Genomic DNA, 57108 nt, shown 5'->3' on the forward strand with positions numbered 1-57108 from the left:
GGCTCATCGCCACCAATCTGTCGAGCGTGTTTCACGGCTGCAAACACGCCCTGCCGCACATGATCGCCGCCAAGTCCGGCTCGATCATCAATATGGCCTCGGCGCAGGGCCATGTCGGGCTCGACGGCTGGACGGCCTATGCCGGCGCCAAGGGCGCGATCATGTCGATGACCCGGCAGATGGCGGTCGAGTTCGGCAAGCACAATGTGCGCGTCAATTCGATCTCGCCGGGCACGATCGCAACGCCGATGAACGAAAAGGTCGTCGCCGATCTGGGCGAGCATGTCGCCAAGGCGTGGGTGCTGATGCATCCCATCGGCCGTATCGGCAAGCCCGAGGAGGTGGCCGAGGCGGCCGTCTATCTCGCCTCGGACCTGGCCGGGTTCACCACGGGCATCGATCTGCGCGTCGATGGCGGTCTGACCGCCACGCCGCGCTTCCTGCCCGATCTGTTCAAGCCGGACGACGCGTAAGGCGCCCGGCGGAAAGGAAACAGCCATGCAAAAAGCACTGACCGGCGTTCGCGTCCTCGATTTCAGCCACCTGCTGCAGGGGCCGTTCGCCACCCAGCTCCTGGGCGACATGGGCGCCGACATCATCAAGATCGAGCGGGCCGGCAAGGGCGACATGTTCCGCTCGCTGACCTTCTTCAACCGCTGGGTCGGCGGTTCGGAAAGCCCCAGCTTTCTGGCCTGGAACCGCAACAAGCGCTCGATCGCGGTCAATCTGAAATCGCCGCGCATCCACCAGATCGTCATGGACATGGCGACCAGGGCCGACGTCGTCGTCCAGAACTTCCGGCCCGGGGTGCTCGAGCGGCTGGGCTATGGCTACGAGGATTTTCAAGCCGTCAACGAGCGCATCATCTATTGCTCGGGTTCGGGCTATGGCGAAAGCGGACCCTATGTCGACCGGCCCGGCCAGGACATGCTGATCCAGGGGCTTTCGGGCGTTTCGGCGGCCACCGGCCGGGCCGACCAGCCGCCGGTGCCGCTGGGCGCGGGCATCGCCGACCAGATCGGCGCGATGAACATGGTCTATGCGATCCTGTCGGCGCTTTATTATCGCGAGAAGACCGGCAAGGGCCAGAAGATCGAGGTCAATCTGCTCGCCGGCATGCTGGCGCATCTGGGGCAGGAGTTCGTGTCCGTGCTCAATCTGGGCATCGATTTCGAACGCCCCAAATCGGGCATCGGCCATCCGGGCATGGATGCGCCCTTCGGCATCTACGAAACGCGCGACGGCCGCTTCGTGTCGATCGCGATGAGCCCGTATGCGCATCTGGTCCGGACGCTCGGCGCCGAGGAGCTGCTCGCCTATGACGACCCGCAGGTGCTGTTCGACCAGCGCGACGAGGTGTGGGAGAAGATCAACGCGGTCACAAAGACGTTCGACTGCGACCCGCTGCTCGAAAAGCTGCTCGCCGCCGACATCTGGACCGCCGAGGTCAAGGACTTCCGCCGCGCCGCCGCCGACCCGCAGGTCGCGCATATGGGCATGATCCAGTCCTACGGGCATCCGCTCGCCGGCGACGTGCAAGTCGTCGGCCCGGCCGTTACGATGTCCGAGACGCCGCCGGCGATCGACCGGCCGGCTCCGATGATCGGCGAGCATGGCCGCGAGATCCTGGCCGAATTCGGCGTCGGGCGCGAGGAGATCGCCGCGCTCGAGGCGGCCGGCGACATCACGGTGCAGGAGGCGCCCAAGGACAGGGCCGTCTCGGCATGACTGCGGGCGGGCAAAGCCGGGCACTGGCCTGGCGGCACGGCGTCGTCAGCGTCGAGGCGCTCGGCGGGATGATCGGGCCGACGATGTTCCTGCTCGATGACGGACGGCCGGTCAGCCCGCTGCATGTGGCGCCGTGGTTCGACGAGCCCGATGCGCTGGCTGCGGGCGGGCTGATCGCGGGCCTGCGCGGGGAATGGCCCTGCGTGCCGTTCGGCTATCCGATGCCGTCGGCCGGTTTTCCGGCCGAATGGCAGGCGGTGATGGACGACGATGCAACGCCCGGCCCGGTGCACGGGCATTCCTCCAATGCTGACTGGACCTTCACCGACGCGCGCGCCGACGCGATCACGCTGGCCATCGACTACCCGCAGGAGGATGCGGTCAGCCGGCTCGAACGCGTGGTCCGGCCCGACCCGCAGGCGCCGGCGCTCGACATCGAGCTGACCGTGCATGCGCGGCGGCCGGTGCGCGAGCCGATCGCCCTTCACGGCTGCTTTCGCCTGCCGCTCGAGGCCGGCGCGGCGCGTCTTGCGCCCGGCCGCTTTGCGACGGGCCGCACGCATCCGGGACGGGTCGAACCCGAAGCGCCGCTGTTTGCCGCCGACAGGAGGTTTTCCTCGCTCGCCGAAGTGCCCGGCATCAACGGGCAAACGGTCGATGCCACCGCCCTGCCCTTCGACGCGGCCGTCGAGGAACTCCTGCAACTGGACGGTATCGACGGGCGCTTCGACCTGGTCAACACCGCCGAGGGCTATCGCATGCGGCTGAGCTGGGACGCCGACATCCTGCCCAGCGTGCTGCTTTGGTATTCCAATCGCGGACGCAGCGCCCCGCCCTGGTCGAGCCGGCATCTTTGCATCGGCATCGAGCCGCTGTGCTCGCCCTTCGGCCTGGCACCGGCAACGGCCCGCGCCGACAGTCCGATCGCGCGGGCGGGGACGCCCACCGCCGTGGCGCTCGATCCCGACAATCCGCTCACCATCGGTTACCGCATTGCGGTCGATGCCGCCTGACCGCGAAAGGCCCGCCATGTCGCTCGTCAAGTCCAACAGCCCGGAGTTCCTGACCGTCGCACAGATGGCCGCGCGGGTCGCCGACGGCGCGTGCATCTCGATCGGCGGGCATCATTTCGCGCGCCTGCCGATCGCGCTCGTCCGCGCCATCTGCAAGCGGCGCCCGAAAGACCTGCGCTATCTGAGCTGGGCGGGCGGGCTGCCGCTCGAGATGCTGCTGGAGGCCGAGGCGGTCGCCAGCGCCGACATCTGCTTTTCGAGCCTCGACATCTTCGGGCTGGCGCCGCGCTTTCGAAAGGCGGCGGAGACCGGGGCCATCGAGGTCAATGACTGGCCAGCGCTGGCACTGATCCAGAGTCTTCGGGCCCGCGAGCAGAACCTGCCTTTCCTCCCGATGCAGGTTCCGGCGGGCTCGTCGATGATGGAGCTGTGTCCGGCGCTGGCCGCCCACACCGATCCGCGCACCGGCCGGACGGTGGCGCTGGTCGAGGCCCGGCAGATCGACGTGTTCTGCGTGCACGCCCCGCGCGCCGACACCGCCGGCAATGTCGAGATCTATGGCGCGCAGGCGCTCGACAAGATCCAGGCCGGCGCGGCGAAACAGGTCTTCGTCACGGTCGAGGAGGTGGTGCCGGCCGGCCATCTGAACGCCGATGGCCGCAATCTGATCATTCAGCGCAACCGGGTCAGCGCCATCGCGCATGTGCCGGGCGGGGCCTATCCGTGCTCGTGTCTGCCCTACTATGCCACCGATTTTGCCCGGATCCGCGAAATCCTGGAGACCGAGGGCGTGCGCCTTGTCGACGCGCTCGCCGTGCCCGAGGACGGCGTGCCGCCCCTGATGCGCCATGCCGCCAAGGTGCCGGCCCGGGCGATCGTGCCGGCCGCGTTCCAGCCCGGCGCGGTGGCGCCCGATGCGCCGCCGACGGTCGACGAGGTGATGGCGGTGCGCATTGCGCGCTCGCTCGACAATGAAAGCCATGCCAGCGCCGGCGCGGTCTCGCCGCTCGCCAATGTCGCTTATCGGCTGGCCAAGGCGACCCATGCGCCGGGGATGATGATCACGACGCTTTCGGGCGGGCATATCGACGTGGCGGCCGGCACCATGTCGCTGTCGATGATGGAAACCATGGATGCGCAGACGGCCGTCAGCCATGTCGGCGGCGAGGACAGCTACTGGTTCGCCTATCAGGGCGGCTACATCACGCACGAGATCGTCGGCACCGCGCAGATCGATGCGCAGGGGCGGACCAACACAATCGGCCTGACCAAACCCTCGGGCGGCATGCTGCGCCTGCCCGGACAGGGCGGCATGGCCGATGTCGCCAACATGCATCAGAACTTCATCGTCTATGTGCCGCGCCACGCGCCGGCGGCGATGGTCGAGACGGTCGAGGTGGTCAGCGCCGGGCGCGGACTGATCTCGGCCGCCGAGCGCGAGGCGGCGGGTTACCGGCCGGGCGCGATCATGGTGTTCACCAATATGTGCGTGTTCCGCTATGACGAGGCGGTCGGCCAGCTCGTCGTCGCCGAACTGATGCCGGGCGCGACGCGCGAGGACGTCCAGGCCAATACCGGGTTCAAGGTGATCTTCGCCGAGGATGTGGCCGATGTCGCCCCGCCCACGGCAAAGGAGCTGTTCGCGCTGCGCCACGAGGTCGACCCGATCGGGCTGCGCCGGCTCGAATTCGTCAGCGCGCGCGAGCGTGGCGCCATCCTCGACGACATCATCGCGCGGGACCGCGCGGCCACCGAACGCATCACCGGATTGGCGCGGCCGGGCTGAGCCGTCGCGCAAGGGAGGACAGCATGGAACCGCTATTGCCGATGAGTGCCGCAAAGGTCTTCTATGACGGCATATTCGACAGCCCGCGACTGGCGCATCCGGAGGGCGTGGCCGTGCATGCGGACGGCTCGGTCTGGTGCGGCACCGAAAACGGCGATCTGGTGCGCATCAAGGCGGACGCCAGCGCGATGGCCGGCATTGCCAAAAATGACGGCTTCCTGCTCGGGCTTGCCTTCGACGCGGCCGGCAATTGCTATGCCTGCGACCTGCGGCATGCGGCGATCTTCCGATACGAGGCGGCGACGGGCGCCTTCGACCGGTTCGCCGATGGCGGGATCGCGGTGCCCAACTATCCGGTGGTCGACGACGCCAATGGCTGGCTCTACGTCTCCGATTCCCACGGCTGGGACGAGCCGGGCGGCGGCATCTACCGCTATGACCTTCGAACCGGCGAAGGCGGGCTGTGGTCGAGCACGCCGATGCATTTCGCCAACGGCATGGCCATGGCGCCGGACGGCTCGGGCCTTTACGTGGTCGAGAGCACGGCGGCGCGGCTGTCCTTCGTGCCGATCGCCGCGGACGGTTCGGCCGGCGCGCCGCGCGTCGTCACGAACGGCCTGTCGCAGGTGCCCGACGGCGTGCTGGTCATGCCCAATGGCGACCTGATGGTCTCGTGCTACGAGCCGGGCCGCATCTACCGCTACAGCGAACGCAACGGGCTCGAACTGGTGATCCACGATCCCAACGCCGTCATTCTCGCCCACCCGACCAATATCGCGCTGACGGGCGAGAGGTTGATCACGGCGAGCCTTGGCCGCTGGCATCTGGCCGAAGTCGACCTGTCCGCCCTGCCCGGCTGAACGATTTGGGGCAGCGACGAGGTCAGCCGGGCCGCTTCGGTGGGATGCGGACCGGTATCGTTGCGGCCGGATCGCCGTTTACGGCGTGGCTGTTTTGGAGCATTCACAGGGCGGCGCAGGCGGGGGTCACCGGACCTTCAAGATGCTCGGCAAAACATCCGAGTTTGCCAAAAGCCTTGCAGTTGGCAAATTCAACACAGCGTTCAATGGAATGGCCGTCCGATATGCAGGCGTCCAATGCCAGATTATAATCCACCTGACTGAAGTATTGAGTGCAGGTCGTCTGCAAAAGCAGCAAACCCAACGCGCTCCCTGACGAAAGAAGCGGCGCACCCTCGGGCGTGAACTGGAACAGGCCTTTCGCTCGCTGTCGTCCCATCGCCTTCCCCCTCAAAACCTGATTCGCCCGCGCAGGCTCACCGTCGTCTGCGCGCTTTCGTCGTTGAAGAGTGTGGTCGAGGCCGACACACCGATCGAAGAGCCGCCCTCAAATGACGCATAGACCCCGCCGGCGAGCGTCAGCGTGTCGCGCGCCGGATCGTCGACGGTCACGCCCGTGGTGAAGCCGGTGTTCTGCGCCGTCACGGTGAGGATCTCGCCATCATCGAGCAGTTCGCGCCCGTAGGTCAGGCTCAGATTGGGCACGATGATGCCCCAATCGCGCTCGACGGGACGGGCAAGGCGCCCGGTGACCGAGAGCCGCGCCGATCGCGCATGCTGTTCGGGAACGGCGAAGGCCGGTGCGCCGGCCGAGGTCTCGGTGTAGGCGTCGATCGTCGTCGACTGGTAGTCGAGACTGACCGAACCGCCGACGAGGAACGGGCTGTCGAGCAGCGGCACGTCCGCGCCGGCCCGCACGCTCGCGGCAAAGGTGCGCGAGGCCGTGGAGCCGGAGGCCGAGCCCAGCCCGTCGACATTGCGCATCCGGTCGATCTCGCCGACGCCGTAGCTGACCACGCCGTTGAGATAGGCGAACTCGTTGGGCTGCCAGCCGGCATAGGCCAGGGCCGTGACGACGCCGACATCGTTGGTGCCGCCGCCCTCGTCGAAGGTGCCGTCGACACGGCCGAAATTGAACGCCGCGCCGACCGCAAGGCGGGGCCCGAACAGCCGGTCGATGCCGATGGTCGCCCCGGCGAGATGGTAGTCCTGGCCAGCCTGGCCGGCGCTCGGCTCGGACGAGCCGGCGCCATAGACCGCCGAGCCGAACACCGTCCAGCGGTCCTGGCGCGGCGGGGGCGCGGCGGCGAAATCGGCGATGGCGAGATCGGCGGCATAGACGCCGGCCGGTGCGGCCGCCCATGGCGAATCGCCCGGCCCATAGCGCAGCGTGTCGATGGCCGGCGTCGGGCTCGGGCCGGCGACGGCGCATACCGAACAGAAGTGGCCGCCATGCATGCGTTCATGAACGCTGTCATGGGCGGCGCGCGTCGCATCGCGCACCGCGTCGCGTTCAGCCGGGATCGTCATCGGCGTCACCGCGACCGGCACGCCGCCCGTGCCCAGGACGATGACGACATTGTCGTAGCCGTAGGTTGGCACGAGCAGGGCACCAGACCCGGTTCGCGTGTTGGAATGGGCAAATCCGAACTCGATTGGCCCGCCGGTCTCCGAGAAGTCGGGGTGGTTGCCATTGACGTCGGTGAAGTCCTGTGCCGTCAGACCGTTCAGCGCCTGGCCGTCGAAGGCTCGGCTGTCGATGGAGAGAAGCTGCGCGCGCGCGAAGTACAAGACCCCGTTCTGCCGCAGGCCGAAGACCGATCCGACGACACCGCCCCCGATGTCCGTGCCGCTGTCGTCCAGGTTCTGGACGATGATGGCATCTCGCGACACCGCAAGGGAACTGATCGCACCCTGGGCCGCAGGGTGATAGGTCTTTGCGGGCGTCGTCAGCAGGTCGAGACTGCCAATTCCGGTGTCGCGGGGCAGGAAGTGGGTCAACTCCCGATATGGACCCGGGTTGCCGGTCGTGCCCTGCACGGCGGTCACGGTCGGCGTTCCGGAATTCGAATTGATTTGCCGATAGACGACATTGTCCATGTCACCGGGCGCGAACTCGGTCTCGGTGATGGTGAAGGTCTGCGCCAGTCCCGCGGCGCCTGCGCCAAGACCCAGGCACCCGGACAGGACCGTGGCAACAAGCAGCCGCCGTCGTCGATGCACATGGATCATCTCGCCCGCCCCGTCCGTGCCCGGCACCGCGCCCCGCTCTGCCGGTCTCGCCACCCTCGCCCGAAAGGCTATTTTCGGTGGCAATCGCCCGCAATGGTCTGATCAGAGGGAAAAATCGTAGCGGCCCGGGCAGGCATGGCACGCACGATGCGGCTCGGGCATAATCGGCGCGATGGCGGGGGAAGAAGACGATATCCGTGCCGTTTACGGCGCGCTCGACCGGTGCCTGCAATATGGCGTCGACCCGTTCGGCTGGCGCATGCAGTTGTGCATCGAACTGGCCGCCCTGTCCGACGCGCAAGTCACTTTGTGCGGCGAGGTCGCGGCCATCTGGGACGACGAGCGGGCAATGGTCCGTCACATGGTCGACCATGGCTGGCCGAGCCCGGAGGCGCAGTCCCATTTCGTGCGCTATCAGATCGACGGTGCGAACCGGCGCGACCCGATGCGTCGCGCGCTCGACACGCTGCGTTCGGACGTCGTGGTCGCCGCCTGCAGCCAGCTGATCGAGGTGCGCACCTATCGCCAGAGCGACATCTACCGGCAGTACATGGCGCCGGCCGGGATCGGCGACATCATGACCGCGATCACCGCGATCGGCGAGGTGGCCGAGGATCGATGGAACCTTGCGACATGCATGCGTCCGGCCGACGCGGCCCCGTTCTCGGGCCGGGATCGCCAGCGGCTTGGCCTCATCGCCGCCGAGCTGCGCGGGCTGGCGGGCAATCGGCTCGCCGACGCGACCAGCCCGGTCGCAAGCCTGACCGACAGGCACAGGCAGGCGCTGGGCGCGCTGCTGGCAGGGGCGCGCGAGGCCGACGCGGCCGCAACGATCGGCGTCAGGCCGGGTACCTTTCACGGCTATGTGCAGTCGCTCTACAGGACCTTCGGCGTTTCGAGCCGGGCCGAACTGCACAGCCGCTTCTACGGATCGGGACGCCTGTGGGACGGCGGCGCGGCGGTCAAGGATTCACGGCGCCACCGGTTGCGGCGCGCGGCCATGCCGATGACGGACACCTGGCCCGGCCGAACCACTTTTCTTTAGAGCACGGCTCCAGCAGCCGGCGGGCAGGCAAGCATCGGCCGCGTCTCACTCGCCGCTATAGGGCGTTTCAAGCAATGCCACGCCTTCGCCGTCGCCGATCTGGCGGGCGTAGTCGATGGCGCGGGCGCGCAGGCGCTCGATGATGTCGCCATAATCGCGATAGTGCTTGTAGCGCTCGAAGCCCGGGTCGGGCCGCGGCGTGCGGTAGATGTTCCACTCCTCCTCGGGGTCGGCGCCGAGGTTGTAGAGTTCATGGGCGCCGTTCGCCGAGGCAATCAGCTTCCAGCCGTCCTCGGTCCAGGCGCGCTGGGCGATGGCGCTGACATGGGTGAGGTTCTGCACATAGTAGCCGGTGCGCCAGTCGGGCTCCGGTTCGCCCAGCATCAGGCGCCACAGGCTCGCGCCATGACATGGCGACAGCGCCTTCGCGCCGGCCAGTTCGGTCATGGTCGGCGCCAGGTCCTGCAGGCCCACGGGCTTACCGCACACCGCCCCGCCGGGCACCGTGGCGGGCATGGAGGCGATCATCGGCACGCGGATCGCATCGTCGGTGCACACGAATTTGTGCTCGCCCTCGCGCCGGTACAGGAACGTCTCGCCATGGTCGGAATAGTAGACGACCAGCGTGTCGCGCCGCAGGCCCGTCTCGTCGAGCGTTGCCAGTATGCGGCCGATGTTCCAGTCGAGCGCGCCGATCGCCGCGTAATAGCCGGCAAAGGGAACGCCGCGATGGCGATAGGGGTCATAGAACCGCGCCGGCGCCATAAAGGGATCATGCGGCGGATAATAGCTCTGCACCATCACGAAGGGACGGTCGCCGGCCTCGGCCTGTTGCCTGAGAAAGGCGATGGACGCATCGGTCTGCACATCGGGCCGGTAGGTGCCGTCGATCCGGCCGTCGAGGAAGTGGCCCAGCCGCGAATTGAAGCTCTCCTCCCAGATGTCGAAGAAGGGCGGCTGCGCCTCGCCCAGATGCCATTTGCCGAAATGGGCGGTCCGATAGCCGGCATCCCTGAGCGCGTCGAACACGGTGCGTTCGATGCGGCCGCGCTCGGCGAACGCATTGTCGATGCCGTAGACATTGTCGATGATGCCGTGGGCATGCGGATAGGCGCCCGTCCACATGCTGGCGCGCGCCGGCGTGCACACCGGCCAGGGCGTATAGGCATTGGCAAAGCGCACGCCCTCGGCAGCCAGCCGGTCCAGGTGCGGCGTCTTCACGAAGGCGCTGCCCGCGCAGCCCATCGCGTCGGCGCGATGCTGATCCGACAGGATGAGCACGATGTTGGGCTGCTTGGTCATTCCGGCATCCTCTGGTCGACAACTGGCTTGTCCGCAAGCAAATGGCAGGCGGCGTAATGGCCGCCGCCCAGATCGCGGGCCGCCGGGTCCTGTTGCCGGCAGATGTCCATCACATGCGGGCAGCGCGTGTGGAACCGGCACCCGGGCGGCGGCGCAACGGGGCTGGGCACATCGCCGGCGATGGCCGCCACGGGCCGTTCGCCGGCCCTGGCGCGGGGCACCGCCTCCAGCAGCGCCTGCGTGTAGGGATGGGCGGGCGCATCGAACAGCGTCTTCTTGGGCGCGATCTCGACGATCTGGCCCAGATACATCACCGCGATCCGGTCGGAGACGTGCCGGACGATCGCCAGATCGTGGGAAATGAACAGATAGGTCAGCCGCCGCTTCTTCTTGATCGACTGCAACAGGTTGACGATCTGCGCCTGCACCGAGACGTCGAGCGCCGACACCGCCTCGTCGCAGACGAGAAAGTCGGTCTCCAGAGCCAGGGCGCGCGCGATGCCGACCCGCTGGCGCTGGCCGCCCGACAATTCGTGCGGAAAGCGGCCGGCGAAATCGCGCGGCAGGCCGACCAGATCGAGCAGTTCGGCAAGCCGCGCGCGCCGCTCGGCCGGCGTTCCGACGCCATGGACATCGAGCGGCTCGAGGATGATCGAGCCGACCACCATGCGCGGGTTGAGCGAGCCGAACGGATCCTGGATGACGATCTGGATGCGGCGGCGAAAGGCGCGCATGGCCTCGTCATCGAGCGCGCCGATGTCGCAATTGTCGATGGCGACCGTGCCATCGGTCGGCTCGATCAGCCGCAGCACCAGCCGGCCGACGGTGGTCTTGCCGCAGCCGCTCTCGCCGACCAGCGCCAGCGTCTCGCCCTTGCCGATGGCGAAGCAGACGCCGTCGACCGCGCGCACCGTCTTCTGGCCGCCGCCGAACAGCCCGCCCCGGCCGACATGAAAATGCTTGGTCAGCCCGTGAACGCGCACGAAGGCGGGCTCCTGGGTGGTCGCCAGCGGCCGGTCGGTCAGCGTGTCAGACATGGTCCATCTCGGCGGCAAGGGTGTGCCCCTGGCCGGGCAGGCGGTAGTCGGTATGGCGGATGCAGGCGGCGGCCTGGCCCCCCCCGAAATCGATGAGCGGCGGATCGAGCGCCTCGCATGCGGGCCGGCTGTACCCGCAGCGCGGCGCAAACCGGCAGCCGGGCGGCCGGCGGTCGGGCTGCGGCACGGTGCCGGCAATGGTCCTGAGTTCGTCGACATCGGCGTCGACCGGCGGATGGCTGGCCATCAGCCCTTCGGTATAGGGATGGCGCGGGCCGGCATAGATGCCGGCAACGGGCGCGGTCTCGACGATGCGGCCGGCATACATGACCGAGACATGATCGGCATAGCCGGCCACCACGCCCAGGTCGTGGGTGATCAGCAGGATGCTCATGCCCAGTTCGGCCTGCAAGTCGTGCAGAAGCTCGAGGATCTGCGCCTGGATCGTCACATCGAGCGCGGTGGTCGGCTCGTCGGCGATCAGCAGCTTCGGCCGGCAGGCGAGCGCGATGGCGATCATCACGCGCTGGCGCATGCCGCCCGACATCAGATGGGGATATTCGTCCAGCCGCTGCCGGGCGGCCGGAATGCGCACCCATTCGAGCATGTCGAGCGCCTGCTTGCGCGCGGCGCGCCGCGACAGGTTCTGATGGATACACAGCGTCTCGATGATCTGCTCGCCGACCGTAAGCACCGGATTGAGCGCCGACATCGGTTCCTGGAAGATCATGGAAATCTGCGCGCCGCGAATGCGCCGCATCTCGCCCTCTGACAGCGAGAGCAGGTCGCGATCGCCCAATGTCAGGCGTTGGGCGGTGATGTCGAACTGGCGCGAATCGTAAAGCCGCATGGCGGCCATGGCGGTAACCGACTTGCCGCTGCCCGACTCGCCCACCAGCCCGTGCGTCTTGCCGGCCATCAGGTCGAGCGAGACGCCCTCCACCAGGCGCAGGCGCCCCTTTGCGACGGTCAGATCGCGGATCGACAAAAGCGGCTGATCGCCCAAGGCGCGCTCCCGACTGTGGTGTCCCGGTGCCCGGTCCGGCCGCCGGCGGGCATTTTTGAGTTGCCCTTTATCGTATACATTTATACAATCGTGCCATCGCAAGTCAACGCTCCGGGGACCCATGGCATCTGCCGCATACACCAGAGCTTGCCGTGGGCCACGCGCGGCGACGGCGCTTTCCAGCCGCAGCGCGCGCCCGGCCCGGCCACCCTTGCGCTCGCCCCGCGCACCGATTCTGTCCGACCACTGGAGCCTTCGATGAAGATCACCGACGTTGCCGCCCTCTACCTGCGCTTGCCGACGATAAAGGCGCGCACCGACAGCTCGCAAGACACCCTTCTTGTGCGCGTCGACACCGATGCGGGCGTGACCGGCTGGGGCGAGGTCGATGGCTGCCCGTGGGTGGCCAAGGCGATCATCGATGCGCCCATGTCGCACACCCTCGTCACCGGCCTGCGCAACCTGCTGGTCGGCGAAGACCCCATGGACGTCGAGCGCCTGTGGACGAAGATGTACGAGGGCACGCTCTATTACGGCCGCGAGGGCGCGGTGATCCAGGCCATGGCCGGCGTCGACCTCGCGCTGTGGGACATCAAGGGCAAGGCGCTCGACCAGCCGGTCTGGCGTCTGCTTGGCGGGCGCTATCGCGACAGGCTGCGCGTTTATTCGTCCAACATGTTCCAGTTCACCGCCGAGGAGACCGCCGATCGGCTGCGCAAGGCGAAGGACGAGGGCTTCACCGCGGTCAAGTTCGGCTGGGAGCCATTCGGCCGCGACGCGGCCACCGATTGCGCCTATCTGGAGGCGCTGCGCAAGGCCGGCGGGGACGACTACGACATCATGGTCGATGTCGGCCTGATCTGGGATGCGCCGACCACGATACAGCGTGCGCGCCTGTTCGAGCCCTACGACCTGACCTGGATCGAGGAGCCCATGCATCCGGACAATCTGGCGGGCTACAAGAAGGTATCGGACAACATCGTCCAGCGCCTTGCCGCCGGCGAGGAGGAGTGCACCCAGCGCGGCTTCGCGCGGCTGATCGAGGAAGGCGGCATCGGCCTGGCCCAGATCGACCTGACCCGCTGCGGGCTGACCCAGGCGATGAAGATCGCCGACCACGCCGCGCAGAAGGGGGTCATGGTCGCCAATCACAACTTCACCACGGACCTGAACACCGCCGCTTCGCTCACTTTCCTGGCCGCCGTGCCCAACGCGCTCATGCTCGAATACTGCGTCGAGCCCTCGGAGATCTCGCGCAACCTCGCAAGAAAACCGTTCCGGCAGCACGATGGCTACATGGCCGTGCCCGAGGAACCGGGACTGGGTTTCGAGCCGAACTTCGAGACGATCGAGACATATCTCGTCGAGGCCTTGTGAGGGTGGCGGACGAACGGCCCGACATCGTCGTCGTCCTTACCGACCAGATGCGGCGCGACGCGCTGGGCTTTTATGGCGATCCGAACCTGCGCACGCCGACGCTCGATGCCATGGCCCATGAAGGGATCGCCTTCGATTGCCTGTCATCGACCTTTCCCGCATGCGTGCCGTTCCGCTTTTCGCTGATGACCGGCCAGTACGCCCACACGCGCATGGTGCCGGCGCTCGGCTACCGGCTGTCGCCGGCCGAGCGAACGCTGGGCGAGGCGGTGCGCGCCTGCGGCTACCACACCGCCTATGTCGGCAAATGGCACCTGCATTCGCTGTACGGGACCGTTGGCGGGCAGACGCTGGCCCAGGCGAACCGGACACCGATCCCGCCCGCCAGCCGCAGGGGATGGGACGATTGGCGCGGCTTCGAATTGCGCAACGATTACCGGGACACGTGGATCTTCTTCGACGAGGAGACCGAGCCGCGGCCCCTGCCCGGCTATCAGACCGATGCGCTGTTCGACATCGCCCGCCACTGGCTGGACACGCCGCGCGATCGGCCGGGCTTCCTGCTGCTGTCGGTCGAAGCCCCGCACCCGCCCTTTTCGGCGCCGGACGAAGCCATCGAGGCGGTGCGCCGGCGCGGGCCGTTCCGGCCAGCGCCCAATGTCGACATCGACGCGATATCGGCCTTCCCGCCCGAATGGGACCAGATGCTCGCGGGCGGCAAGACCATGGCATCGGCCAGCGGCGCCGAGCGCCGGGCCATCTTCGCGGCCAACATGCAGACCTATTGCGCGATGATCGAGGTCATCGACGCGCAAATGGCAAGACTGCTAGCCGAAGCCAGAGAGCGTTCGCGGCCGACGGTCTTTGTCTTCCTGTCCGACCATGGCGAACTGGGCGGCAGCCACGGCATGCTGGGCAAGGCCGAGCCCTTCGAGGAATCGATCGGCGTTCCGTTCATCGTTCACGCCACCGACCCGGCGCTGGTGCCGCCCGGCCGCCGCTGCGGCGTGCCGCTGTGCACCGAGGATCTGTTTCCGACGCTGGTCGGCCTGGCCGGCGGCGCCGAGCCCGATGCGCCGGGGCTCGATCTGTCGGGACTGATCGGCGGAGCGGCCCCCGAACCCGACCGTGAGGGCGTGCTGATCGAGTTCGTCGCCGAGGTTCGGCCGGCGCGGCGCTATCACGATGAAACCTGGCGCGGCATCCGGACGCGCCAGGCCAAATATGTCGTCATCGGCAACGCCTCCGGCACCCGGCCCTGGATGCATTTCGACCTGCGCGCCGACCCCTATGAACAGGCCAATCTGGTCGGCCGGCCGACGCGGCGCGCGGAAATGCTCGAACTGCACGAGCGGCTGACGCGGCTTGTCGCCGAGACCGGCGATGACTTTCCGATCAGGCCCGTTGCGTAGCACCCGCCTGCGAACCCGGCCGATCGGGCCGCTGGGCGCGCAGCAACTCGTAATTGACCGCGTCGGGCACTTCGAGGATGTGCTCTTCCATGATCGCCCGAAGCTGCTCGCCATCGCCGTTGCGGAGCACCTCGATCAGGTCGACATGCTCCTTGACGATCGTCTTCAGGCTCTCCTGCAGATAGGTCGACAGCCCGATCACGATCGTCAGCTGCCGCGCCAGTGGCTCCCAGGCGCGCATCAGCGCGCTGTTGCCGGTCAGCTCGCACATGATCCGGTGAAAATCGATGTCGAGCAGCGCCACCTTGAGCGTGTCGTTGGCCCGCGCCGCCGCGCGCAGATCGTCGACGCATCGCGACAGCGGCTCGAGGATCTGCGGATCGGTCCTGACCATGGCCTGCAGTTCCTCGCCGGCGAGCAGTTCCAGCACCAGCCGGACCTTGCGCAGGCTCTTCATGCTTTCGGGCGTGATGCTCATCAGCCGCATGCCGCGATAGGGAATGTTCTCGACGATCCCCTGGCTCTCGAGAAGCCGCAATGCCTCGCGCACCGGCACCCGGCTGACATTGAGCTGGCGCGCGACATCGGCCTCCACGATCCGGTCGCCGGGCAGGAAGTGGCCCTTGGCCGCGGCCTCGACAATCGCCTCGACCACTGTCTCGGCAAGCATGCGCGGCGCGATCGGCGCGAGCGCGCTGACCTTCTCGCCCCGCCTGTTCGCGGCCTGTCTGTGCCCGTTGCCTGCCGTGGCCCGTTTGCTCGCCATGCGCGTCCTCGTGTTGATCGCCGGTTCCGATGCGGCCCGAACGGCCGCCTGCCCCGATGCCGGCCGCGGCCGACGGGCGAGCGCCCCTGCGCCCGGCACAAGGCCCGGCACCGCGATTACTCATAGTCGCAGTTCGGCCTTGCATCAAGTTGCAAATGGTATACAATCATACGAAATTGAGGTTGCGCCCCGGCGCGATTTCGGATCAGCACCCCGATCAGCAACCAAGGGAGGAGACCCGATATGACGATTGCTCCACGATCAGGGCACGGTGCCTTGCTGCGCGCGGCGGCCATTGCGGTCGGCGTCGCGTTCGCTGCGGCGCCTCTGGCCGCGCAGGCCCAGACGATGGGCGGCGACTTCGTTCTCGCCCAGAGCGCCAACCCGCCAAGCCTCGACGCGATGACCTCGTCGTCGGAGAGCGCGCGCAACATCAACATGAACATTTACGAATCGCTGGTCACGATCGACGAGAACGTCACGCCGATCCCGATGCTCGCCGAGCGCATCGAGACCTCCGAGGACGGGCTGAGCTATGTCTTTCCGCTGCGCCAGGGCGTGAAGTTCCACAATGGCGACGAGATGATGGCGAGCGACGTGAAGGCCTCGCTCGAACGCTACCGCGAGGTCGGCGCCACGCGCGGCATGCTCGACAAGGTCAAGGAGATCGAGATCACCGGCGACTACGAGGTCACGTTCCACATGAGCGAGCCGACGCCGACCTTCATCGAGGGTTTCGCCTCGCCGCGCGCGCCCGCCGTGATCATCCCGGAGGAAGAGGCGGCCAAGCCGGCCAACGAGATCGAGTTCATCGGGACCGGCCCCTACAAATTCGTCGAGTTCGTGCCCGACAGCCACGTCACGCTTGCACGCTTCGACGAGTATTCGGCGCGTCAGGATCATGACGGACCGACCGGATTCGGCGGCAAGAAGACGCCCTATGTCGACACGGCCACCTACCGCATCATCCCCGAGGCCGGCGCGCGGATCGCAGCGCTGGAGGCGGGCGAGGTGCAGTGGGCCGACCAGATCCCGGTGCCCGCCGCCAAGCGCATGATGGACGACCCGGAACTGACGGTGTTCGAAGCGCGCCAATGGGCATTCCTGACACTGATCATGAACTGGCAACTGCCGCCGACCGACAATGTCGACTTTCGCCGTGCGGTGCTGCACGCCATCGATCGCGAAGAGGTCATGGCGATCGCCACCGAGGGCTTTTACGACCTCAACCATGGCTGGCAGTATCCGGGCCGGACCTATTTTGCCGGCGATATCGGCGCTGACATCTACGAGGCGCCCGACCTCGAAAAGGCCAGGGAGTACCTGGACCGGAGCGGCTATGACGGGCAGGAATTCCTGATCCTGACCGATCCCAACTATGGCGAGCACAGCCGCGCTGCGGTCGTCATTGCCGATCAGGTTTCGGACATCGGCATCAATGCCGTGGTCAAGCAGCTCGACTGGGCCACCGTGCTGAAGATCCGCCTGACCGACGAGGGCTGGAACGGCTGGACCCTGATGCAGGGGCTCGAGCCGTTCCTGGGACCGTATGGCATCGCCGCCAAGATGACCGGCGACCAGCCGCATCAGCGCGCAACCCATCCCGAGATCGATCAGGCCTATGACGACCTGATCACCGGGGCGACCGTCGAGGAACGCCAGGCCGCCTTTGCCGAACTGCAGTCGCTGATCTACGACCTGGTCCCGCAGATCAAGATCGGCGATGTCGGGCGCATGCAGGCCGGCTCGGCCAGCCTGAAGGGCTTCAAGCCGTTCCGCGCCCCGCGCGTGCACGACATCTGGTTCGAGTAACACCTCCCGCAAGAACCAGAGGCGGCGGCGGGCACCGGTTCCGCCGCCGCTCTTGCAAGCCGGTCCCGAAACCCGGCATCCTCTGCGCTTCAGTCGTGTCAACCGGATCAACCCATGCGATCGGTCATTGTCCCAAGGGTCCTGTCGGCGATTCCGGTCCTGTTCGTCGTCTCCGTCGTCACCTTCCTTCTGATGTGGCTGGTGCCCGGCGACGTCGCCTCGCAGATCGCAGGCCCCGACGCCTCGGCCGCCGAACTGGCCGCCATCCGCGAGCGGCTCGGCCTCGACCGGTCGATCTTCGAGCAGGCGCTGATCTGGTACGGCAACCTCTTCAAGGGTGACCTCGGCCAGTCCTACGTGCTCAACCGGTCCGTGGTCGACGCCGTCATCGAGCGCCTGCCGGTGACGCTCTCGCTGACCTTCCTGGCTCTCGTGCTGGCGATCGTCTTCGGCTTCGTGCTAGGCGTCGTGGCCGCGGCCAACCACAACAGCTGGATCGACCAGCTGACCATGACCGGCGCGCTGATCGGCCTGTCACTGCCCGATTTCTGGTTCGGTCTGGTCCTGATCTTCTTCTTTGCCGTCGAGCTGGGCTGGTTTCCGACCGGCGGCTACGTGCCGCTCGCCGAAGACCCGATCGGCTGGCTGAACGCGATGACCCTGCCCGCCATGACGCTGGCGCTCACGCAGATGGGCGTGATCGCGCGCATGGTGCGCTCGTCCATGCTCGAACAGCTCGGCCAGGACTATGTGCGCACCGCGCGCGCCAAGGGCATGCCGGGGCATGTCGTCCTGTTCAAGCACGCGCTGCGCAATGCGCTGATCCCGGTCGTCACGCTGATCGGCATCATGACCGGCCTGCTGCTCGGCGGCGCCGTCGTCATCGAGGTGGTCTACTCGCTGCCCGGCGTCGGCCGGCTGATCATCGGCGCCATCCAGAACCGCGACTACCCGATCGTCCAGGGCGGGCTGCTGCTGACCGCGGCGATCTTCGTGTTCGTCAACATCGCCGTCGACATCCTGTACACCTTCATCGATCCCAGGGTCCGCCATGGCAAGCAATGACGTCGATTCCGTGCCCGGGACCTTCGCGCCCGCCCTGCGCGAACTGGGCATGCAGTTGCGCAAGCTCGGCGCACACCGTTCGATCCAGATCGGCGGCATCCTGTTCGGCGCGATCGTGCTGGTGGCGATCTTCGCCGACCTGATCGCGCCGTTCGATCCCAACGAGAACAACTACCGCGCCATGCTGGCCGCGCCGGGCGACGCGCACCTGCTCGGTACCGACGCCTTCGGCCGCGACATCCTCAGCCGGGTCATCCACGGCACGCGACTGTCGCTGGTGGTCGGCATCATCGTGGTGATCGCCACCGGCGTGCTGGGCACGATCATCGGCGTCCTGACCGGCTATGTGCGCTGGCTGGATTCGCCCCTGATGCGCGTCATGGACGGACTGATGGCGTTTCCCGGCGTGCTGCTGGCGATCGCGCTCGCCGCGGCCCTGGGCCCTTCGGTGGTCAACGCCGCCATCGCGCTGACGATCACCTTCATGCCGCGCACCGCGCGCATCGTGCGCGGCTCGGTGCTGGTGGTGCGCGAGATGCCCTATGTGGAAGCCGCCCGCGCCTGCGGTGCCCATGACCGGCGCATCGTCCTGCGCCACATCCTGCCCAACGCCATGCCACCGCTGATCGTCCAGCTCACCTTCGTCTTCTCCGTGGCAATCCTGGCCGAAGCCGTGCTCAGCTTCATGGGCGTCGGCCCGCCGCCGCCGACGCCCAGCCTCGGCAACATCATCGCCGAGGGCCGGTCCTATATCCGCGAGGCGCCGTGGATCGCGCTGGCGCCCGGTGTCGCCATCGCCATTTCCGTGCTCGGCCTGAACATCATCGGCGACGGCCTGCGCGACAGTCTCGATCCGCGCCTGCGCAATCTGTGAACTCAGCCGAAGTGCTCGACGGCGACCTCGAAAGGCGTGTCCGGGTCGAGCGGGTAGATCGGCCGCGCGCAGACGGTATGGCCCAGCGTCTGGACGCGCGCGCTGGTCGCCCCGATCGCATCGACCGACACGGTCCGGGCCGCCCAGTCGTCGTAGAACTGCCGCTGGCAGTGCGGCGACTTGACGATATTGACATCGAACCGGTGCGGATCCTCGCCATGGCCGAAAAAAAGCGACCGGTCGAAGAGCTGGACGGGCCGGCTGGTGGCGATGATCGTGAAGGGTCCGGCGCGCAGCTTGGCGCAGCGGCCCGCCTGCTCCATCGTGCCCCAGGTCTCCATCGGGTAGCGCCCGTCCGACAGCATGGCCACCTCGGCCTCGATCTCGAGCGCGGCAAAGCGCGGATCGCACGTCCCGCCAAGCCGGAACGTCGCGCGTCCGCCGACGCCTGTCGCGAAGGCCCGCTCGACCGCCGGCCGATCGACGACCGGCGCCAGGACGCTGGCCGAAATGCCGGCGGCGTGCAGCGCGCGCAGGATCTCGACGCTGTCGCCCGAAGCGCCGGAACTGGGCGCGTCTGCCGCATCCTTGAGCACGAGAGGGAAGGTCCGCGAGCGGGCCAGTTCCACGGCCGCATCGAGCGAGACCAGATCGGCCTGCATGCGGGCCCGCTCGTCGAAGAAGCCGTCCGCGACCGCCCGCGCCGCCGCCTCGGCCGCTTGCGCATCGCCCCTTGTGACGGCGATGGCCTGCGAGCACAGTTCGGCCACGTCGGTGAACGGGTTGCCGATCATCAGCGCGGTCGAGACGACGCCGTCCCTGCCCTCGAGCGCGGTGGCACGCGCCAGATAGCGTCCGTAAATGCCGGTCTCGGTGATGCATTCATCGCCGCGCACCAGAATCGGCATCCGGATGCGCGCTGCCGCCGGCCGCCACCCTTCGGCAAGCTGGCCGAGCAGCAGCCGGGCGGCCCGCGCGCCGGCATCGGCGAAATCGACATGCGGATAGGTCTTCAGGACCGCCACCGCCGGGCACACCGCCAGCATCCGCCCCGTCAGGATGCCGTGCAGGTCGAGCGACATGGCGAAGGCCGGCTCCGGCCCCACGATCGCGCGCACGGCGACGAGCACATCGCCCTCCGGATCGGTCTGGCCGAACGCCGCCATCGCCCCATGCATGAGGAACAGCACGCCATCGACGCCGCCCCGTGCCGCCTCGGCGACCGCGGCCAGCAATTCCTCGCGGATGCGCTGATAATCGTGTGCCGCCAGCGTCCCCGCACTGCAGGCGAGCGCGCTGTAGACCGGCACGATCTCGACGCCGCCGGCCTTTCCAAGCACGTCGAGCGCACCGCCGGCATAGGTGTCCGTGCCGGCAAAGGTGTCCAGCATGGCCGCGCCCTTCGTGACGGCGAAGTCCTCATAGGTGCTCGGCACGGGATTGAAGGTCGACACTTCCTGTTGCAGCGCGACGACGAGAATGCGGGCCATGGGATATCCTCAAGCGTTGGCGCGGGGCCTATCGTCGAGCCAGCTCTCGGCCGGATCGAGCGGGCGCACGAAATGAAGCGGCGGGCGGGTCCGGGCCGCCCACCGGTGCAGGATCGTCTTCTCCTGCTGCCGCCGGGCGACGATTGCCTCGATGGCGCGCGGGTCCCAATTGGCGAAGACGCGCGCCTCGAGGTCTTCGCGGATGCCGGCATGGGCCGGATCGCCGGCGAGATCGCGCCGCTCTGCCGGATCGTCTTCAAGATCAAAGAGCATGGACGGGTAGCCGTCGATGACGACAAGCTTGTAGCGGTCCGAGCGGATCATGCGCTGGCGCGTTGCCTCCGGGCCGGTCCAGGCGGCCGCCGTGTCGGTGACATATTCGCTGAACGTGACGTTCTCCCAGGGCGCCGCCGGATCGCGCGCGATTCCCAGCAGGCTGCGGCCGTGCGAGGCCGGCAGTCCGGGCGCCCCCGCTGCATCGATCAGCGTCGCGCCGATATCGATCAGGTTGACGACATGGCCGCGCCGCTCGTTGTGCGGCAGATGCCCCGGCCATGACACGATCAGCGGCACGCCGGCCGATTCCTCATAGAAGGTGTTCTTCCACCACAGGCCGCGCTCGCCGATCTGCTCGCCATGGTCGGAGGTGTAGACGATCAACGTGTTCTGGCGCAGGCCGTTGCGGTCGAGCGCGGCGAGCACCTGGCCGACCAGCGCATCGGTCCGTGCGACCAGCCCGTAATAGGCGGTGCGGGCGCGCAGCACATCGGCGGGCTCGAGCGTGGCGATACCGCAGGCCGCGCGCCATTTCGCCAGCCAGGGATGCTCGCGCGAAGGATCGGGCGGCGGATGCTCGGGCGGGCCGACCCTGCCGTCATAGGCATCGAAATCCTCGCCCCGCGCCACGAACGGGCAATGCGGCAGGGTGAAGCCGACCATCAGGCAGAACGGCTCGGCATCGCCGGCCCGGCGCCGCCGGCCGACGCCGTCGAGCCATTGCGCCGCATCGCGCGCCACCTCCTCGTCGGCGAGCTGATAGGCGGACTGGCCGCGCCCCGAGCGCTCGACGCTGACACGCGCCGGCCCCTGCGCGCCGGCCAGCACGCCCAGATCCTGCCGCGGCACGCCGGGCCAGTGCGGCCCGGGTTCGGCGCCGATCCGCTCGGCGAAACCGTGATGCTGATCGGGGCCGACCGCATGCATGCGTCCGACCAGCGTCGGCCGGTAGTCCGCCGCGCCGAGCGCGTGCATCCAGGTGGGCCGGTCCGTGCCCAGATGATCCTGCAGCGTCCAGCACTGCTGCTCGAACGGCCATTGCCCGGTGAAGGCCGACATGCGGCTCGGCACGCAGATCGGCGAGGGGCAATAGCCATTGTCGAAGACAACGCCCTGCCGCGCCAGCGCGTCCAGATGCGGCGTGGCGACGACCGTATCGCCATAGCACCCCGCCACCTTGCGGGCGTGCTGGTCGGACATGATGTAGACGATGTCGGGTCGGCGTTCGGTGCTCATCGCCATGCCCTCACAGGACCGCGCGGTAGATGGCGCGCGCATCGGCGAGCGTCATCGCGCGTGGATTGTTGACGAGCAGCCGCTCGACCTTCATGGCGTCCTCGGCGAGGCGGTCGAGATCGGCTTCGGTGACGCCGACCTCGCGCAGGCGCTGGGCCATCGGCATGCGCGCGACCAGCGCCGCGACGGCCTCGATGAAACGGGCGCCGTCGCAATTGCCGCCGGTGCCGGCCATGTCCAGGCAGGCGGCAAGCTCGCCATAGGCGGTCGCGGCGGCCGGGACGTTGAAGCGCAGAACCTCGGTGAGCACCAACGCGTTGCTCAGGCCGTGCGGGACGTGAAAATGCCCGCCCAGCGGATAGGCCAGCGCGTGCACCGCCGCCACCGGTGCGTTGGCGAACGCCATGCCTGCCATGTGCGCGCCGACCAGCATGGCCTGGCGCGCTGCGCGGCCGGGGTTTGCCGAAACCGCCTCGTCGATGTGCCCGGCGAGCAGGCGCAGCGCGCCGGTGGCGAGCGCGTCGCTGACCGGGTTCTTCCTGTGCCGGCTGGTATAGGCCTCGATGGCATGGACCATGGCATCGACGCCGGTCGCCGCGGTCACCGCCGGCGGCAGGCCCATGGTGAGTTCGGCGTCGAGCACGGCAAGGTCGGGAAAGAGCAGCGGCGAGACCACGCCCTTCTTCTCGCTGGCCGGCGTGGTGACGATGGCGATCGGGGTGACCTCCGAACCGGTGCCGGCCGTCGTCGGCACCTGGATCAGCGGCAGGCGCGGGCCCTGGGCGAGCCCGATCCCGAAGATGGCGTCGAGCGGCTGGTCGCGGCCGCACAGCAGCGCCACCAGCTTGGCCGTATCCATGGGGCTGCCGCCGCCCAGCCCGACCACGAGATCGGCGCCGAAGGCGCGAGCCGCCCGCACCGCCGCCTCGATGCCGGCCTGCGGCGGGTCGGCCTGCACCTCGGTCCAGGGCAGGCATGCCATGCCGGCGGCCTCGACGGCGCGCTGCGGCGCGTCGAGCAGGCCGGCGCCGGCCACGCCCCGGTCGCTGACCAGCATGACGCGCCGCGCGCCCGCCCGCGCGCAATGCTCGCCCAGCCGCGCGGCCTCGCCGAAAGCGCACACCGTGCGCGGCGTGGTGGCAAAATCGAAATCGCCCAAAACGGGACCACCCATGCGCGCCTTCTCCCTTCGGACGCTCAGTGCGCCGGCCGGTCCGGGGCGAAATCCTCCATGACGACGCAGACGGCATCGCCCCGCCTCACCCGCCCCGGCCCGGCACCGCACCAGATGACGCCCGAGCGTGCATAGGTGATCGCGATGGGCGGCGTGTCGACATCCTCGATGACGTGCAGATAGCCGGCCACCGCGCCTTCCTCCACCGTCTCGCCGGCATAATGGGTCGGCTCGAACAGGCCGTCGCGCGGCGCGAAGTGAAAGGCATCGCGCTCGCGCACCATCATGTGCCGCGTGCCGAACGTGCCATCGGCCTGCGCGAGGTCGGGCTCGCCCTCGATCACGCCGAAATGCTTGAGGATGTTGTCGATGCCGCGCGCGGCGATGCGCACGCCCTCGATGTTCACCCGGCCCCAGCCGCCCAGCTCCGTGCCCAGCGAGACGATCCCGCGCCGCTCCACGCAGGAGGTGAAGGTGGCGCCCTCGTCGACCCCGGCAAAGACGACATTGTAGGGTGCGCCGAACGCCGCCGCGGCTGCGAGTGTCTTGTCCCGCATGGCCGCGTCGGGCAGGTCGTGCATGTTGGTCGACAACGCGCAGTCGGCCGAGTGGCCGGTCGTGTGCAGATCGACCGAGACATCGGCATGGGGCAGGACGACCGAATCCATGAAGTGCGCAAGCATGCGCGTGAACGTCCCGCGCGCATCGCCCGGAAAGCAGCGATTGATGTCGAGCCCGTCGATCGGCGACAGCCGCCGGTCGGCAAGGACGGCGGGAATGTTGACCGCCGGCATCATGATGATGCGTCCCTGGATGCGGTCCACATCGAGCGTCTGCGCCAGACGCGATATGGCGATCTGACCCTCATATTCGTCACCATGCACGCCGCCGGTCAGCAGCACCGTCGGTCCTTCGCCATTGGCAAGGCAGTAGATCGGAATCTCGATCGTGCCCCAGCCGGAATTGTCGCGCGAATGCGGTGCGCGCAGATAGCCCGCCTGCCGGCCCTGCCTGCCGAAATCGATCGGACAATGGATGCGGCTGGCAGCGGATGCGGCGGACACTGCTTCTCCTCCCGTGAGCGGTCGCGACGAGAGCGGGCGGACTGGGCACGCCCGCACCCGATTTCGTATAATTGTATACTAAATGTCGGTTGTCAACCGCGTCCGGATCGATGCCGCGGAACCGGCCGAACCGGACCGCTAGCAGGCCAGCTTCACCGGCCAGCGCGCTTCGGTGATGATCCAGTCGGTGCCCTGCGGCCGCATGACGAAGCTCACCAGGCAACTCTCGGTGGAGGCCACGATGCCCCGCTTCGGCATGTTGTAGCGGACGATGCCCCGGTCGCGCAGATAGTGGACGACGCGTTCGCCCCTGTCATTGGTGATATCGGAAACCGGCTCGCCCCAGGCGATGCGCAGTTCCGAATAGGTCTTGCTGACGAAGGGCTTTGACTGCTGCGCGACGCAGCCCGACACGACCAGCAAAGTCAAAAGCATCGGCAGCCGCATCGTTCCCCGCACCGGTTGTTGGCGGCAATGCCCCCGAAAGCGGGCACGGCCGTCGGCGACCATGGGTCGTTCTAGCGCGCCGAGCTTGCGCCGAGCCGGTGCCCGTTGGCCCGCCATTGGCCGACAGGACCTGACGCCGCCGAGAAACCGGCAACGGCGCATCGGTGCCATGGTCTCTGGCGCGCACGGGCAAAAATGTGCGAAAAGACGGTGAGCTTGGATCAGGTCATCAGCATTGGGCGGAACGAAGCCATGAATCGCAGTTTCTTCTATGGGGCGGCCGCGGCCGCCGGCGTGGTGATGTTGATCCCGGGCGTCGCCGTGGCTCTTGGCCGGGCCGGCCAGCCGCTGGCGCGGGCCACCGCGCGAACCGGCGCCGTCGCCGTCCGGGAGTTCCGCAAGGCAGCGGCCGAGGTCTATGAGCACATGGAGGATCTGGCGGCCGAATTCGAGGCCGAGGTCGCGCGACCGCCCGAGGACGCCGAGCCCGCCGCCGAGCGCGATATCCATGTTGCGGAGGCGGAGGCAGCGAGCGGCGATGACTGACCATGGCGGGGATGGCCGCGCCGACCCGGTCCGCGTGGTGCCCGTCCATTCGATGGCGGGCCGGCTGCGCCTGAAGATGCTCGAGCGCCCCTCGCAGGCCGACGCGGAGGCGCTGGCAGACAGGCTTTCGGCGCTCGGCGGCATCGGCAAGGTGACCGTGCGCCCTCGCACCGGCAGCATCATCGTCGGGTTTGAAGGGCCGGCCGAACCGATGCTCGCCCGCCTCAAGGAGGCCGGGCTGGTCCGCCTGGTCAAGCCGCCAAAGTCGCCCCCTGTCAAGCCCTTGCTGCAGATGGGTATGCTCAAGCTCGACATGGACATCCGCCGGCGCACCGACGATGTCCTGGACTTTCACACCGCAGTGGCGCTGCTTCTGCTCGCGGCCGCGCTCTTCCAGATCACGCAGGGCCGGCTGGTGGGCCCGGCCTCGACCCTGCTGATGTCGGCGCTCGCGCTCATGGAGCGGCAGCGCTAGAGACTTGGCCCCAGGGTCCGCCGAATGTCACCGCGCGGGCCGGGCCGCGTGCCGATACACAATGGAGGCTAGCCCAGTGCGGCGGCGATGGCCGTAACGTCTTCCCATGGTGGAGCGAGTTCGTCGCGGCCCATGTGTCCGTAGACGGCCAGATCGCGGTAAAAACGCCCGTCGTGCCTGCCCGGCAGTTCCCAAAGCCCCATGCGCTCGGCGATCGCGCCCACGCGCAGATCGACCACTTCGCCCAGCCGCCTGCCGATCCTGCTTTCCTGACCCGCTCCGGACCCGAAGAAATCCAGTTCGACGCTCACCGGCCCCTCGTCGCCGATGACATAGGACAACTGCACCTCGCACTCGCTGGCCAGTCCGGCGACCACCACGGCGCGGGCCATCTGGCGAGCGGCATAGGCGGCCGTCCGGTCGATGCGCGCGGGCGCCTTGCCGCTGAGCGCCGCAGCGCTGTGCCGGACGAAGCCGCCATAGGTGTCGTCGGCGTTCTTGCGGCCGGTCAGGCCAGAATGCGCGCTCGGCCCGCCCTCGTCGGCGATGACGGCAAACACGCGCCGTGTCATCGGATCCGGCACGACCGGGGCCGATCGGAAGGCCGGATCGATGACCTCGCTGGCCAGATCGTGCTCGATCTGGTCTTGCGGCATGGCCTGCCGCGTGGCGCCGCTGATCGCGATCGCCCGGATGGCCACCGGCCGGCGCTCGCGCATCTCGACCGCCACCTGCGCCTGCGCGTCCGGCTGCAGCCAGGCGATGCGTCCCTGGCGCCGCGCGGCGTCCAGGGCCTGGCTGAGCCTGTGCGCCGCCCATATCGGATAGGGCATCAGGTCCGGGGTGTGCTGACAGGCATAGCCGAACGAGGTCGTCAGGTGGGTGGCGAGGCCGTTGCGATGGGCCCCGCGATCGGCGGGCGGAAAGGAAAGATCGAGCATCACGGTGGGGCTGGCCTTGCCGCGAAACGAGGCATAGCCGGCGCTTTCGGCGACGCGGCGGGCCAGAGCGGCCGGATCGAAGGGCGCCTCCTGCTCGGCGCGAATGGACAGAAAGACGATGCCTGTCGCAATGGCGCATTCGGCGGTGACCGGCGTCCTTGTGCCATGCGCCAGATAGGCGTCGATGACCGCATCGCTGATCTGGTCGCACAGCTTGTCGGGATGGCCGGCGGTCACCGATTCCGATGTCATGACGAAATTGCGCATCAGTCCTGCTCGCGTGTTGGTATACCGCGTTCGATGCCGCGGCCTGCAAAGATGGTGGCTGCCGGTGCGATACCGGCAAGCAAGGCGATCATGGCATCGGTCCGGGTCAGCGGCGCCACGCCAAGCAGCCTGCGCAAGCCCGGAAAGCCGAACGGGGCGACCGCCAGGCCGAGCGAGCCCAGCATGGCCGCATCGAGCGCCGGATTGGCCAGCAATTGCGACATTCTGAGCTTGCGCAGGTCCTGGCGCTGCGAAATGAAGGCGAACAGCAACTGGCCGACCGACAGCGACAAGAAGGTCATCGCGCGCGTCCTCGGCCCCGGCCCGTAACGGCCAAGACCGACGAAGTGCGCGCCGAGCGCGGCCGCTGCGATGATCGACGCATCGGTCGTCATGCGCCGGAATTGCCGCGGCGCGATGATCGGCTCTTCGGCCGCTCTTGGCGGCCGCAGCATTGCGTCCTCGCTCGGCGGTGCCAGTGCCAGGCCCAGGCCCGGCAGGATGTCGGTGGCAAGATTGATCCACAACAGCTCCATGGGCGTTTCCAGTTCGCCCGGCCCGTGCAGCGCTTCGACCAGACCGACCATGATCTCGGACATGTTGGTGGTGATCAGGAAATTGAGCGCCCGGCGGATATTGGCATAGACCGTCCGGCCTTCCGAAATGGCGTCGACGAGCGTTTCGAGCTTGTCATCGCGGATGACGACATTGGCCACCTCGCGGGCAAGGTCGGCGCCGCTCGCGCCCATCGCGATGCCGATGTCCGACGCCTTCAGCGCCGGGCCGTCATTGACGCCGTCGCCGGTCATGCCGACCACCCGGCCGCCTGTCTGCAGCGCCTTGACGATGGCGAGCTTGTCATGGGCGCTGGCGCGGGCGAACACGTCCGTGCGTGCGACAAGCTCGGCCTGCAGTTCGGGCGCAAGGCCGGCCAGTTCGGTGGAATCGATGACACGGATCGTCCCGTCGCGCCCCAGGCCAAGGTCGCGGGCGATGGCACTGGCGGTCGCCGCCTGATCGCCGGTGATCATGACCGTGTCGATGCCGGCATCGCGCAGCGATGAAACGAAGGTCTGCGCGCCGGGGCGAAGCGGATCGACCATGCCGACCAGCCCCAGCCATGTCAGACGATCGGGCAGTTCGCCGGCGCGTCCGTCACAGCCCTGCGCAAAGCCGAGCACGCGCGCGGGTCGGGCGGCGATGGCATCGTTGCGCTCGAGGATGCGTTCCCGATCGGCCTCGGTGAGCGGCCGCGCGCCCGTGCCGACCCCGACATCGGTGCACAGGCGCAGGACGGCGTCGGGCGCGCCCTTGACGAACACGCTCGGCTCGCCGCCGGCGTGAAAGGTGGCCATCCACGGTCGATCGACGCCGCGCTCCATGGTCGAAAGGCGCGGCCGGTCGGCCCGGATCCGGTCGACATCGGCGCCCTGTCCCCGCGCGAAGTCGATCAGCGTGCGCTCGGTCGCAGACGAGCCCTGCACGTGCTCGCCATTGCTGGCCGCATCGTTGTTCAATGCCGCAGCGCGCACCAGCGGCGAAAGCGCCCCTCGGTCGTCGAGCGGCACATCGCCAACGCCCGCAACGGCGGCGACGACCGTCATGCGGTTGATGGTCATCGTGCCGGTCTTGTCGACACACACGGTCTGCAGCGCGCCAAGGCTCTGAACCGCCGGGATCTGCCGGATCAGCATGCCCTTGCGCTGCATGCGCCCAAGACCCAGCGCCATGGTCGTGGTCGCGACGACCGGCATGCCTTCGGGCACGGCGGCCACGGCCAGCGCGAGCGCGTCGCGCAGCATCGCGACGAGCCGACGTCCGCGCAACACCCCGATGCCGAAGTAGAGCCCGCAGGCGCCGACGGCGATCTTGGCGAGCGTGCGCGCCAACGCGTCGAGTTCTCCCTCGAGCGGGGCCTGTGGCCGCACGGTCGACTGGCTGACCAGCGCGATCCGCGCGGCCTGGGTGCGCGCGCCTGTGGCAACGACGACTGCGCGCCCCCAGCCTTCGGCGACGATGGTGCCGGCATGCAGCATGGTCGGCCTTGCAACGATCGGCGCGGCGTCCTCGAGCCCCGCGCCATGCCCCTTGGTGACGGGAAAGGTCTCGCCGGTCAGGGTCGATTCATCGATCCTGAGCGTGCGGTCCGCCACCAGGCGGGCGTCGGCGGTCACCTGCTCGCCGGCACGCACCTCGATGACATCGCCGCGCACCAGGCCCGAAGAGGCGATGCGCCGGACGTTGCCATCGCGCTTGACGGTCACCTTGAGGGTGGAATCGTCGACCAGGGCCTGGATCGCACGCTCGGCCTGGCCTTCGGTCACATAGCCAAGAAGCGCGTTGACGGCGACCACGCCCATCGTGGCCACCGAATCGCCGACCCCGCCGGTCGCCGCCGACACCACCGCGGAGACGGTCAGCATGCCGACCGGCAGGGTGTTGACCTGCTTGAAGGCGAGCGCAAGCGCCGACGTGCCGCGCTGGCGCGGCAAGGCGTTGGGACCATCGCGGCGCAGCCGGCCCCTCGCATCGCCTGACCCGAGCCCATGCTCGAGGGACGTGTCCAGCAGCGTGGCGACGCGCTCGGGGGACTGGCTGTGCCAGGCGACGGTATCGGGATCGGCAATGCGCGCTCCGGCCGGCGCCCGGTCCGCCCCGGCCTGCCGGGGCGGTTTGCCCCAGAGGGCCTCGGCAAGCGCCTGGCGCAGCAGGTCCACCATCGTGCCTGCATCGAGCCGAGCGGGATAGTTGAGGAGCACGCTGCCCGTGGTGGTGCTCACCGAGACCCGTTCGATATCGAGCCGGGCCGCAAGGTGCGTGCGCACCGCCTCGGCCCGATCCGGCCTGCCGATCAGCGAAGGCACGCGCACGCGCAGACGCCCTGGAACGCGGGCATGAACGACGGATAGGCGCGTGCGGTCTTCGGGCACCAGACCTCCAGGCGGCGCGCGCACCCCGGCGCGTGACGCGGGGCGGGCCATGCATGCTTAGCACGGCGGCAAAAGGCCGGATTGACGCACATCAAGGCGGCGAGCGGCCGTCGATCTAGGGTCTGTGCGTCGGCCGCCCGTCGGGACGCATGCGTGCGGGCGGATCCGCCATTTCTCCGCTTTCAAGGAGGCACGCAAATGGCCAGGAAGAAGACCCAGAGTGAAGCCGAAACCGAAATGCCCTCCGAGCCGGTGCTCAGCGAGCAGCGCTCGCGCATCGAGGCCGTTCGGCGGGAAGTCGACCGCCTGTTCGACGCGATCAACCCCACCGATTGGCGCCTGCCGGTGATCGGATCGGGCGGCGTCGAAGTCCGCCAGCCAAGGCGGCCGGACTGGCAGGTGGCGCCGGCCGTCAATTTCAAGGAGACGGACACCGGCTATGTCGTCAGCGCCGAACTCGCCGGGATGACCGAGGCGGACGTCGAGGTCAAGATCGCGAACGGCGTGTTGACGATGAAGGGCGAAAAGCGCGACGAGCACGAGGAGTCCGAGCCCGAATATCACCTTTCCGAGCGGCGTTTCGGACGCTTCCAGCGCTCGTTCCGCGTGCCCGAAGGGGTCGATGAGGACACCATCACCGCCAAGATGTCGCACGGCATGCTGACGATCACGCTGCCCAAGACAAGGGAAGCGAGGGAAAAGGAAAAGAAGATCAAGGTCGCCAAGGCCTGATCGAGGCGCCCGGCATCGCGGCGGTCGCCGGCGTCTGGCAAGGCGCGGCAAGATGCCGGCAAGGGCGGCGGCGCCCGCTTGACGCAAGTCAACGCCGCCTGCGCCGCGCCATGCCATGAATGCGCATGCCATGGTGAGCGGAGGACCGGCGCGATGCCCCCCGGACAGCCACGACGACCCGATTCGGGACCACCCCGATCGGGACCACCGCAAAAGGGCCCCGGCGATCGCGACGGCGTGTGGATGCTGCTGCTCTGGGCCGTTGTCCTGGGCGCCTTGTTCTTCGCATCGACCCTGGTCGACACGAGCCAGCCCTCCCGGGAGCGTTCCTACACGGACGTCAAGCAGCTGATCTCCACCGGCGAAGTGACCGAGGCCCTGCTCGAAGAGCACGCCATCACGGTGACCGTGGGCGATCCGGGATCGACCGTGGCCCGCCGCTACCGCGCCGTGACGCCGGCGCAGGGCGATCCGGAGCTCCTGCCGCTTCTGCAGGAGCACAATGTAGAGATCACGGCCCGCGAACCGCAGGGCATGTCCGTGTTCACCTTCATCCTGCCCTGGGTGGTGATCCTGGCGCTGTATCTGTGGATGCAGCGGCGCATGCTCGGCGGCATGGGCGGCATGGGCGGCGCGGATGCGCGCGGCTTGGGCGGCCTGTTCACGGGCCGCTTCTCAAAGCCCAGCGATCTGAAGACCAACGTCACCTTCGACGATGTCGCAGGTCAGGACCAGGCCAAGCGCGAGGTCGCCGAACTGGTCGAGTTCCTGCGCGAACCCGAACGGTTCCGGCGCGTCGGCGCGGAAGTGCCGCATGGGGTCCTGCTGGTCGGCCCGCCGGGCACCGGCAAGACGCTGCTCGCAAAGGCGCTGGCGGGCGAGGCGGATGTGCCGTTCTTTTCGACGTCGGGCTCGGAGTTCATCGAGGTGTTCGTGGGCGTGGGCGCGGGCCGGGTGCGCCGCATGTTCGAAGCCGCGCGCAAGGCGGCGCCGGCCATCATCTTCATCGACGAGCTCGATTCCATCGGCCGCCGGCGCGGCACGGGGCTTGGCGGGGGCCATGACGAGCGCGAGCAGACGCTCAACCAGATCCTGGCCGAGCTGGACGGGTTCGGCGGCAAGGAGGCCGTGGTCGTGCTGGCGGCGACAAATCGGCCCGACGTGCTCGATCCGGCGCTGCTGCGCCCCGGCCGGTTCGACCGCCACGTCACGCTCAACCTGCCCGACAAGGCGGCGCGGCGGGCGATCCTGGACATCCATGCCAGCAAACTGCCCGTTGCGAACGTGGCCGATCTGGACATGATCGCCGAGGGCACGCCCGGCTTTTCGGGCGCGGACCTGAAGAACCTGCTCAACGAGGCCGCCATCGGCGCGGCGCGGCGGCACAGCACGATCATCACCGGGGACGATCTGTCGGAGGCGCGCGACAAGGTGATGATGGGCACGGTGCGCACCCTTGCCATCCAGCCCGAGGAAAAACACCGGCTGGCCGTCCACGAGGCCGGGCACACGGCGGTCGCCTACTTCACGCCGCAGGCCGATCCGCTCTACAAGGTGACGATCATTCCGCGCGGACGCGCGCTTGGCGGCACGCACATGCTGTCACGGGAAGAACGGCACACCCTGCCCGAGGACTTCCTGCGCGGCCAGCTGGTCGTGCTTCTGGCCGGGCGCGCCGCCGAGGATCTTCTGCTCGGCTCGGTCAGTTCGGGCGCCGACGACGACATCAAGCGGGCGACCGAACTGGCCCGCTCGATGATCTCGCGCTGGGGCATGAACGATGAGCTCGGGCCCGTCGATCTGCGCCAGCACGAGGATCATCCGTTCCTGGGCCAATCGATGGCCCAGCCGCGCGAACATGCCGATGCGACCGCGGCGAAGGTGGATCATGCGGTGATGGAGCTGCTCAAGAGCGCCGAAGACCAGGCCAGGCACATCCTGACCACCCATCGCAAGGCGGTGGAGTATCTGGTGCAGGAACTGCAGCTCAGGGAAGTGCTCGATTTCGACGAGATCCGGCGCTGCCTCGACACCGAAGGCAAGGTGCAACCGCTCGAGCGCCGCCACGAGCGGAACCGGCGCAATCCCGAAGCGCGCTGAGCGGGCGGGCGCTGGCGTCGAGCGCGCTGAGCGGGCGGCGCCGACAAGCCTCGGCGAGCCCCCGGCGCGCGACCACGGAAATGCTCTGTCGGCCGTCCAGCGTTTCCTCGACGATCCGGAGCTTCACGGCAGGCGACCAGCGGCGTCGCCGGCCACCATCGGTGATGATTTCGATCTCGGACATAAGCACGTGCTCAGGCATAAAACTAAGCCTCCATGTTCATGCCTGACTGTCTGGTCGAAAAGGGGGCCGGTTCAGGGAGGGCGCGGCCGCGTGCCCGATGGCGGAGCCAGCAAGGCGAGCATGCGGTCGGCCATGGCCGTCGCCTCGACCTGGGCGTGCGTGGCATGGACGCCGGCGCGGCGAGATGGTCCGGTGCTTGGCCGGCCTGGCGGGGCTCGCGGCTTGCCATGCGCCATGTTCGCGCGAGGTTTTGCAAATGCCGGCCCCGGACTGCTAGGATGACGGTTGCCAAATCGCCTCAGATCCTGGAAAAGACGGACGCGGAGAGGTGGCCGAGTGGTCGAAGGCGCTCCCCTGCTAAGGGAGTATACCCCAAAAGGGTATCGAGGGTTCGAATCCCTTCCTCTCCGCCACTCTGGAACATAAGTGCGAACGTCGTTCGCCGCCGTTCCTACGCCATTCGCTGAAGCCACGACCCTCAGAAGCTCGTTTCGCGAGCCCATGATCCGAACCTCGCGCTCGGCGACCTCGACCCGCTGGGCCAGAGCCCGCAGATGATCCCGCCGAAATCCGCCGTCCTTTCCACGCATCCGGCGGCGGGCAACGGCCGCGAAACGGGCGATCTGGTCGGGCGTGACCGCCTGACCCGCGCTCTCGATCGCAGCACGCGCGCGTTCAGCGTCGATGCGCGCCTGATCGCGCGTCGCCTTCAGTTCCTCGATCCGCGTCCTGAGCGACGGATCGTCCAGATCGGCGACGCCGCTCTCGATGGCGTCGTAAAGGCGCTTCAGCCGCGCCTCTGCGGCGGCAGCGCGGTTGACCAGTTCCGCGGCATGCGCGCGCCGGCGTTCGTCTCGCTCCTCACGGCGGTCGAGATGGATGGCGAGCAGGTCGCGTAGCCGTTCGGGCTGAAGGAGCCGCTTCTCCAGATGCTCGGCCACCAGATGGTCTAGCCGGTCCATCTGGACCGTGCGACCCTTGCAGCCGGTCTTGCCCTGCCGCGCGGCGGTCGAGCAGGTGTAGTAGCGATAGTGCTTGGCCTTGCCCGACGTGCGCAGCGTCATCGCGCCGCCGCAGTCGGCGCAGAAGCAGATGCCGGTGAGCAGCGTCGGGCCGCTGACGGTCCGGCCCGGCACGACCATCGGGCTGCGCGACTTGAGTAGTTCCTGGACCGCGTCGAAGGTCTCGCGGTCGATCAGCGGCGGCACGGGTACGGTGACCGTCTCCGCCTGGGCCTTGGGCGTGCCGTCCTTGTAGTTCCTGCCCCATTGATGCTCGCCGATATAGGTGCGGCGCGTCAGGATTCGGTGCACCGTGCCGACGCCCCAGCGTCCGCCGGTGCGGGTGTAGAGCTTGCGGGCGTTGAGATAGGTGGCGATCGCCTTGACGCCCATACGCCCGCTCGTGCCGTCGCCTTCCAGCGCCAGCCTGAACATCAGCCGGACCGTGTCGGCATGCAGGGGATCGATCTCCAGCACCTTCTTGATCTTCGCCCCGCGCTTCTCGGCGTCGACGACGCGGTAGCCCACCGGCGGCAGCGAGCCGTTCCAGAAGCCCTGGCGGGCGTTTTCCTTCAGCGCCCGGAGCGTGTGCTTGGCGTTCTCCTTGGACTGGTACTCGTCGAACAGCGCCATGATCTGGCGCATCATGACGTGCATCGGGTCGTCGCCCAGCTCCTGCGTCATCGAAACGAGCCGGACGCCGTTCTTGGCGAGCTTGCGGACGTAGAACTCCAGCTCGAAATGGTCGCGGAAGAAGCGGCTGAAGGAGTGGACCACCACGACATCGAAGGCGGCGGGCTTTGCCGTGCCGGCCTCCATCATGCGCTGGAATTCCGGCCGCCGGTCATTGGTCGCCGAGGCTCCTGGCTCGATATACGTCTCGACGAGGTCGTATCCGCGCGTCGCGCAATAGGCTTCGCCCTGCCGGCGCTGGTCGGGGATCGAGACGTCGTGCTCCGCCTGCCGGGCCGTCGAGACGCGCAAATACAACGCCGCGCGAAGCTTCACGGCGGGTTGCGGCGCGGTCACGAGCGGCCCCCTGCGGCCTTGCGCTCCGTCCCGTCGATCAGCGGCAGGTCGAGCGAGACCCGGTCGTAGACGACTTTCGGCTTCAGGCGCCGGCCCTCGCCGGGCTGCATCTCGATCAGGCCGTAGTCGGCCATTTTCTTCAGCGTGCGCGACAGGTTCGACTTGGCCCGCCCGGTCATCTGCGCCAGCTCGTCGAGCGAACCCGGCGCGCGCTCGGCGATGGTGCGCAGGAGCTCGCGATTCCCGGCCGACAGGACCTGGGCGAAGGACTCGGTCGAGGTGAACCAGACCTTGGGGTCGTCCGGCCCTTGACGCTCCTCGCCGCGGGCGATCCGCATCGTCCGCGCCTTCATCGTCTCGTAATCTGCGATGCCGACCTTCAGCGTCGTCATGGGATCACTCCGCGCTCCTTCAGCACTGCGTCCACCAGCGTCCAGAAGTCGGCGAGCAGCGTCGCCGCATCCTGGTAGTCGTAGGGACGCACGGTCCGGAGCCGGTGCCGGTGATCCTGCGGCTCGCTGCGCTTGCGTCTGCCCACGGGGTGGGCGTTGTCGAAGCCGGCGAGCCGTCCGCCGTCGGGGCCGTGCAGGGTCAGCGCATAGTCGAGCCCGCGGGGCTTCTCCGGGCTGACCGGAACACGGCGGACGACGAACTTGACCCACTGCCCGCCCTGCGGGTCGACGACCAGCACCTGGCCGTCGAGATCGAGCAAGGCGTCGAGGCCCGGATCGCGCGTCTTTCTTGTCATGAGAGGTTATCTTTAGGTGATAACAAAGTCAAGCGCGATCCGGCCCCTCCGGCCCGAACAGCTCCTCGAGGATGTCGCCGAACCAGGCCTCGAAGACGTCCACCTCCTCGGGCGTCACCGGCACGTCCTCAGGCCAGTCATCGGTCACCCGCCAATCGGACAGATCGTCCGCGAGGGGACGGCCGCGCGGCTTCGGCTCCGGCAGGCGGCAGTAGTCGAGCAGATCTAACTTTGCCGATCGATCGGACCCGTGAACTCGGCGCTGGGTGGGTGCGGACGAGGACATGGGCCGAGCTTGCCGCACGAGCCAGAAATATTGAACGACGACGAACTCGGAGCAGTGCCACGGGCGGCAAAGACCGGCCCTCGACGGCGGTGTCCTTACCTCAGACAGCCGCGCTCGTTACCAAAGGGCCCACAGCGCAAGCGCGACCCCGGCAATGCTGGCGAGGCCCGCGCCTAATTGAAAGGTTCGGTTCTCCGCCATCCAGACCAGCGCCGTCCGCACCCTGCCGCCGTGCATTTCCCACCAGGTCGTGTTCGTCTTCAGATTGCGATCGTGCGCGCGGCCAGCGATATTGGCGATTACATCCACCTTGCGCAGCGTCGATTGGTGAAGCGCGGCGAAGTTGCGCTCTTCAAACGCCTTGGCCTCCCCTGCGCCGTTCAGGAAGTCGCGCGGAGCGATGTGATTCTTGGCGAGCAGCTTCTCCATCCTTGGATGGTCGATGTAACCGACGCCATAGATGTCGATCAGCATCCGGGACAGGTCGAACTTCTTATCATCCTCCACGAGATAGGCGGGCTCTTCGCCAAGCACGCGGAACCGGTGCTCTATGGCCTGAAAGCCGTAATTCACGTCCCTCATGTTCCAGTGCAGGTATTTCATGCCCCGGTGGCTGCCGAGATGACCAAAGAAAGCCGCGAGCATCTCTTTCTCAAGATCATCATAGTGCTGCTCTATTTGGTCAAACGGAATGCGCCGCCGCTCGGCCACCTGATGAATCGAGAATGAGATTGTCTGCGCCGAATCCAGCTTTCGCAGGGCTACCGATGTGATCCGGGGAGAACGACCTTCCACCCGGTCGTAGAAGCTCTCGCAGGAATAATGAATGATCCAGACATTCGCGGCATCGGCAAAGAGCCGGTCGAGCGTGGTAAAGGCGGCCCTCTGCCTTGCGGGATTGGGTGCTGTCATCACCGCCTCCGCTGTGCCAGAAAGGTGCACACAGCACAGGCCACACTGACGACAAGCTCCGCCTCTTCCGAGGATATCGCCTGCCCCTCGCGGATATGCCGCGCCCGCTCCGAGGCATAGCCCCAAAGCTTTTCGACCGCCGTATCCAGCGGCGGTACAAGCGCAAGGCGCGGCACAATACGCCCCAGGGTAAGGTTGGGCTCGCTGGTCACATCGCGCGCCGTGCATTCGAGCGCGGCTATGGAATGCTGGATCGCGCCGGTCACGTCGGGCGAGGGCCGCCGAGAAATGTCGGAAAGCGCCTCGTGGATTTCATTCGCTGCCGCGCTGCGCCCGGTCTGCGTCAGAACGGCTGCCGCCTCACGCGTCGTCTCAGCGAAGACTTCGGAACCCCGATAGACGATCCGGCCATCGGTCATCTGCCACCCGATGCCGTTCTCCCGGAAATACCCGTTTAGCCGGTCTTGAAAGATGTCGGCTCCATCCGAAGACTGCGCCGCGAACGCGGCTTGGATCGCCTCGGCGATGTCGTAAACCTTGAACCACGGGCAGTCCCCGATGAGCCCGTTCACCTCATCCCAGATGTTCGGGTATTCGGACCAGTTCGAGGGGTCGGGCCGGACCAGAAGGACCGCGCAGATTACCCTGCGCATCGCGCCGGGACTCATCCCCGCATCCTGCGCGATCAGCGGGATGGCGAAACGCAGCCCTTCCGGCGCATCCTCGCGGACGGCGATCTCATGCTCCGTTGCGCGATATCCGTGGCGATCTGAGAAACGTCCCTGCATTCCCTGCCCCGCGCCGTCAGATAAAGAGGCGGTAATCGTAAGAGGATGCGCCGAACCGCTGGAGCAGCGAACCGATGCGGGCGATTTCACCGGAGGACTGGAGGGTCGCCGGGAACTTGGTGTAGAGGTCGAACGTGTTCCAGTTCATCTTTGAAAGCCCGAGTATCTCCGCCGCTAACTGGTCGAGCGGCGTTGCTCCCGCATGGCGGCGCAACGCGAGCGGCGCGGGAATTCGCCTCTTGCCCTGAAAATACTTGAGACTCGGATTGACGGCGGCGGTCGCGCCGTGGACCCACAGCAGGGCGGTGAAGTCGTCGAGCTTCATGACGGTGCCCCGCCGCACCGGGTAATTGTCGTCATCGATGGTGCCGTCACGGCGCGGCATCGACGCGACGTACCGCTGGGCGTGATCTTCGACGATCTCCAGCATGTCGATGGCGGCGACGCCGCCGAGCCCGTCGAGCAGCCCTTCGCGCTCGTCTTTCAGGAACGGTGTGCGCTTGTGCAGCACGACGCGCCGGGGGAGCTTCATGCGCGCATCGAAGAAGAGCTGCCGGATCGTCTCTCCGGTGCGGCGCGCATCGTCCCGCGACATAAAGGGGTTCTTGCCCCGCATGATCGGGTTCTCGACCTTGCTCAGCCGGTATTGCAGGCCCTCGCCGCGCGCGCTGTAGATGTGGCTGCACCCCAGCACGACGTGATTGCCCCTCGCGGCGTTGCGGTCGATGCTGAAGCCGAGCCCGACATACGCTGCGTCTTCGTCAAGGCCGCCAAGCACCCACGGCGTGCGCATGCCCTTGACGTAGAGGGCGAGCGAGAGCCACCACCACACCCGGCACTGCTGGGTATCAGAGAGCGTGTCCTCGGTCAGGAACTGCGTCGCGACGCCGCGCTGGACGGCATAGGCCTTCACGAAATCATGCACGTCGAACCGCTCGTGCTCGTCCCGGTAGCCACGCAGATGATCCCAGCGGCGCGGGAAGAAAATGAGCACGACATGCGGCGCATAGGAGGAGCGCAACGCTTCAACTGCGCCGGTAATCTGCTGCGCGACCGACAGCGCACCGGTGCGCGCGCCGGTGCCTACCGGCTCGGCGCAGTAAGCCCAGCCCGGTGCGGCGGGCTCGGGGATTTCGATGGGCAGGCCGTAGGCCTGCTGGAACCCCGGATAATCGACGAGGTAATCGCGCTCGGAATCGGCCGGACGGTGCCCCTGATTGGCCTTCTGAAGATAGCCGCGCACGAGCGGCGTTTCGGAGCGCGGGCAGATGACGCCGATGCGCAGCGACGGCGCGAGCCCGCTTAGCGTGAGCGGGTAATCGAAAGGGCGGCTCGCCGCAAGCCCGCGCACCGGATGCGTGTCGGTGTTCGTGCCCGTCCCGCGCTTGTCGCAGAACAGGAGTGTGGGCTCCGCCAGCTCAAGCCCCTTGTACTTGATGAGGGGACGAAGGTTCTGCGTGATATTGGCGGCCCGGCCGCCGTGCGGCAGGCCGATCTGCGCGAAGACCGGGGAGCGCCGGACACGGAACTTGAAGCTCGATCCCGTGCCGGTCGGGAACTCGAAAGAGGACGGCTTGTCCTTCGGGAATAGTAGGCCGCGCCATTTGTTCATGGCGGTGTTGAACGGCTTGTTATGCTGGTAGCCGAGGATGCCGAGCTTCACCGGCCCGGCGACTTCATAGGGCACCTCCGCCCCGTTCTGGTCCAGCACCTTGATCGACGGCTTGAGAACGACGTACTGCGTGCCGCCGACGCGGCGCAGGAACACGATGACGGATTCATGCGCATGGCAGTGCACATTGTCCTGCCGTACCTTCTTGAGCGGCGTTTTCAGCCAAAGCTCGGACTGGCCGTCCGTTTCGACCCCGGCGGCCTGCGCCATTGAGCGCACGAGGGCTTCCCGCATAAGGCTGACTATCGCGCCGTCCTCGTAGCGCAGCTCGTCGGGACTGACCGGCGTTCTCTCGACCGGCCCCTTGATGTTCTCGCCGAAGCAATCCTTGATATCGTCCACGGTGCCAAGCGCGAGGATCTTCCCCTTGAAGGGCACGGCGACGACCGGGCGCGCTCCGGTCTGCTCCCGCACCCATGACCAGACCTTCTCGCGCGGCCAGGCCTTGAGGTCGAAGGAAAGCACCTCGGACGGGCAGTCGATCTCGAAGGCGTTGCTTTTGATGAGGGTGTTCGCGCGGTGCTCCGCCACCTGAAACGGCGCTCGCGCGAGAAGATCGTCGGGGGCAAGTTCGGCAATGTCCTTGCGCGCGGCCTCGCGCCGCTCGCCCTCCAGGCAATGCAGAGTAAGCCGGGTCATCAAATCATCGAAGCCGAGCGCGGAAACATAGAAGGCCTGCCTGCCATGCGCTCTCGCGTGAGCGATCAGGCGGGCAACCGGCTCGGGAACCTCGCCGTCGCCGTAGCCGCACCAGTAAAGCGCGCCTGTGCCCTGCTCTGCGAAGGCGGCCTGAAGCGCCTCCATGATGGAGTGGTCGCGCCCGCTGTAGCCGCAGACGATCAGCGTCCGCTGGCGCAGCTCGTCGATCAGCGCGCTGCGCAGGGCCTCTTCCTGGCGCTGTAGCTCATCGGGCGTATTCTTGAGGTCATCGTAGCGATAGTCGCCATGCAGCGAGACGCACAGCAACTCGCCGGTGTTCGCCGGACGGGCAACGCGGCCCTGCGTGTCGATCCCGACCTCGAACGGCGTGAGACTGAAATTCGCGGCGGCGCGCGCGGGCAGCCCGTCGAAATTGGTGGACCAGACGGAGCGCATCAGGTCGGCCCTGGCGAGATGGCATAAAAGCCGGTAGCCGATATGCGGCTGCGCGCCGCGCACCTTCTCCTGAAAGAACGCGCGGCGGTCGTCGGCGATGGGAAAGCAGGCGCGGATATAGAAGCCGTACTCGTCGTCCGCGCCTTCCTGCGGATAGGTGCCCTGCGCGTCCAGCCATTGCTGGATGCGGCGCCGCACGCTGGGCAGCGAGAGCTCCGCGAACTGCTCTTCAAGGCCGGGATTGTTGGTGAGGAAGAGGTCGCGCTTCCACTCCCAGATGCAGGCCTGTGCGGAGGGGATGCCGGAACTAACCGATGCGCCCGCCCCCAGAAAGAGCGCATGCGGTGCCGCCCGCCTGACGCCGATGGAGCGGACGAAAGCGTCGAGCGATAGGCTCAGATCCTCTGTCTCCAGCGCCTTGCCGGGGGCAGCAGCCATGCCTACACCCCGCCGCTCGGTAGTTGGCTCGCGTTGGTGACCACGCGATAATTCACGTCCAGCGCTTCCGCAAAATGCCGTCGGCCGCACGCGATCTTTCGTCGCTCATCCGGCCTCAGATCGTCGGGATTGAGCGAGCCCTTGGTCTCGCGCACGAGATAGAGCAGGTCGTCGCCGCCGTCGGGGTCTTCCATGACGATCGCCCAGTCGGGATTGTAGTCGCCGACCGGCGTTGCCACCCTGAACCACGACGGAAGCTTGATGTAGAGCTTTACGTCCTTGCGCTTTTCGAGCGCCTCGATGAAGGGCTTTTCAATGGTCTCGGAGTCAAACGGCACGCCGTCATAGATATGCGTGCCGCCCGCGCCGTGGCTCGCCGTGCTGGGGACGATGTAGTCCGCCCAGGTTTCGATCTCGGCCTCGAACTGCGTCATCTCGTACCACTCGTCGATCTTCTCATAGCGAATGCCGTCCACAAGCTGATCGGCGAGCCGCGCCTTGATGAAGCCAACGGCCACCGTCGCAAATTCATGCGGATTTTCCAGCGCGGCGTCGCGGCTCTTCGAGCGGCGGTAAATTTCCAGCAGAGTCCTGCGGCTCACGCGCATCGGCGGAGAAGTGTTCTCCATCAGGTTTTCCATGATCTCGATCAGGTTGGGCAGCGGATAGCGCCCGGCGAGGTCGATGGCGGTACGCGCGCCGCTTTGCGTGAGCGCCTCGAACGTGTCTTTGTCGCTCGCGATCACTTCAGCCTTTGAGATCGCGATGCGGGGCTTGCGGATTTCGGCGGCGTCTAGGTCCGGCAGAACGCCTTCGATCAACTTTCCGGGATCGATCGTCACGGCATAGCGGGTCTTGTGCTTGATCTTCTCCCAGAGCTGCTTGAACTCGGGCTTCAGCATGTGCGCCTTGCGCAAGGTAAGCTTCGTCTTCTTGCGCGCATTCGCGGGCTTGGGCGGCGCGCCCTCCCTGCCGTATTCGGCCTCGATCTCGGATTGAAGTTCGGAGACGAAGCGTTCGTAGGTCTCGCTCGCGACCACGGTGAGCACGTTGATCCGCTCGTCCCGGATGCGCGCGCCGTCCTGGTTGACGGGAAGCCGCACGCCGCGGCCGACCTGCTGCCGCCGCTCGGTTTCGGACCCGACCTCGCGCATCGTGCAAATCTGGAAGACGTTGGGATTGTCCCAGCCTTCGCGCAGCGCCGAGTGCGAGAAGATGAAGGATACCGGCTCGTCGAAGGAGAGCAACTTCTCTTTCTCGCGCATGATGAGGTTGAAGGCTTCCTCGTCCGCCTTGCTCTTGCCGGTCGTGTCCAGATACTCGGTCGCGCCCCCCTTCTTCGTCTTGCTCGCGAAATAAGCCGAGCGCACCTCCTCGGGCTTGCGCTCCTTCCACTCGGGGTGACCGGCTTTGACCTCCTCGAATATCCGGTCGAAGAGCTGCCGGATCACGCCGTCTTCGGCAGCGTAGTTGTCCACCTTGTCAATGAAGAAGAGAGAAAGCACCTTGATTCCGTCATCCCGGAACCGAGCCTGCTTGCGCATGTGCTCTTCAAGCGTGTAGCGCATCTGCGCTTCAAAAATGGCTTCCTTCTCGACCCCGGTCGCCTGCCCGACGCGCAGCTCGACATTATTGGCGAAACGAACGAATTTGCCGCCGTAGTTAATTTCTTCGACGACGAAACCCTGGTACTCGGTCCGGCTGGCCTTCTTTTCAAGGTCGTCCTCGCCCTTGATGGTGAGGACCGTTTCGGAAATGGCGCCGCTCGCCATGAGCTTGTGCACAGCAAGACGGGCGACCGGCCGTTTTGCCTGAATCTTGATCTCGTCAAGGCGCAGAAAGGGAAGGTTCTGGTTGTTCTCCTCGATCACCGACGCGACTTCGATGCGCTTCACCAGCCCCTGCCTGTACGCCTCGAACGGCGTGAGGCGGTAGATCAGGTTATAGGGGTTGCGGTGCGTCGCGCTGTAGCGCAGCGCAAATAGCGGATTCAGACTGGCGAGCGCCGCGATGCGGTTCTCGCTCTCCATGTTCTGCGGCTCATCGAGGATCAACACGGGCCGGGTCGCCTGCACAAGGTGCAGGGGGCGCTCGCCCTGTAGCCGGTCGGTAGTCTGGCGAATGACGTTCTCCGCGCGCGCGAAGGCGTCGATCGTCATCACCATCACCTCAAGGCCGTCCGAAAGCGCAAACTGCCGAACCTGGCTGAGGTTGGCCGATTCGTAGACGTAGTAGCGGTAAGGCGGATTGTCGTAGAGCGCCTTCAGGTGGTTCTCGGTGACCTTTAGGGTCTTGAGAACGCCTTCGCGGACCGCGACGGAAGGCACGACGACAATAAACTTCCGCAGGCCAAAGCGCTTGTAGAACTCCATCGCCGTACGGAGGTAGACATACGTTTTGCCCGTCCCGGTCTCCATCTCGACCGAGAAATTCGGGAACCGAACTTCTCTTGAGCCCGTGGCAGTATCGATCTCACCGGCAATGGCCTTCAACTCGGAGTCCTGCTGGAAGCCCGCCTCGCCCTGCATCGACTGGAGATTCTTCAGCAGGTCATCGCTCGAAACGTCAAGGCGATTGGCGATCGCAGAGAAGGAGGCGCCGTCCGGCACGACAAGCTCGCTCCTCACGTGCGGCTGGCCTTCAAGGAGAGCGCACGCGGCCTCGATGGCCGCGAGCTGGTGTTCCTGGGTTGCCTCGAAGCGGAATTCCATCGCCATTTACAACACCTTCAGCCTGCACTGGAGGGCGAGATTGGCGGCGAGCGAGTCGTCCAGCGCCTTGTCCCGGCAGATGAAGAGGCTCTCCCGCGTGAGGCCGAGCTTGCCGACGGCTTCCATCGTCAGCTTGTCGTCGAGGCAGATGTGGAACGTCTGCTCGCGCTCGGGATCGGTCACGCGCCAGAATGTTGGCCCGCCTTCCTCGCGCTTTTCGATCTCGGAGGTAAGGGCGTATCCTTCCCGAAGCGCCACTTCCCAGATCACGTTCTCCGTCTTCCAGCCATCCGCCAGTGTGTCAGCGAAAGCGTCGAGCTGCTCGGCATACGCATCCGCATCCTTCGCCTCGACGCCCTTCCAACGACGCATGCTAGGCTCTGCGAGCTTGAAGGCGCGGACGCTCAGATTGGCTGCATCGCCATTGCTGTCAGCGAGGAGGGACTCGTTTTCGCCCCCGAGCACCTTTGCTACCGCCTGAATGCGGTGGAGGCCGAGCTGCGAAATCGTCCTGAACCCCTTTCTGCCCGCCTCAGAGTCGGGGTCAATCGGTTCCGGAAGCTGCACACATAGATAACGGCGGTGCCCGCCGTCGCGTCGGTTCTGCTCCATCACGGCCTGCGCGGTGGAGCACGAACCGGCGAAAAAGTCGATGATAAGGTCGTCGTCTGACGAGAGCTGCTCGACGAAGCGGCGAATCAGTTCAGTCGGCTTCGGAAAGTCAAATGCCTGAAAACCGAATATCTTCCGGACTTCCTCCGTCCCGTCCGACGTGTGAACGTCATCGATAATGGACGGAAAGGCCATAAACTGGTTTTGGAGTTCTTTCTTGAACTTTTTTTCGCGAGGGCGGCCCTCGGGGCTGGCGGGGAAGAGCACGCGGCCCTCTTCAATCATCTTCTCCATGCGCTTTTTAGAGTAGCGCCAGCCTCGGTTAGGCGCGGGCGGGTAGGTAATCCCGGTTGATGGGTCGGTAATGGGGAAGTGCAGGTTCGGACGCTGCTCGGCGGTAGCAAGGCCAAGCATGCTGCGGCTCATCCAGTCTCCCCGCGGATCATCGTCGGGGTTCTGGAACTTGGTCTCATCCCGCTCGTCGCCTCTAAACTGACCTTCAGCACTACGACGGTAAGCAAGCAGATACTCGTGATCCACTGATACCTGCGTCGTCGAGCGCGAGTCAGGAAATTTCCGGCTCTTCCAGATAAACTGGGCGATGAAGTTCTCTTCACCGAAAATCTCGTTGAGAAGGAGCTTCAGCGCGGCGACCTCGTGGTCGGAGATGCTGATGCAGATGACCCCCTCCTCGCTCAGAAGCTGGCGCGCCATGACAAGGCGTGGATACATCATGGATAGCCAAGCGGAATGAATACGGCCGCCCGTCTCGGTCACTGACGAAACATAATCCCCATTCCCGTTCTTCTGCCCCGTGATGCGGAGATAGTGGTCGAGCGGGTCCACAAAATTGTCCGGGTAGATGAAGTCGTTCCCGGTATTGTATGGCGGGTCGAGGTAAATCATTTTCGCGCGGCCGTAATAGGCGCGATAAATTGCTTTCAGGGATTCAAGGTTTTCGCCTTCGACGAAGACGTGTTGCGCTGCTTCGAAGTTCAGGCTGATGGCAGTTTCAGGACACAAAGTCGCCCGGGTCGGCGCCTGAAGCATGGCAACAGCCGCGCGCCTTCCCGACCATGTGAATGAGAACCTTTCCGGCTTGTCCTCGGCGTCGCCGCCCGTAAGCGAGCGCAGCCGTTCCAGGTCAAGTTTGCCCTCGGCAAACGCCTCGGGCGCAAGCACGCGAAGACCTGCAAGCAACTCCTGCCGCAGGTCAGGGCTTTGCGATGCCACACGCTCGATCGGCGCTTCGTCCTTGGTCGACTTTACCATTGCTACCTCAGCGGCCCCTCGTTATGGCTTCGGGCGGGAACAGGCTCGGCTGCGTGTCAGCCTTGTGCTCCGCGATATACCTCCGCATGAACTCTCGGAGCACCTGAGCGGCGGGCCGGTCCTGTAGACGGCACGCCTCCAGGAACTCGTCCCGGAGATCGCGCTCAACCCGAATCCGCAATCCGACATCCTTGGTTTTCATGGCCCTAGTGTAGCCAAGGGATACACGAATGTGTATCCCTTTTTTGCGGTTATCCAGTTGCATGAGCTGCAAGGGGTTGGACGAAGTCCCTTTTCTCCGGTCACCACACGAGAGTGAAAGTCCGGCGGCTTTCGCCGTGACGGGTTTGGAGGTCGAGAGAGAGGCTCTCGGGCCGCCCGTCATGGAGATGAGCCATGACTACAGTCGAGATCATGACCGGCCGCCCCGAGAGCGGCGGCTACAAGGTGGACGCGTCGCGCGGCGAGCGGGTGGGCCGCGTGTCCTCGGAATGGTTTTCCCGCCCGGACGACGAGCGCTTTCTGTCGCTCGACAACCTCTTCGCCTCGGTGAAGGGCCGGGCCGAGCGCAGCCGGACGCGCACTGTCGAGAGCGCGGCGATCCGCGTCGAGGCGCACCGGGACGACCCCGAACGGCTGGCGCTGGTCCTGCCCGAGACCGAGGCTCCGGTCGCGCCGACCCATTGGAGCTTCGGCCAACTCGCCAGTCTCGTGGGCGCTCCGGCGGCCTATCTGCGCCAGCTCCCTGCGCCCCTCGTCGGCATCAACCTGCAATACGGCCTCACCAACCACCGCGCCGAACAGGTCAAGACGCTGGAGACCGAGGACGGCCGGACCGAGCTGCGCGCCGTCACAGGCCCGGACTATGGCCGAATCTACGACCATGAGCTCGTCTCGGCCGTCCGGCGCATCGCAGGGAACGGCACGGGCGACACGCGCTGGAAGGTGCCGGGCGTGCTCGACTGGTCGACTGGCATCTACAACCCGATGGTCGACGTCACCAAGGACACCACCACGCTCTACGCCTCCGACCGGGACGTCTTCCTCTTCCTGGTCGACGACATGAACCCCATCGAGGCGGGACGGCTGCCGGACGGCTCGCCCGACCTCTATTTCCGGGGGTTCTACTGCTGGAACTCCGAGGTCGGCGCCAAGACGCTCGGCATTGCGAGCTTCTATCTCCGCGCCGTCTGCCAGAACCGCAATCTCTGGGGCGTCGAGGACTTCCAGGAGATCTCGATCCGGCATTCCAAATACGCGGCGAACCGCTTTGCGCATGAAGCCGCCCCGGCGCTGACCCGCTTCGCCAACTCTTCGCCAGCACCGTTCATCGAGGGCATCCGCGCGGCGCGCGAGAAGATCGTCGCACGCAGCGACGAGGGCCGCGCCGATTTCCTGAAGAAGCGCGGCTTCTCGAAGGCGGAAACGAGCAAGATCGTCGAGACCGTTCTCGCTGAGGAAGGTCGACCGCCCGAGAGCGTCTTCGACTTCGTGCAGGGCATCACGGCCGTCGCGCGGAGCAAGCCACAGCAGGATGCGCGCCTCGCCATGGAGACCCGCGCGAAAACGCTCCTGGAGCGCGCCGCATAAGCGTTGCGCTTCGCCCCGAACCTCCGTCCGCGGCCCATCGCTCCTAGAGGGAGAGGTGGGCCGTGGGCTTCGTGACGGGTTTGGAGGTCGAGAGAGAGGCTCCCGACCGCCCGTCGCGGAGAAGTCCGATGACGAAGTCACAGAAGATCACCCTCAGCGCCTCGCGCGACATCCCCTTCAACAAGCTCGTGCTCAGCCAGGCGAACGTCCGGCGCATCAAGGCCGGCGTCTCGATCGAGGAACTGGCCGAGGACATCGCCCGCCGCACGCTCCTGTCCTCGATCACCGTCCGGCCCGTGCTAGACGAGACCGGCGCCGAGACCGACATGTTCGAGATCCCGGCGGGCGGACGCCGCTACCGGGCGCTCGAACTGCTCGTGAAGCAGAAGCGGCTAGCGCGCACCGCGCCCGTGCCCTGCATCGTGCGCACCGATGGACTCGCCGAGGAGGACAGCCTTGCCGAGAACGTCCAGCGTGCGCCGCTGCATCCGCTCGACCAGTTCCGCGCCTTCCAGGCGATGCGCGACAAGGGCCGCAGCGAGGAGGAGATCGCCGCGGCCTTCTTCGTCTCCCCGAACGTCGTGAAGCAGCGGCTGAAGCTCGCCGCCGTCGCCCCATCGCTGCTCGACGCCTATGCGGAGGAGCAGATGACGCTCGACCAGCTGATGGCCTTCACGGTCAGCCCCGACCACGAGCGTCAGGAACAGGTCTGGGAGGCGCTCAAGCGCCACTACTCGAAGCAACCCTACGAGATCCGCCGCATGCTGACCGAGGGCGCCGTGCGCGCCTCGGATCGGCGGGCGCAATTCATCGGGCTCGACGCCTACGAGGCGGCGGGCGGCGTCATCCTGCGCGACCTGTTCCAGTCCGACGATGGCGGCTGGCTGCAAGATGCGGGGCTGCTGACAGGCCTGGTCGCCGAGAAGCTCGAGCGGGAGGCCGAGGTGATCCGCGCCGAGGGCTGGAAGTGGGTCGAGGTCGGCACTGACTTTCCCTACGGCCACACCTATGGGATGCGGCGGATCGTCGGCGAGCCCGAGCCGATGAGCGACGAGGAGGACGCGAGCTACGCCGCGCTGAAGGCCGAGTACGACGCGCTCGAAGAGGCGCACGCCGAGGCGGACGAACTGCCCGACGAGGTCGACCGTCGGCTCGGCGAGATCGAGGCGGCGACGGAGGCGCTCCAGACCCGCCCGGTCCGGTTGGAGCCGGAGGAGCTGGCGATCGCCGGGGCTTTCGTCAGCATCGACGGCGCGGGGCGGCTGCGCGTCGAGCGCGGCTATGTCCGCCCCGAGGACGAGCCGGTCGCAGAGCCCGACGCGGCGCCGGACGCCGATGCCATCGGGTCCGACAGCGGCGAGGTCGATGGCGAGGCAGGCGATGCGGTCTCCGACGCGCCCGATCCGGAAGATGAGGAGGAGGACGGCCTCAAGCCGCTCTCCGACCGGCTGATCTGCGAACTGACCGCGCATCGCACGCTCGCCCTGCGCAACGCGCTGGCGGACGACCCGCAGACCGCCTTCCTCGCCGCGCTGCACGCCATGGCGCTTCGGCTCTTCTACCATTACGGCCAGGAGAGCTGCGTCGAGATCGAACCGCGTTCGGCGGGTTTCGGCGCGCAGGCGCCGGGGCTCGGCGAGACGGCCTATGCCGAGGCGATCGACCGGCGCATCGAGAGCTGGGCGGCGGCGCTGCCGAAGCGGGCCGAAGACCTCTGGGAGGCGCTGACCGGGTTCGACGGCGACAGCCGCGACGCGCTCTTCGCCCATTGCGTCGCCATGACCGTGAACGCGGTGCACGAGCCCTACAACCGCCGTCCCCGCGCGCTCGCCCATGCGGGCGTTCTGGCGGCGACGGTCGGGCTCGACATGGCCAGGGCGGGCTGGACGCCGACGGCGGACAGTTATCTCGGCCGCGTCACCAAGGCGCGCATCCTCGAAGCGGTGCGCGAGTCGAAGGGCGAGACGGCTGCGGACCGCATCGCGGGCATCAAGAAGCCCGAGATGGTCGCGGCGGCCGAGGAACTGCTCGCGGGCACGGGCTGGCTACCGGAGGTGCTGCGCACGCCGCCGCTCGCTGCCGACGAAGCGCCGGAGTTCGAGATCGTCGACGACGCCGATGACGGTGCGCCGGAGGTCGAAGCGCCATCGGCGGACAACGACGGCGAAACGGCCATGGGCGATTCCGAGACTTCCGCCGAAGATGAGGAGGTCGCCCACGCCGCCTTCGCCTGAGGCGACCAACCCCACGGGGCGGACTTCCCCCAACCGCCTCGCACCTCGGGGCCCGCCGGACGCGGCGGGCCCCTTTTTTCTGCCCGCAGGCAAGGAGATTCCCATGGAGAGCGCTGCATCGGATATCGCGCGCCGTCTCGCCAGCGAGGCCGAGGCGGTCTGCCGTCACTACCTGTCGAACGGCCGCCGGCAGGGCCGCTACTGGATCGTCGGCGACGCCGAGAACACGCAGGGCCGCAGCCTCTATGTCCGGCTCACAGGGCCCACATCCGGGCCCGGCGCGGCGGGCAAATGGACCGACGCCGCCACCGGCGAGCACGGCGATTTGCTCGACCTAATCACGGCGAACCTTCAGCTCACATCGCTCGGCGAGGCGCTGGACGAGGCGCGCCGCTTCCTCAGCCTGCCGCGGGCCGACCCGCCTCCGCGCGCACCAGTGGCCAAGGCGCCGACCGGGTCGCCGGAAGCGGCGCGGCGGCTCTGGGCGATGGCCCAACCGATCGCGGGGACAATTGCCGAACGCTACCTCGCGAACCGCGGCATCGTCGGCATCCGGAATGTCGGCGCGCTGCGCTTCCATCCGCACTGCTACTATTGGCGCGAGGACGAACCTGATGATGCAGAGCCGGAGGCCTGGCCCGCGCTCCTCGCCAAGGTCACCGACACGGGCGGCGACCTGACCGGGCTGCACCGCACCTGGCTCGATCCCGAGACGGCGGGCAAGGCGCCGCTCGATCCGAACCGCAAGGCGATGGGCAATCTGCTCGGCCACGGCGTGCGCATTGGCGAGGCCACCGATCTGGTCGCCGCCGGCGAAGGTCTGGAGACGATGCTCTCGCTTCGCATGGCGTTCCCGGGCCTGCCGGTGATCGCGGCGCTCTCCGCCAACCATCTCGCAGCCCTCCTGCTGCCCGGCGGCGTCAAGCGTCTCTACATCGCCGCCGACTCGGACGAAGCGGGCCGCATAGCGGCGGACACGCTGTACGACCGCGCGCGCTCGGGCGGCATCGAGACCGCGCCGCTCGTCTTCCGGCTCGAGGACGCCAACGCGGAACTGCGCACTTTCGGCCTCGACGATCTCCGGGCGCATCTGAGATCCCAGCTCGCGCCGCAGGATGTGACGCGCCTGCTGCCATCCTCCGCCGCCTGATCGAAGCACGGGCGGCGCCGGTGCATCCGTCACGGACACGTCTCCGGCCATCGGAGCCGTGCCTCAGGGCCTTCCGAGAGGGGCGAGACGGAGCGGAGCCCGCCCGGTCCGGCAACGGCTGCGGCGTCACCGTTTTCCACCGCCGAACCAGAGGTTCGGCTTTGCATCGCGAAACAAAACGGCGCCGCCTCCGCCGTCCTCCGCTTCGCTCCGGCCGCCGCGAAGACGCGGCGGTGCAGGACCGGACGGCCCCCGCTTTCCCGTCGCCCGGGAAGGCCCGCGAGAGGCGCGGGTCCCTTGAACCGGAGACGACCTGCCATGACCGAACACGCCAGCACCACGCACCGCTCATCGACGGCCATCGTCCTCGACGAGCTCCAGCTCTACGGCTACCGCCCCTTCGCGGGCGAGCCCGATCCGCGCCCGCTGCCCGAGGCCGACGCTTTGCAGGGCGCGCTCGCTGACATCTTCGACGCCCTGATCGCCAGCTTGAGCGACACGCGGCTCGAACCCGATCTCGAAGATTTGCTCTGGTCGACCACCAACGTCTTCCACCGTATGGCCGCGCGCGTCGATCGCGAACTCGACACCAACGAGCAGGCGCAGAAGCGCTCGCAGCGCGAGCAGGACGGCTCCGAGGTCCGCTCGATCGAACTCGAGGAGCTGACAGCGGAGGGCATCACGCTCATCGAACGGCGCAACGCCTACGAGGGAATGCGCGACGTCGCAGCCGACCTCTTCGAGGCGCATCTCGGTACCGCTTGGCATCCGCATTCCGGCTCGCACACGAACCGGCGCAACCTGACCGCCTCGCTGATCGACAGCCGCGACTTCCTCGCCGCCAAGCGGAAGACCGAACTCGAACCGCTCCTGCCGACGGGCGCGAAGATCGCCTTCGCCGGCGGGACCGACTTCGCCGACCACAAAGCCGTCTGGGCCGCGCTCGACCGGGTGCATGCCAAGCACGCCGACATGGTGCTGCTGCATGGCGGGTCGCCCAAGGGCGCCGAGAAGATCGCCGCCTGCTGGGCCGACAACCGCAAATGCCCGCAGATCGTCTTCAAGCCCGACTGGAGGCGCCATGGAAAGGCCGCGCCGTTCAAGCGCAACGACCAGCTCTTGGACACCGTGCCGATCGGGCTGATCGTCTTCCCGGGCTCTGGCATCACCGACAATCTCGCCGACAAGGCGCGGGCGATGGGCGTGCCGCTCTACGACTTCCGCCCCCGCAAGACGGGTGCATCGTGACCCGCGATGCCTCCCACGCATCGCCCATGCGCGCGCCGGAGCATTCCGGCGCGCGATCACTTGCGCTATACTTCACCCGCGCCGTGGCGGTGGTGGAGGCGCGCCTCTTCGAAGGAGACCGCCCATGTTCGTATCCGCCATCTTGAGTGTCCTCGGCCTGGGCTTGATGGTCTATGTGCTGTTCGCGCTCGCCGTCTACGCGCTCCCGTTCTTCGTCGCCGTCACCGTCGGCATGCATGTCTACGACAGCGACGCTGGCGTCGCCGCCGCGTTCGTCTCAGCGTTTCTCGCGGGCGGCGCGACGCTCGTCGCGGGCCAAGTCGCGTTCGCGACGATAAAGTCCGTCCCCGTCAGGCTCGCCATCGGTGCGCTCGTCGCCGCGCCAGCAGGCATCGCCGGATATCACGCCATCAAGGGTCTCTCAGAGATCGGCGGTGCTGGCGAGACCTGGATACTCGTCTTCTCCTGGATCGGAGCAATCGTCGTCGGTGCCACGGCCTGCGCACGGATCGCCTCCCTCGCCGGGCCGGACGAAGACGCACCGGCGACAGCGCATGCATTCAGCGGCGGGCGCGCCGCCAACGACGGCTAATCTTGCGATTTAGCCGTTGCCGCAACGCAGCCAATGACGGCTGGGTTGTATTCCATCCGAAAACGAGCGGGTCCGGCGCTTTCTATTGGTCGCTATCGGGGTGTTGCCGATTGCTCAGATGGATCGCTTCCAGTCCTTCGGGATTCTCTTCCTCTGACGTGACCTGTTCTACGGGAAGCGGGTTAAGCACCGGCCATCGACTCTCTATGCCGAGTTCGGCTGTGATCGGGATATTTGAGGCCTTATCGAAAGCAGCGATGGACATCGATTGCCGCTCTGAGCCATCTCGCCGAAAGTAGAGGTAGGTTCCACAGAGCTTGCAGAAGCCGCGGAAAATACCTGCAGAACTTTCGAACTCGGAAGGAGCGCTTTTCGTCCATTTCAATGATTCGAGTGCGACACCCACGTGGGCAGCGAACGGCGCACCGACAGCTTTCTGACACATGCGGCAATGGCAAAAGTGACCGTTTTCCAGATCGGGCCCGGCCTGAAAACGGACAGCGCCGCACTGGCAGCCGCCGGACCAGGAATTCGCAGTCATGCCAGCTTCGCCCTCCGAGCAGATCTTGTGGTCCTCAATTGGAATAAACCCCAGTCCGGCGCACCCTCTACCGTGTTGCCTCTGCCAGCTTGCAGCAAGCGGTCGTTCGCGGCGACGGCAGTACAAGTGGAGGCGACCTCCCGTCTAACCGCTCTCGTCCAGCCGGACAAGGACGCACGCGCGACAGCGCGCGTGTTCGGCGGCGAGCGTGCAGCCGGTTGAGAGCATCTTGTGCCCTCTCTTCGTGTGCCGATCATCCATATCGATCATCGCCGGCAAGAAGGGTCTGGTCGACTCTCGACCCCCCCCGGTCGCCGATCCCCGTTCAGGTGTGGCCACGGATGAGCCGACTCCGGAAAGCGGCACGAAGTGTCGTTGATCAGGACAGCCGTTGTGCAGTGTCACTTCCTTTAGGCGACGATACATACCCGCCCGTCCGCACGCCGGGGCCTGTCTTCGCGCGACGCGCGCTGCCGGGATCTTGCCGGTGTCCATCGGTGGAGCTCAGGTCTTCTCCCATGCGCCCGTCACCCGCGTCCCACACGGCCTCTCAATGGGCTGATCTGGCCGGGGCCGGCTGCGCCTCGATCGCCTTGGCCGCAACGGCGGGTCCGGACTTTCTTCCCCTGGCCGAAGGCCATTCCTCGCGAGGCAAGAAAGACCGTCCCCGCCGTCCTCCGCTGCGCTGCGGGCCATGAATGGCTGCGTCGGCGGATCGCCCCGGCCTCTGCGATCGCCATCGAGGCCGCGATGGGCGCGGGCTCGAGAACTCAAAGGAGAACTGACATGGCCACCATCGGAACCTTCAAGAAGACCGGCAGCGAATACGTCGGCGAGATCGTCACCCTGAGCGTGCAGGCGAAGAACGTCCGCATCGTCCCCGAGGAGGGATCCACCAACGGCAACGCCCCGAGCCACCGCGTCTTCGTCGGCCGCGCCGAGATCGGTGCTGCCTGGTCCAAGCGCTCGAACGAGGGCCGCGACTATCTCAGCCTCAAGCTCGACGACCCGAGCTTCACCGCGCCGATCTACGCCAACCTCTTCGACGACACCGTTGTCGAGGGCGAGGAGAGCTACAGCCTCATCTGGTCCCGCCCCAGCCGCCGCAACGGCGACTGAGCCGCCGCCAAGCGCCCCGTCCGGAGACCCGGGCGGGGCGTTCCCATTTGAATGCCGGCGCAGCCCAGCGATCAGGAGCGTCGCCCAATACAGCCCTCGAATGTCAGATTCATGATGCTATATATTGACATTGTCAGCCTGTTGCCGTACATGGTTTGTGCAGGAGGCCGCCATGACCGATGGTCCGTTCAAGAATCTGAAGCTCGGGAAATGCTGGAAGCGGTTGGCTGAAGCCGTGCAAAACGACGCGGCATCGCCCGACGAATGCGGCGCCTTTGCGTCAGATGCACTGACCCGTCACCTCGTTACCAACGAACACGTCAAGGCGCTGCGGGAGATCGGCGCACATCTCGGTAGGGGCCAGCTTGAACTTGATCCTTTGGGGTCTATCGAAGCCATTTTTGATCGCTGTGAGAAGACGCCTTTCCTCGATGCGCTTCAGAAGGAGCTTTTGTATCGGGCGGCCAACGACGGGTCGCTCAGGGATGTCATTACGCCCGCACTCGATGCCGCCATCGATTCGCAGATCAACCAATCTCGGAACCGCTTTCACGAGGAATGCATCCGCGCTCGGGAAAACAACGAGATGAGCCACGAGGCAGCCGCTCGAGCGCGCGAAAAAGTTAATGCCGCCTTCGACGTCATGGACAGACAGAAGGTCCGCGACGCCCTTATTGAGGGTCGGAAGGACGCATTTGAGAAGGACGTCGGCAAAAGCGACGGTGTCGACGACGGGATGATCCGACTGTGAATACCCAGGTAAACAATCCCCAGCAGTACGGGCTGACTCTGCGCGTCGTCGAGTCTGGCCGGCGTCATGAGCAATGCCATTCCAATTCAGTGATCATCGCTGAAATCGGCCGGGAAATCACTTTCGTCCCGGATGCGCTGGACACGTATAACTACGACGGCTGGAAACCGATCCACCACGATCTGCTCGTCGTAAGCGCTGCCGTTGAATATGCGGATCGCCGCGCCGCAAGGCGAGTCAACCGATGGGCACGCGATTTCGACATCACGGTGCCTGTCGTCGAAGTAGCAAGGTGGCAACAGCCCGAGGTGCAAGCCAGCCTTCGGTCGGCGCTGCGACATCTGACCGGCGACGAGTGGCATTTCTCCTTTGTTCCCTGGCAGGGCGAAAGCATTCTCGGCGCGCGGCAGCGGTCGCTCCCATTTGGGACGGAGCGGAGCTTCGTGATCGCTTATAGCGACGGGCTGGATTCCCGCTGCGTCTCCAAGCTGTCGAGAAACGGGCGCGACGCTGTTTGCGTCCGCGTCACCAAACATCGCCATGCCCTGAAGGAGGGCGACGAGCCGTTCGACCAGATCCCCTTTCGTGTCGACGTCCCCTCCTCGCGGGAAAGCAGTGTGCGATCTCGTGGCTTCAAGTTTGCCGCCGTGACGGCAATTGCCGCCCAGCTGACGGGGCTGACCAGAATTGTCGTTCCCGAAAGCGGTCAGGGTGCACTCGGTCCGGTGCTCCTGCCGTTGCACAACGTCTATGCCGACTATCGCAATCATCCGACGTACTTCCGCAAGATGGAGCGGTTCATCGAGGCGTTGCTTGATCATCAAGTCCGTTATGACCAGCCGCGCCTTTGGAACACGAAGGGCGAAACGATTGCGGCCTTTCGACTCGCCACCAACAGGGCGGTCGGTGAGCTCTTCGAGACCCGTTCGTGCTGGCAGCAGCGCTGGAACGCGAAGATGGACGGCAAGCTTCGGCAGTGCGGTTTGTGCGCCGCCTGTCTGCTTCGCCGGATGAGCATGCATGCCGCCGGGATAGACGAGCCCAAAGGTACTTACGTGATCGCCGATCTGGCGGTGCCGTCGTTTCAGAATGCCCTTCCCGGCAGAAAGAAGGTGCGACTGAGCCGGTCGATGGCCGAGTACGGCAGCGTCGGGGCGCGGCACCTCCAGCGGTTGGCGGACCTGCCCGATACAGACTTGAAGGTTCATGCCTTCGAGATCGCACGCGCGACGGGGCAACCACAGGACGACGTCTTGGAGAAGCTCAGGAGCATGTTGCTGAGGCACGCGAAGGAATGGCGGGCGTTCGTGGCCGCCCAGGGAGAACAAAGCTTCCTCAGAAGCTGGACGAAGGGAGGGCGTAATGGCCGATCTGAATGAATTGAGCGCCCAGGAAATCGGTCGGCGCCTGCGTCTGGCGCGGGAAAATGCGGGTATTCGCCAGGATCAGGCGGCCGAGGTCATCGGTATGTCGCGCCCGACGCTCGTCTCCATCGAAAAGGGCACGCGGCGTGTCCGCATACAGGAGTTGCAGCTCCTTGCCCGGCACTACGGCGTTTCCGTCAACGCGCTTCTGCGTCGGGAAGCGGTCCATACCGATCTGGTGCCGCGGTTCCGCAAGATGCGCGAGACGGAGGACGACCACGCGCTGGAAGCCATCGAGCTTCTCAATGATCTGGTGAAGGCAGAGGTGGAACTCGAAAACGTCCTCGGCATCGAGCGGCGGCGGCATTATCCGCCGGAGAAAGGGATTAACGAGGGCGATGTTGTCGAGCTTGCCGAGAAGCATGCGCAAGAGCTTCGGGACTGGCTTGGTTTGGGCGGCGGTCCGATCGGCGACATTTTCTCGATCATCGAGTTCGATCTTGGCATCCGCCTGTACCAACGACGCCTCACCTCAAAATCAAAGGTGGCGGGCCTGTTCACGTATGATGACGCCGTAGGTGCCTGCATTCTTCTCAACGCCAATCACCCGCTGGAGCGGCGCGTTCAGTCCGCCGCCCATGAGATCGGGCATTTCGTCGGGACGCGCCGCGTGCCCGAGGTGCTGGAGGATGATGAGCAGTTCCTGTCGCGAGACGAACGGTATGCGAATGCCTTCGGCCGAGCCTTTGTAGCGCCACGCAAAAGCTTTTCGGAGAGCTTTAAACAGCTGACGGCTGGCGCGGACATGCTCACTCGTCGGCATGTGATCCTGCTGGCG

The 57108-nt window shown here is 66.8% G+C and carries 48 protein-coding genes, 1 tRNA gene and 1 pseudogene (2 of these 50 running past the window's edge); 28 read left to right on the forward strand and 22 right to left on the reverse strand.

Features of this window, described 5'->3' with window-relative positions; all coding sequences use genetic code 11:
* The 5 genes in view from RBB34_RS10020 to RBB34_RS10040 are tightly spaced (at most 25 nt apart) and all read left to right on the forward strand, a layout consistent with a single transcriptional unit that may run on beyond the window.
* Nucleotides 1-473: the 3' portion of an SDR family NAD(P)-dependent oxidoreductase gene (locus tag RBB34_RS10020; protein ID WP_306119080.1), read on the forward strand. It extends 328 nt beyond the left edge of the window; the window shows 473 of its 801 coding nt (coding positions 329-801); its start codon lies off the left edge, out of view; the stop codon is at nt 471-473.
* A 25-nt stretch (nt 474-498) separates the two neighbouring features.
* On the forward strand, nt 499-1728 hold the full coding sequence (locus RBB34_RS10025) for a CaiB/BaiF CoA-transferase family protein (RefSeq protein WP_306119081.1): 1230 nt from the start codon (nt 499-501) through the stop codon (nt 1726-1728).
* On the forward strand, nt 1725-2741 hold the full coding sequence (locus RBB34_RS10030) for a hypothetical protein (RefSeq protein ID WP_306119082.1): 1017 nt from the start codon (nt 1725-1727) through the stop codon (nt 2739-2741). Before RBB34_RS10025 ends, RBB34_RS10030 begins: the two co-directional genes overlap by 4 nt.
* 16 nt (nt 2742-2757) lie before the next feature.
* Nucleotides 2758-4527 carry a CoA-transferase gene (locus tag RBB34_RS10035; RefSeq protein WP_306119083.1) on the forward strand — a complete coding sequence of 590 codons (1770 nt, stop codon included), beginning with the start codon at nt 2758-2760 and terminating at the stop codon, nt 4525-4527.
* 23 nt (nt 4528-4550) lie between these two features.
* Nucleotides 4551-5387, forward strand: a complete 837-nt coding sequence (locus RBB34_RS10040) for an SMP-30/gluconolactonase/LRE family protein (RefSeq protein WP_306119084.1) — start codon at nt 4551-4553, stop codon at nt 5385-5387.
* A gap of 103 nt (nt 5388-5490) precedes the next feature.
* On the opposite strand, the gene RBB34_RS10045 is transcribed toward RBB34_RS10040, so the two are convergent.
* Both RBB34_RS10045 and RBB34_RS10050 read right to left on the reverse strand, forming a co-directional pair.
* Nucleotides 5491-5766, reverse strand: a complete 276-nt coding sequence (locus RBB34_RS10045; RefSeq protein WP_306119085.1) for a hypothetical protein — start codon at nt 5764-5766, stop codon at nt 5491-5493.
* 11 nt (nt 5767-5777) lie between these two features.
* Complete coding sequence (locus RBB34_RS10050) at nt 5778-7613, reverse strand: autotransporter outer membrane beta-barrel domain-containing protein (protein ID WP_306119086.1); 1836 nt, start codon at nt 7611-7613, stop codon at nt 5778-5780.
* Between the two features lie 118 nt (nt 7614-7731).
* Between RBB34_RS10050 and RBB34_RS10055 the strand changes: the two genes are divergently transcribed.
* Nucleotides 7732-8604 carry a hypothetical protein gene (locus RBB34_RS10055; protein ID WP_306119087.1) on the forward strand — a complete coding sequence of 291 codons (873 nt, stop codon included), beginning with the start codon at nt 7732-7734 and terminating at the stop codon, nt 8602-8604.
* Between the two features lie 45 nt (nt 8605-8649).
* On the opposite strand, the gene RBB34_RS10060 is transcribed toward RBB34_RS10055, so the two are convergent.
* The 3 genes from RBB34_RS10060 to RBB34_RS10070 are packed head-to-tail and all read right to left on the reverse strand — an operon-like array spanning nt 8650 to nt 11949.
* Nucleotides 8650-9906, reverse strand: a complete 1257-nt coding sequence (locus tag RBB34_RS10060) for a sulfatase-like hydrolase/transferase (protein ID WP_306119088.1) — start codon at nt 9904-9906, stop codon at nt 8650-8652.
* Nucleotides 9903-10943, reverse strand: a complete 1041-nt coding sequence (locus RBB34_RS10065; protein ID WP_306119089.1) for an ABC transporter ATP-binding protein — start codon at nt 10941-10943, stop codon at nt 9903-9905. Before RBB34_RS10065 ends, RBB34_RS10060 begins: the two co-directional genes overlap by 4 nt.
* Nucleotides 10936-11949 carry an ABC transporter ATP-binding protein gene (locus RBB34_RS10070; protein WP_306119090.1) on the reverse strand — a complete coding sequence of 338 codons (1014 nt, stop codon included), beginning with the start codon at nt 11947-11949 and terminating at the stop codon, nt 10936-10938. The genes RBB34_RS10065 and RBB34_RS10070 overlap by 8 nt, the downstream gene beginning before the upstream one ends.
* A 258-nt stretch (nt 11950-12207) precedes the next feature.
* On the opposite strand from RBB34_RS10070, the gene RBB34_RS10075 reads away from it, so the two are divergent.
* Nucleotides 12208-13326, forward strand: a complete 1119-nt coding sequence (locus tag RBB34_RS10075) for a mandelate racemase/muconate lactonizing enzyme family protein (RefSeq protein ID WP_306119091.1) — start codon at nt 12208-12210, stop codon at nt 13324-13326.
* Between the two features lie 2 nt (nt 13327-13328).
* Entirely contained in the window at nt 13329-14738 is a 1410-nt protein-coding gene (locus RBB34_RS10080) for a sulfatase-like hydrolase/transferase (protein WP_306119092.1), read from the forward strand.
* Here RBB34_RS10080 and RBB34_RS10085 read toward each other — a convergent pair.
* On the reverse strand, nt 14722-15504 hold the full coding sequence (locus tag RBB34_RS10085) for a GntR family transcriptional regulator (protein ID WP_306119093.1): 783 nt from the start codon (nt 15502-15504) through the stop codon (nt 14722-14724). The two genes, RBB34_RS10080 and RBB34_RS10085, sit on opposite strands and share 17 nt — an antisense overlap.
* A gap of 243 nt (nt 15505-15747) precedes the next feature.
* Here RBB34_RS10085 and RBB34_RS10090 point away from each other — a divergent pair, with 243 nt between their 5' ends.
* The 3 genes from RBB34_RS10090 (at nt 15748) to RBB34_RS10100 (ending at nt 19255) form a co-directional block, all read left to right on the forward strand.
* On the forward strand, nt 15748-17316 hold the full coding sequence (locus tag RBB34_RS10090) for an ABC transporter substrate-binding protein (protein WP_306119094.1): 1569 nt from the start codon (nt 15748-15750) through the stop codon (nt 17314-17316).
* Nucleotides 17317-17430: 114 nt separating this feature from the next.
* Entirely contained in the window at nt 17431-18381 is a 951-nt protein-coding gene (locus tag RBB34_RS10095; RefSeq protein WP_306119095.1) for an ABC transporter permease, read from the forward strand.
* Nucleotides 18368-19255, forward strand: coding sequence for an ABC transporter permease (locus tag RBB34_RS10100; RefSeq protein ID WP_306119096.1), 888 nt, complete (start codon nt 18368-18370; stop codon nt 19253-19255). The genes RBB34_RS10095 and RBB34_RS10100 overlap by 14 nt, the downstream gene beginning before the upstream one ends.
* Before the next feature lie 2 nt (nt 19256-19257).
* Here the strand turns inward: RBB34_RS10100 and RBB34_RS10105 are convergent, their stop codons facing one another.
* From RBB34_RS10105 to RBB34_RS10125, 5 genes are all read right to left on the reverse strand, one after another.
* Nucleotides 19258-20745 (reverse strand): M81 family metallopeptidase, encoded by a 1488-nt coding sequence (locus RBB34_RS10105; protein ID WP_306119097.1) that lies wholly within the window; start codon nt 20743-20745, stop codon nt 19258-19260.
* A 9-nt stretch (nt 20746-20754) separates the two neighbouring features.
* Nucleotides 20755-22257, reverse strand: a complete 1503-nt coding sequence (locus RBB34_RS10110) for a sulfatase-like hydrolase/transferase (protein WP_306119098.1) — start codon at nt 22255-22257, stop codon at nt 20755-20757.
* Nucleotides 22258-22267: 10 nt separating this feature from the next.
* The gene (locus tag RBB34_RS10115; protein WP_306119099.1) at nt 22268-23431 is read right to left on the reverse strand and encodes an iron-containing alcohol dehydrogenase; all 1164 of its coding nucleotides are present in this window, start codon (nt 23429-23431) and stop codon (nt 22268-22270) included.
* Nucleotides 23432-23454: 23 nt separating this feature from the next.
* Nucleotides 23455-24495, reverse strand: a complete 1041-nt coding sequence (locus tag RBB34_RS10120; RefSeq protein WP_306119100.1) for a succinylglutamate desuccinylase/aspartoacylase family protein — start codon at nt 24493-24495, stop codon at nt 23455-23457.
* 138 nt (nt 24496-24633) lie between these two features.
* Entirely contained in the window at nt 24634-25005 is a 372-nt protein-coding gene (locus RBB34_RS10125; protein ID WP_306119101.1) for a hypothetical protein, read from the reverse strand.
* Between the two features lie 153 nt (nt 25006-25158).
* Here RBB34_RS10125 and RBB34_RS10130 point away from each other — a divergent pair, with 153 nt between their 5' ends.
* Nucleotides 25159-25488, forward strand: coding sequence for a DUF5132 domain-containing protein (locus tag RBB34_RS10130; RefSeq protein ID WP_306119102.1), 330 nt, complete (start codon nt 25159-25161; stop codon nt 25486-25488).
* Nucleotides 25481-25963, forward strand: a complete 483-nt coding sequence (locus RBB34_RS10135; RefSeq protein ID WP_306119103.1) for an HMA2 domain-containing protein — start codon at nt 25481-25483, stop codon at nt 25961-25963. The genes RBB34_RS10130 and RBB34_RS10135 overlap by 8 nt, the downstream gene beginning before the upstream one ends.
* 68 nt (nt 25964-26031) lie before the next feature.
* Here the strand turns inward: RBB34_RS10135 and RBB34_RS10140 are convergent, their stop codons facing one another.
* Entirely contained in the window at nt 26032-27171 is a 1140-nt protein-coding gene (locus RBB34_RS10140) for a methionine adenosyltransferase domain-containing protein (protein WP_306119104.1), read from the reverse strand.
* A complete protein-coding gene (locus tag RBB34_RS10145) occupies nt 27171-30101 on the reverse strand; it encodes an HAD-IC family P-type ATPase (protein ID WP_306119105.1) in 2931 nt (976 codons plus the stop codon). Before RBB34_RS10145 ends, RBB34_RS10140 begins: the two co-directional genes overlap by 1 nt.
* A 198-nt stretch (nt 30102-30299) precedes the next feature.
* Between RBB34_RS10145 and RBB34_RS10150 the strand changes: the two genes are divergently transcribed.
* Together RBB34_RS10150 and ftsH are read left to right on the forward strand one after the other, a co-directional pair.
* Entirely contained in the window at nt 30300-30833 is a 534-nt protein-coding gene (locus RBB34_RS10150; protein WP_306119106.1) for an Hsp20/alpha crystallin family protein, read from the forward strand.
* A gap of 243 nt (nt 30834-31076) precedes the next feature.
* Nucleotides 31077-32933, forward strand: a complete 1857-nt coding sequence (gene ftsH, locus RBB34_RS10155) for an ATP-dependent zinc metalloprotease FtsH (protein WP_306119107.1) — start codon at nt 31077-31079, stop codon at nt 32931-32933.
* 52 nt (nt 32934-32985) lie between these two features.
* Here the strand turns inward: ftsH and RBB34_RS10160 are convergent.
* Nucleotides 32986-33135, reverse strand: a pseudogene (locus RBB34_RS10160) (transposase); the annotation flags it as partial.
* 304 nt (nt 33136-33439) lie between these two features.
* Here RBB34_RS10160 and RBB34_RS10165 point away from each other — a divergent pair.
* The 4 genes from RBB34_RS10165 to RBB34_RS10180 all read left to right on the forward strand — a co-directional run bounded on the left by RBB34_RS10165 (nt 33440) and on the right by RBB34_RS10180 (nt 35216).
* A tRNA-Ser gene (locus RBB34_RS10165) sits at nt 33440-33530 on the forward strand.
* A gap of 141 nt (nt 33531-33671) precedes the next feature.
* Nucleotides 33672-34016 (forward strand): hypothetical protein, encoded by a 345-nt coding sequence (locus RBB34_RS10170; protein ID WP_306119108.1) that lies wholly within the window; start codon nt 33672-33674, stop codon nt 34014-34016.
* 136 nt (nt 34017-34152) lie between these two features.
* A complete protein-coding gene (locus RBB34_RS10175) occupies nt 34153-34374 on the forward strand; it encodes a hypothetical protein (protein ID WP_306119109.1) in 222 nt (73 codons plus the stop codon).
* A 197-nt stretch (nt 34375-34571) separates the two neighbouring features.
* Nucleotides 34572-35216, forward strand: a complete 645-nt coding sequence (locus tag RBB34_RS10180; RefSeq protein WP_306119110.1) for a hypothetical protein — start codon at nt 34572-34574, stop codon at nt 35214-35216.
* On the opposite strand, the gene RBB34_RS10185 is transcribed toward RBB34_RS10180, so the two are convergent.
* The 7 genes from RBB34_RS10185 to RBB34_RS10220 form a co-directional block, all read right to left on the reverse strand.
* On the reverse strand, nt 35144-35539 hold the full coding sequence (locus RBB34_RS10185) for a helix-turn-helix domain-containing protein (protein ID WP_306119111.1): 396 nt from the start codon (nt 35537-35539) through the stop codon (nt 35144-35146). The genes RBB34_RS10180 and RBB34_RS10185 overlap by 73 nt on opposite strands.
* The gene (locus RBB34_RS10190) at nt 35536-35895 is read right to left on the reverse strand and encodes a DUF6516 family protein (protein ID WP_306119112.1); all 360 of its coding nucleotides are present in this window, start codon (nt 35893-35895) and stop codon (nt 35536-35538) included. Before RBB34_RS10190 ends, RBB34_RS10185 begins: the two co-directional genes overlap by 4 nt.
* Before the next feature lie 403 nt (nt 35896-36298).
* Nucleotides 36299-37093, reverse strand: a complete 795-nt coding sequence (locus RBB34_RS10200) for a hypothetical protein (protein ID WP_306119114.1) — start codon at nt 37091-37093, stop codon at nt 36299-36301.
* Nucleotides 37093-37881 (reverse strand): hypothetical protein, encoded by a 789-nt coding sequence (locus RBB34_RS10205; RefSeq protein ID WP_306119115.1) that lies wholly within the window; start codon nt 37879-37881, stop codon nt 37093-37095. The genes RBB34_RS10200 and RBB34_RS10205 overlap by 1 nt, the downstream gene beginning before the upstream one ends.
* A 16-nt stretch (nt 37882-37897) precedes the next feature.
* Complete coding sequence (locus RBB34_RS10210; protein ID WP_306119116.1) at nt 37898-41086, reverse strand: SIR2 family protein; 3189 nt, start codon at nt 41084-41086, stop codon at nt 37898-37900.
* A 2-nt stretch (nt 41087-41088) separates the two neighbouring features.
* Nucleotides 41089-43803 (reverse strand): DEAD/DEAH box helicase family protein, encoded by a 2715-nt coding sequence (locus tag RBB34_RS10215; protein ID WP_306119117.1) that lies wholly within the window; start codon nt 43801-43803, stop codon nt 41089-41091.
* A complete protein-coding gene (locus RBB34_RS10220) occupies nt 43804-45681 on the reverse strand; it encodes a site-specific DNA-methyltransferase (RefSeq protein ID WP_306119118.1) in 1878 nt (625 codons plus the stop codon).
* Nucleotides 45682-46077: 396 nt separating this feature from the next.
* Between RBB34_RS10220 and RBB34_RS10225 the strand changes: the two genes are divergently transcribed.
* The 5 genes from RBB34_RS10225 (at nt 46078) to RBB34_RS10245 (ending at nt 52495) form a co-directional block, all read left to right on the forward strand.
* Nucleotides 46078-47271: a DUF932 domain-containing protein gene (locus RBB34_RS10225; protein WP_306119119.1), complete on the forward strand. Its 1194-nt coding sequence runs from the start codon at nt 46078-46080 to the stop codon at nt 47269-47271.
* A 128-nt stretch (nt 47272-47399) separates the two neighbouring features.
* Nucleotides 47400-49505 (forward strand): ParB/RepB/Spo0J family partition protein, encoded by a 2106-nt coding sequence (locus tag RBB34_RS10230; RefSeq protein ID WP_306119120.1) that lies wholly within the window; start codon nt 47400-47402, stop codon nt 49503-49505.
* Between the two features lie 103 nt (nt 49506-49608).
* Complete coding sequence (locus RBB34_RS10235) at nt 49609-50655, forward strand: toprim domain-containing protein (RefSeq protein ID WP_306119121.1); 1047 nt, start codon at nt 49609-49611, stop codon at nt 50653-50655.
* 318 nt (nt 50656-50973) lie between these two features.
* Nucleotides 50974-51903, forward strand: a complete 930-nt coding sequence (locus RBB34_RS10240) for a DUF2493 domain-containing protein (protein ID WP_306119122.1) — start codon at nt 50974-50976, stop codon at nt 51901-51903.
* A gap of 124 nt (nt 51904-52027) precedes the next feature.
* The gene (locus RBB34_RS10245) at nt 52028-52495 is read left to right on the forward strand and encodes a hypothetical protein (protein WP_306119123.1); all 468 of its coding nucleotides are present in this window, start codon (nt 52028-52030) and stop codon (nt 52493-52495) included.
* A gap of 82 nt (nt 52496-52577) precedes the next feature.
* Here RBB34_RS10245 and RBB34_RS10250 read toward each other — a convergent pair whose 3' ends face one another.
* Nucleotides 52578-53036, reverse strand: coding sequence for a GFA family protein (locus RBB34_RS10250; protein ID WP_306119124.1), 459 nt, complete (start codon nt 53034-53036; stop codon nt 52578-52580).
* A gap of 786 nt (nt 53037-53822) precedes the next feature.
* On the opposite strand from RBB34_RS10250, the gene RBB34_RS10255 reads away from it, so the two are divergent.
* From RBB34_RS10255 to RBB34_RS10270, 4 genes are all read left to right on the forward strand, one after another.
* Nucleotides 53823-54155: a DUF736 domain-containing protein gene (locus tag RBB34_RS10255; protein ID WP_306119125.1), complete on the forward strand. Its 333-nt coding sequence runs from the start codon at nt 53823-53825 to the stop codon at nt 54153-54155.
* 172 nt (nt 54156-54327) lie between these two features.
* Complete coding sequence (locus tag RBB34_RS10260; protein WP_306119126.1) at nt 54328-54906, forward strand: hypothetical protein; 579 nt, start codon at nt 54328-54330, stop codon at nt 54904-54906.
* Complete coding sequence (locus RBB34_RS10265; protein ID WP_306119127.1) at nt 54903-56285, forward strand: 7-cyano-7-deazaguanine synthase; 1383 nt, start codon at nt 54903-54905, stop codon at nt 56283-56285. The genes RBB34_RS10260 and RBB34_RS10265 overlap by 4 nt, the downstream gene beginning before the upstream one ends.
* Nucleotides 56269-57108, forward strand: partial view of an XRE family transcriptional regulator gene (locus RBB34_RS10270; RefSeq protein ID WP_306119128.1) — the 5' portion only. 351 nt of this gene lie beyond the right edge of the window; 840 of the gene's 1191 nt are visible here — the first part of the coding sequence; it begins with the start codon at nt 56269-56271; the stop codon falls past the right edge of the window. The genes RBB34_RS10265 and RBB34_RS10270 overlap by 17 nt, the downstream gene beginning before the upstream one ends.

Origin of the sequence: Roseitalea sp. MMSF_3546 (assembly GCF_030732865.1) — a bacterium.
In the GTDB taxonomy this organism is placed as follows: domain Bacteria; phylum Pseudomonadota; class Alphaproteobacteria; order Rhizobiales; family Rhizobiaceae; genus Roseitalea.

What these genes read in the sequence shown, in the direction of transcription:
- RBB34_RS10025 (WP_306119081.1), top strand. Translation starts at nt 499, where the DNA reads ATGCAAAAAGCACTGACCGGCGTTCGCGTCCTCGATTTCAGCCACCTG.
- RBB34_RS10030 (WP_306119082.1), top strand. Translation starts at nt 1,725, where the DNA reads ATGACTGCGGGCGGGCAAAGCCGGGCACTGGCCTGGCGGCACGGCGTC.
- RBB34_RS10035 (WP_306119083.1), top strand. Translation starts at nt 2,758, where the DNA reads ATGTCGCTCGTCAAGTCCAACAGCCCGGAGTTCCTGACCGTCGCACAG.
- RBB34_RS10040 (WP_306119084.1), top strand. Translation starts at nt 4,551, where the DNA reads ATGGAACCGCTATTGCCGATGAGTGCCGCAAAGGTCTTCTATGACGGC.
- RBB34_RS10045 (WP_306119085.1), bottom strand. Translation starts at nt 5,766, where the DNA reads ATGGGACGACAGCGAGCGAAAGGCCTGTTCCAGTTCACGCCCGAGGGT.
- RBB34_RS10055 (WP_306119087.1), top strand. Translation starts at nt 7,732, where the DNA reads ATGGCGGGGGAAGAAGACGATATCCGTGCCGTTTACGGCGCGCTCGAC.
- RBB34_RS10060 (WP_306119088.1), bottom strand. Translation starts at nt 9,906, where the DNA reads ATGACCAAGCAGCCCAACATCGTGCTCATCCTGTCGGATCAGCATCGC.
- RBB34_RS10065 (WP_306119089.1), bottom strand. Translation starts at nt 10,943, where the DNA reads ATGTCTGACACGCTGACCGACCGGCCGCTGGCGACCACCCAGGAGCCC.
- RBB34_RS10075 (WP_306119091.1), top strand. Translation starts at nt 12,208, where the DNA reads ATGAAGATCACCGACGTTGCCGCCCTCTACCTGCGCTTGCCGACGATA.
- RBB34_RS10085 (WP_306119093.1), bottom strand. Translation starts at nt 15,504, where the DNA reads ATGGCGAGCAAACGGGCCACGGCAGGCAACGGGCACAGACAGGCCGCG.
- RBB34_RS10090 (WP_306119094.1), top strand. Translation starts at nt 15,748, where the DNA reads ATGACGATTGCTCCACGATCAGGGCACGGTGCCTTGCTGCGCGCGGCG.
- RBB34_RS10095 (WP_306119095.1), top strand. Translation starts at nt 17,431, where the DNA reads ATGCGATCGGTCATTGTCCCAAGGGTCCTGTCGGCGATTCCGGTCCTG.
- RBB34_RS10100 (WP_306119096.1), top strand. Translation starts at nt 18,368, where the DNA reads ATGGCAAGCAATGACGTCGATTCCGTGCCCGGGACCTTCGCGCCCGCC.
- RBB34_RS10105 (WP_306119097.1), bottom strand. Translation starts at nt 20,745, where the DNA reads ATGGCCCGCATTCTCGTCGTCGCGCTGCAACAGGAAGTGTCGACCTTC.
- RBB34_RS10110 (WP_306119098.1), bottom strand. Translation starts at nt 22,257, where the DNA reads ATGAGCACCGAACGCCGACCCGACATCGTCTACATCATGTCCGACCAG.
- RBB34_RS10115 (WP_306119099.1), bottom strand. Translation starts at nt 23,431, where the DNA reads ATGGGTGGTCCCGTTTTGGGCGATTTCGATTTTGCCACCACGCCGCGC.
- RBB34_RS10125 (WP_306119101.1), bottom strand. Translation starts at nt 25,005, where the DNA reads ATGGTCGCCGACGGCCGTGCCCGCTTTCGGGGGCATTGCCGCCAACAA.
- RBB34_RS10135 (WP_306119103.1), top strand. Translation starts at nt 25,481, where the DNA reads ATGACTGACCATGGCGGGGATGGCCGCGCCGACCCGGTCCGCGTGGTG.
- RBB34_RS10140 (WP_306119104.1), bottom strand. Translation starts at nt 27,171, where the DNA reads ATGCGCAATTTCGTCATGACATCGGAATCGGTGACCGCCGGCCATCCC.
- RBB34_RS10150 (WP_306119106.1), top strand. Translation starts at nt 30,300, where the DNA reads ATGGCCAGGAAGAAGACCCAGAGTGAAGCCGAAACCGAAATGCCCTCC.
- ftsH (WP_306119107.1), top strand. Translation starts at nt 31,077, where the DNA reads ATGCTGCTGCTCTGGGCCGTTGTCCTGGGCGCCTTGTTCTTCGCATCG.
- RBB34_RS10170 (WP_306119108.1), top strand. Translation starts at nt 33,672, where the DNA reads ATGATCCCGCCGAAATCCGCCGTCCTTTCCACGCATCCGGCGGCGGGC.
- RBB34_RS10180 (WP_306119110.1), top strand. Translation starts at nt 34,572, where the DNA reads ATGCAGGGGATCGATCTCCAGCACCTTCTTGATCTTCGCCCCGCGCTT.
- RBB34_RS10185 (WP_306119111.1), bottom strand. Translation starts at nt 35,539, where the DNA reads ATGACGACGCTGAAGGTCGGCATCGCAGATTACGAGACGATGAAGGCG.
- RBB34_RS10190 (WP_306119112.1), bottom strand. Translation starts at nt 35,895, where the DNA reads ATGACAAGAAAGACGCGCGATCCGGGCCTCGACGCCTTGCTCGATCTC.
- RBB34_RS10200 (WP_306119114.1), bottom strand. Translation starts at nt 37,093, where the DNA reads ATGACAGCACCCAATCCCGCAAGGCAGAGGGCCGCCTTTACCACGCTC.
- RBB34_RS10205 (WP_306119115.1), bottom strand. Translation starts at nt 37,881, where the DNA reads ATGCAGGGACGTTTCTCAGATCGCCACGGATATCGCGCAACGGAGCAT.
- RBB34_RS10210 (WP_306119116.1), bottom strand. Translation starts at nt 41,086, where the DNA reads ATGGCTGCTGCCCCCGGCAAGGCGCTGGAGACAGAGGATCTGAGCCTA.
- RBB34_RS10215 (WP_306119117.1), bottom strand. Translation starts at nt 43,803, where the DNA reads ATGGCGATGGAATTCCGCTTCGAGGCAACCCAGGAACACCAGCTCGCG.
- RBB34_RS10220 (WP_306119118.1), bottom strand. Translation starts at nt 45,681, where the DNA reads ATGGTAAAGTCGACCAAGGACGAAGCGCCGATCGAGCGTGTGGCATCG.
- RBB34_RS10225 (WP_306119119.1), top strand. Translation starts at nt 46,078, where the DNA reads ATGACTACAGTCGAGATCATGACCGGCCGCCCCGAGAGCGGCGGCTAC.
- RBB34_RS10230 (WP_306119120.1), top strand. Translation starts at nt 47,400, where the DNA reads ATGACGAAGTCACAGAAGATCACCCTCAGCGCCTCGCGCGACATCCCC.
- RBB34_RS10235 (WP_306119121.1), top strand. Translation starts at nt 49,609, where the DNA reads ATGGAGAGCGCTGCATCGGATATCGCGCGCCGTCTCGCCAGCGAGGCC.
- RBB34_RS10240 (WP_306119122.1), top strand. Translation starts at nt 50,974, where the DNA reads ATGACCGAACACGCCAGCACCACGCACCGCTCATCGACGGCCATCGTC.
- RBB34_RS10245 (WP_306119123.1), top strand. Translation starts at nt 52,028, where the DNA reads ATGTTCGTATCCGCCATCTTGAGTGTCCTCGGCCTGGGCTTGATGGTC.
- RBB34_RS10250 (WP_306119124.1), bottom strand. Translation starts at nt 53,036, where the DNA reads ATGACTGCGAATTCCTGGTCCGGCGGCTGCCAGTGCGGCGCTGTCCGT.
- RBB34_RS10255 (WP_306119125.1), top strand. Translation starts at nt 53,823, where the DNA reads ATGGCCACCATCGGAACCTTCAAGAAGACCGGCAGCGAATACGTCGGC.
- RBB34_RS10260 (WP_306119126.1), top strand. Translation starts at nt 54,328, where the DNA reads ATGACCGATGGTCCGTTCAAGAATCTGAAGCTCGGGAAATGCTGGAAG.